A 56,607-nucleotide genomic window follows, 5' to 3' on the forward strand; every position below is an offset into this window, starting at 1 on the left:
TCACCAACTACAGCAAGCTGGCCCGCTTCTCCGACGCCTGTGGCGCCGAGATCCCGCGCTGGATCCGCAAGCAGCTGGAAGCCTATGCCGACGACACCGCCAGCATCCAGGCATTCGGTGAAGAAGTGATCACCCGCATGTGCGAACAGCTGCTGCAAGGCGGCGCGCCGGGCCTGCACTTCTATACCTTGAACCAGGCCGAGCCGAGCCTGGCGATCTGGAACAACCTGAAACTGCCGCGCTGAAACTTCCTGGCAATGCCTGCTTAAGAAATGCTTAAGGCTTCGGTCATAGACTGAAGCCTTATTCATTTTCGGGTTACACAGGCATGCAGCATCCCCAGCCATCGCGCCCCCAGCTGGTCTACCTGGCCTTCGGCCCGGCGACCTACCATCAGGAAGCCTGCTTCAGCATCGTCAGTGCCCTCACCCACCTGGGCACGGCAGCAGGCGAGGCCATGGACATCCAGGTCTACACCGACAACCCGCAGCCCTACGCCAGGCTACCAGTCACTGTCCACCTGCTGGACGAAGCCACGCGCCAGGCATGGAATGCCCCTCACGCTTATCACTTTCGCAGCAAGCATGTGCTGCTGCGCCAGGTACTGCAGCAGCACCCGCTGGCGGTGCTGATCGACACCGACACCTTCTTCCGCAAGTCGCCGCTGCAACTGTTCGCCCGCGTGGCGCCCGGCCACCTGCTGTGCAACGCCATCGGCGCGCGCTATGGCGCGAACCAGAAGTGCCTGCTGTACAAGAACCTGCTAACCATCCTGCAATCCCGGGGTCTGGCCGATTGCCAGATGCCACTGGTCAATTCCGGGGTGATCGGCCTCACTGCCGAAGACGCCGGCACCCTGGACCGCTCCATCGCCATGATGGACGAGTTCCACCCTCTGGCTCGCGAGGCCTATACCCTAGAGGAGTTCTGCCTGGCGGTAGCAGCCTACCGCGAGCTGCAGTTGGCCGAATGCACCGACGTCATCCACCACTACTGGAGCCGCAAGGCGCAGTTCCGCGCCAAGATCCAGGCCTGGCTGCGCAAGCATGACCACGACCCGCTGAGCGACGCGGCGCTGGCCGACGTTATCCTGGTCAACGACCAGTTGCCACGACCACCTGCCCTGCACCGCCTGGGCTACAAGACGCTGAGCCTGACCCTGCCCCGCCATGAACGCCAGTTCGCCCGCGAATTGCTGTATGGCTGCTACCCCTACCCCAATGAGTTCGACCGCGCCTGCGCGCCGGCCTGGTGGGACAAGGCCCTGGAGAACCTCCATGCCCGCCATGGCCGCATGGAACCCGAGCGGCTGCGCCAGTGCCTGCGCCACCCAGGGTTGCGCCTGTCGCTGGGCGAGCGGCGCAAGGATATCGAGGCGTATCTGTTGAGGTCTTCCCACTCTTGAGTGGGCCTGTGCCGGCCCCTGTGGGAGCGGGTTTACCCGCGAAGAGGCCGGCACAGGAGAACACCATATCCTCTGGCCTTGCCCAGGCCTAGCGCGTAATCTCCGGCCATGCCACACATCGCCCGTCTGTTCTGGATCCTGCTGCTCGCCTGCCTGAGCCCGTTGGCCTTGGGCGAGCGCCTGCGTCTGGTGACCGATGACTGGGCGCCCTACGTGTACCAGCAGGACGGCCAGCCGCGCGGCATCGACTACGAAGTCACTACCCTGGTCTTCGCGCGTCTCGGTGTCGAGGTGGAATGGCAGTTCCTGCCGTGGAAACGCTGCCTGGCAATGATCGAACAAGGGCTGGCCGACGGCATCATGGACGTCTTCCAGAACGAAGCACGCCAGCCATACCTGGTGTACCCAGCCGAGCCCATGTCGGACGTCGAGTTCGTCCTGTTCCAGGCCCGCGCGCGTCGCCATGCCGTCACCGGGTTGGGCGACCTCGCCGACCTCACTGTCGGCACCTCGCCCGGCTACAACTATGGTGCAGCGTTCAACGACGCCCCACACTTCAAGCGCGAAGCCGCCCCCACCCACGAAGCCAATTTCGGCAAATTGATGCTGGGCCGTATCGACCTGGCAGTCACCGACCGCAAGGGTGGGCACTACCTGCTGCGGCGTCTGGGCCTGCAACAGCAAGTCGAGGAACTGCCCTTGGTGATCAGCCGCCAGGCGCAGTACCTGGGGCTGGCACGCAAGCCGGGGCGGGAGATGCTGGCCCAGGCCTTTGCCGAGGAACTGCGGCAGTTCAAGCAGGAACCGGCCTATGCGGCGATCATCAACCGCTACACAAGCGACACCGGAAACATTCTCAACGCCGTTGAGCAGCAGGAAAGCGGCACGGCGCGTTAGCTCTGTTATACTCGGGCCTTCCCGCCCGGCTCACGCCCGGACGCTCGGCCTCGCAACAGGCATCCCGATCGGCACCGACGCTCCTTCGCGTCCACCTTCCGTTTCCCGGATGTGCAGTGAAAGCCCAGCTGGACCGGACGCGATCGCATCCCAACGATGCCCGTCGCGCCAGGCAGAACATCCCAAACGGGCCCAGCCCACACGAGAACAGGATTGCCCATGTCCTTTGCTTCCCTCGGTCTCTCCGAGGCTCTTGTCCGCGCTATCGAGGCTGCGGGCTATACCCAGCCGACCCCCGTGCAACAGCGGGCCATTCCCGCCGTGTTGCAAGGCCGCGACCTGATGGTTGCCGCACAGACAGGTACTGGTAAAACCGGCGGCTTCGCCCTGCCGATTCTCGAGCGCCTGTTCCCGGCCGGCCACCCCGACAAGTCGCAGCGCCATGGCCCGCGCCAGCCACGCGTACTGGTGCTGACCCCGACCCGCGAACTGGCAGCCCAGGTGCATGACAGCTTCAAGGTCTATGCCCGTGACCTGCCACTGGTCAGCGCCTGCATCTTCGGCGGCGTTGGCATGAACCCGCAGATCCAGGCCATCGCCAAGGGCGTCGACGTGCTAGTCGCCTGCCCGGGCCGCTTGCTCGACCTGGCTGGCCAAGGCAAGGTCGACCTGGCCCACGTGGAAATCCTGGTCCTCGACGAAGCCGACCGCATGCTCGACATGGGCTTCATCCATGACGTCAAGAAGGTCCTCGCCCGCCTGCCGGCCAAGCGCCAGAACCTGCTGTTCTCGGCCACCTTCTCCAAGGACATCACCGACCTCGCCGACAAGCTCCTGCATAACCCGGAGCGAATCGAAGTCACCCCGCCGAACACCACCGTCGAGCGTATCGAGCAGCGTGTCTACCGCCTGCCCGCCAGCCACAAGCGCGCGCTGCTGGCGCACCTGATCACCCAAGGTGCCTGGGAACAGGTATTGGTGTTCACCCGTACCAAGCACGGCGCCAACCGTCTGGCCGAATACCTGGAAAAGCACGGCCTGACTGCCGCTGCGATCCACGGCAACAAGAGCCAGAACGCCCGCACCAAGGCCCTGGCCGACTTCAAGGCCAACAGTGTGCGCGTCCTGGTCGCCACCGACATCGCCGCCCGCGGCCTGGACATCGACCAGCTGCCCCACGTGGTCAACTTCGAGCTGCCGAACGTCGAGGAAGACTACGTTCACCGCATCGGCCGTACTGGCCGTGCCGGGCGTTCGGGCGAAGCCATCTCCATGGTCGCGCCAGATGAAGAGAAGCTGCTCAAGAGCATCGAGCGGGTGACCAGGCAGCGCATCCCGGATGGCGACCTGATGGGCTTCGATGCCAGCCAGGTAGAAGCCGAAAAGCCTGAAGTGCGCGAGCGCCAGCAGAACAACGGCCGCGGTGGCCGTAACCAGCAGGCCCGTGGCGAAGGCGGCAAAGACGCCAACGGCGGCCGCAAGGACAAGGGCAAGGATAAAGGCAAGACCAAGCAGCAAGCTGCCGACAAGCCGGCCGACAAGGAAAAGAGCGGCGACAAGCAACAGCAGCAACGCAAGCCGCGTGACAAGAAGCCGCGCCAGCAACAGCAGCAGGCCAGCAACAGCAGCGTGCCGAAAGTGCCGGTCGACCGTGATCCGGAAGAGTTCCTGGACGACGATATCGACAACTTCGGCAACCGCGCCGACTACGTCAGCCCGTACCAGAACGGCAAGGGCCAGGGCCGCAACCGCCGCCCGGGTAGCAACGCCGGTCAAGCTCAGGGCCAAGGTAATGGCCAGCGCAGCAACGCCGGTGGCCAAGGCCGCAATGGCGGCCAGCAGCGCAGCGGCAGCGGCGAAAAACGCCCGCCCCGGGCCAACAACGGTGGCGGTGCACGCCGTGACGGCGGTGGCCGTGGTCGCCCGGCCCGTGACGATGCAGCCCGGCAAGAGCCGGCAGTGCGTAGCTCACGCCAGCCGGAAAAACAGCCGGTGATCATTCGCAAGGAATCCAAGCTCGATCGTTACCCGACGCCAGAGCAACTGGATGACCTGCCAAGCCGCCCACGTGGCGAGCGCCCGGCACTGCTGACCCGCAAGGGCTGATACGACAAGGGGGCCGCTTTGCGGCCCTTTCGCGACACAAGGCCGCTCCCACAAGAAACGCACCGACCTGTAGGTCAACGGTGTACTTGTGGGAGCGGCCTTGTGTCGCGAAAGGGCTGCGAAGCAGCCCCCTTGGTTTTCAGCTAAAGCAAATTACTTCTGCTTCACACCTTCAACACTGATGTCCAGGTCCAGGGTCTGCGAAGTGGCGCCCGGGCCCTTGATGCCGAAGTCGTTCAGGTTCAGCGTGGTGGTAGCGTTGAAACCAGCGCGCTCGCCGCCCCATGGGTCCTTGCCTTCACCGTTGAAGGTAGCCTTGAAGGTGACGGGCTTGGTCACGCCGTGCATGGTCAGGTCGCCGGTCACGTCAGCGGTCTTGTCACCAGTCGACTTGACGCTGGTGGAGACGAACTTGGCTTCCGGGTACTTCTTCACGTCAAGGAAGTCGGCGCTGGCGATGTGCTTGTCACGCTCGGCGTGGTTCGACCACAGGCTGGCGGTTTTCAGGTCGACGCTGATCTTGCTGTCTTCAGGCTTGGCGCTGTCCCAGGTGAACTTGCCGTCGAAGTCCTTGAAGGTGCCGTGGATGAAGCTGTAACCCAGGTGGCTGATCTTCCAGTCAACGAATGCGTGCTGGCCTTCCTTGTCGATCTTGTACTCGGCAGCCATGGCCTGTCCAGCGGAGAGCAGAGCGGTACCGAGCGCCAGAGCGGCAAAAGTCTTTTTCAACATCCTTTCTTCCTTCCTATGCAATTGAGGTTGAGAGTCAAGCTTTGCGGCCCAGCATGCGGGTCAGGGTCGCGTCACGGTCGATGAAATGGTGCTTGAGCGCTGCCAGGGCATGCAGCACGGCAAAAATCACCAGGCCCCAGGCCAGCCAGAGATGAATCACACCAGCCAGGTCTGCCTGGTCGGGCAGGTCGCTGACCAGTGCCGGTACCTCGAACAGGCCGAACACCGGAATGCCGACGCCGTCGGCAGTGGAAATCAGGTAACCGGCGACCATTACCGCAAACAGCCCGAGGTACAGGGCCAGGTGGCCCAGCTTGGCCGCCAGGCGGGTGAAAGCGCCATGGTTGGCCGGTGCCGGTGGCGGTGGGCTGACGAAGCGCCAGAGCACCCGCAGCAGCATCACCGCCAGCAGCACCAGACCGATGCTCTTGTGCAGGTCCGGGCCGGCTTTGCGCCAAGGGCTGTAGTAGTCGAGCCCGACCATCCACAGGCCCAGGCCGAACAAGCCGAAGACTGCCAGCGCTACGCCCCAGTGCAGGACGATGCTGACCACGCCGTAGCGAGAAGATGAATTGCGCAGTTGCATGTTGACGTGTTTCCCCGTGAAAGCTGTGCACAGACTAACGCGTAACGTATCGAATAAAAGCAGAAAAAATTGCTTTGGATTATCGAAAAATCCGATGTTAATTCTGTAAGCTTCCCATTAAGGAAACATTAACGATAGTCGGGGAAATTGCGCTTGTCAGTGCCGGCCCTATCGCCGGCAAGCCGGCTCCCACAGGTATTGCACAGGCCTTCGAACCTATGACGAACCTGTGGGAGCTGGCTTGCCGGCGATACGGGTAGCAGCCACAACAGGTCAATCAGCCTTGGCCTGGGTATTGGCCGCAGCTTTCTTGGCCGGCTCGGCCTTCACTTCGGGCTTGTCCGCCCCGCCAAAAAGACGCTTGAAGAAGCCTGGCTGGCCCTGCTTGGCGGCAGCCGCGCCTGCCGCCGCCGCAACCGGTGCCGCCTTGGCTGGGTCGAACGACTTGCCGGCCAGCAGGTCCTGCGCCTGGCTGGCGGCGCGCTGGCCACTGCGCAGGGCGCCTTCCAGGGTGCCCGGGTACAGGGCATCGGTATGCTCACCGGCAAAGGTAATGCGCTGCACCGGGCGCTCCCACAGGCGCCAGTACTTGCTGATCTGCCCCGGGCCATAGGCCAGGTAGGCACCGCCGGTACCGGCGTCGGTGCTGTAGCGCTTGACCTCGTAGCCAGTGAACGAGCCGCGGGCCTGCGGGTAGAATGCATGCAGACGGATCAGCACCTGGTCGACCATCTGCTTGTCGCCGAACGCCTGCAGCAGGCGGGCGTTGTCGCCAGACAGGTTGATCACCACGTTGGCGCCACCCTTGAGTGCCGGTTCGATCCACAGCATGCCCAGGCCCGCATTACTGAAGATTTCGCCCGACATGCGCGCGCGGCTTTCCCACACCGGCTGCTTGAACTTGAGCATCAGCTGGTCGCGCCAGCCATAGTTGGTGCCCTTCAGCGCCGCCAGGTGCTGGCTGTCCAGGCCCGGGGTCATCTGGATCTTGGCGAGGGCGCGCAGGGGCACGGCCATGACCAGGTAATCGGCCTGGTAACCGACGCTGCCGACCTTGACCGTTACACCGTCCTTGTCCTGGACGATGGCGGTCACCGGCGAGCTGGTCTTGATGGTTTTCAACTGCTTGACGAAGGCCTGGGCCAGCACCGGGCTGCCGCCGGGCAGGCGCGCGGCACGCAGGTCGCGGTCGCTGACGCCGCGGTACACGCGGTTCTGCTGGGCGAAATACAGCAGCGACAGGCGCGATGGCTCGTCGTAGCGGGTACGGATCTGCTGGTTGACCAGCTGACGGGCGGTGGTCGGCAGTTGCAGTTTGTTTAGCCAAGTGGAAACGTTGATCTGGTCGAGGGCGAACAGCGTGCTGGTTGCCTGTGGGTTCAGCGGGTCGTCGATCGAGCGGGCCAGGTCGTCGAGGGTTTTCTCGTAACGTTTGAGCGCCTCGGCGGTGGCCGGCTGCTTGGTAGCCAGGTCGGTGGCGCTGAAATACTCGCCGTCGATCAGGTAGCCGGGGGTACGCACGAACTCCGGCGCCGGCAGTGTTTCAAGCTTGAAACGGTCGAGGTACTGGTTGAGCACCGGCTGCGCCTTGGCGTTGCCGATCCATTCGCTGGTGGCCAGGCCCGAACGCCCGCCCATGCCCGGCTTGGCTTCCAGCAGCGTCACCTGCCAGCCTTTGTTCTGCAGCTCGTAGGCTGCCGTCAGGCCCGCCAGGCCACCACCCACCACGATCGCCGTGGGCGTCTTGTCCTTTGCCAGCGCGGCGCCGCTGGACACACCAATCAATACCAACGCGCACAGGCGCACCCAAGCAGCAGCCATGTCGGCGAACTCCGAGTCAGACATTACACGAACGGGGAGAGGCAGGGGTGCCCCGAGAGAGATGCGTTAAGAATACGTCAGGTTCGCCAACCCTGCCAGCGCAGTGATATCAAGTGCTTTTGGCAATTGGATTTTTTATTTTCAGCCCGTTGCATCCGCAACCCGAATGGACGAGCGCCACCGCCATTGAAGCGCGGCGGTTGTCCTGCCCTGCGGCATTGCTTAGGCTTACGCGGTCGAACCAAGCCGCGAAGCCAGGAGAAGTGCCCATGGGCCTCAATGATCAGTGGATGCAACGCGACCTCAAGGTCCTGTGGCACCCCTGCACCCAGATGAAAGACCACGAGCAGTTGCCGCTGATCCCGATCAAGCGTGGCGACGGCGTGTGGCTGGAAGACTTCGAAGGCAAGCGCTACCTGGATGCGGTGAGCAGCTGGTGGGTCAACGTGTTCGGCCATGCCAACCCGCGCATCAACCAGCGCATCAAGGACCAGGTCGACCAGCTGGAGCATGTGATCCTGGCGGGGTTCAGCCACCAGCCGGTGATCGAGCTGTCCGAGCGCCTGGTAGCCATGACCCCGGCCGGGCTCGACCGGGTGTTCTACGCCGACAACGGCTCGTCGTGCATCGAAGTGGCGCTGAAGATGAGCTTCCACTACTGGCAGAACATCGGCAAACCGGGCAAGAAACGCTTCGTCACCCTGACCAACAGCTACCACGGCGAAACCATCGCCGCCATGTCGGTTGGCGATGTGCCGCTGTTCACCGAAACCTACAAGGCGCTGCTGCTCGACACCCTCAAGGTGCCCAGCCCCGACTGCTACCTGCGCCCCGAGGGCATGAGCTGGGAGGAGCACTCGCGCAACATGTTCCAGGCCATGGAGCAGACCCTGGCCGAACACCACGCCTCGATCAGCGCGGTGATCGTCGAGCCGTTGATCCAGGGTGCCGGCGGCATGCGCATGTACCACCCGGTGTACCTCAAGCTGCTGCGCGAAGCTTGCGACCGCTACGACGTGCACCTGATCCATGACGAAATTGCCGTGGGCTTCGGCCGCACCGGCACGATGTTCGCCTGCGAACAGGCCGGTATCCGCCCGGACTTCCTGTGCCTGTCCAAGGCCCTGACCGGCGGCTATCTGCCGCTGGCCGCCTGCCTGACCACCGACAAGGTGTACCAGGCGTTCTACGACGATTACCCGACCCTGCGCGCGTTCCTCCACTCGCACAGCTACACCGGCAACCCGCTGGCCTGCGCCGCGGCGCTGGCGACCCTGGACATCTTCGAACAGGACAACGTGATCGAGGCCAACAAGGCCCTGGCCACGCGCATGGCCAGCGCCACCGCGCACCTGGCCGACCACCCGCATGTGGCCGAAATCCGCCAGACCGGCATGGCCCTGGCCATCGAGATGGTCCAGGACAAGGCCGGCAAGGTCGCCTACCCGTGGCAGGAGCGGCGTGGCCTGAAGGTGTTCGAACATGCCCTGACCCGCGGCGCCCTGCTGCGCCCGCTGGGCAGCGTGGTGTACTTCCTGCCGCCGTATGTGATCACCCCGGAGCAGATCGACTTCCTCGCCGAAGTGGCCAGCGAAGGCATCGATATCGCCACCCGCGATAGCGTCAGCGTGGCGGTTCCCGCAGACTTCCACCCCGATTTCCGCGACCCGGGCTAGGCCCGGCAGTTCGCCACACTACATTTCCTGTGGGATCGGGCATGTCGATGCGTCGAACCGCCGCGAACAAGGGCGAAGCCCTTGCCAGACACCGCGGTGCTTGCTTCGCGGGCACGCCCGCTCCCACAGGGGATCTGCGTCTCTCTTCTACCGAGCAAACTCATGAGACTGTCCCGCTTCTTCATCGACGCCCCCCTGAGCCTTGGCCAGCACGACCTGCCCGAAGCCCAGGCTCATTACATCGGCCGGGTACTGCGCATGGCCCCTGGCGACGCCGTGCAGCTGTTCGACGGCAGCGGCCAGGAATACCGTGGCCAGTTGCTCGAAGTGGGCAAGAAAACCGTACGCGTCAGCCTCGACCAGGCCCTCGTCGGCCAGGCCGAGTCACCGCTGCATATCCACCTCGGCCAGGGCTTGTCGCGTGGCGAGCGCATGGACTGGGCGATCCAGAAGGCTACCGAATTGGGCGCCAATGAGATTACCCCGATCGTCAGCGAACGCTGCGAAGTGCGCCTGAAGGACGAACGCGCCGACAAGCGTCTGGCCCACTGGCGCCAGGTGGCGATCAGTGCCTGCGAACAATGCGGCCGCTCGACCTTGCCGGTCATCCACCCGCCAGTCACCCTGGCCGAATGGCTGAACAGCACCCAGGCAGACCTGAAACTGGTGCTGCACCCGGTAGCCGAGCCGCTTACCAGCCACGCCAAGCCGGCGAACCTGGCCTTCCTGATCGGCCCCGAAGGCGGCCTGAGCGATGTCGAAGTCGAGCAGGCCAAGGCCGCCGGCTTCCACGCCGCACGCCTCGGCCCACGCGTGCTGCGTACCGAGACCGCGCCCGTGGTGGCGCTGTCGGTGGCACAGCAGTTGTGGGGCGACTTTTGACTAACGCACGTAGAACGACACCGCCACGAAGTGCATGAGGCTGCCGGCGATCACGAACAGGTGCCAGATGCCGTGCCAGTGGCGGAAGCGGCTGTCGAAGGCGAAGAAGATGATGCCCACGGTGTAGAACACCCCGCCGGCGGCCAGCCAGGCAAAGCCGGCGCTGCCCAGTGAGTGCAGCAATGGCTTGACCGCCACCAGCACGATCCAGCCCATTACCGCATAGATGATGATCGACAGGATGCGTGCCTCGGAGCGCGGCTTGATCTCCTGCAGCATGCCGACCACCGCCAGCCCCCAGACCACGCCGAACAGGCTCCAGCCCCACGGGCCGCGCAGGCTGACCAGGCAGAACGGCGTGTAGCTGCCGGCGATCAGCAGGTAGATCGACAGGTGATCGAGCTTGCGCATGATCACCTTCGCCCGCCCGCGGGTGCTGTGGTACAGGGTGGAAATGCTGTACAGCAGCAGCAAGGTGCTGCCGTAGATGGAGAAGCTGACGATCTTCCACGGGTCGCCCTGCAGGCCCGCGACCACGATCAGCCAGATGGCCCCGATACAGGCCAGGACGGCACCGACCAGGTGGGTCCAGGCGTTGAAGCGTTCACCGTAATACATGCAAACACAGACCTCCTGAGGTGGGCTGGGTTCCTGATGATGTCTGTTCCGGCCCTATCGCCGGCAAGCCAGCTCCCACAGGGACCGCACAATGGCTGGGATTTGCGCTATCCCTGTGGGAGCTGGCTTGAAGAAAACCATAGAATCTCCCACAGGGACCGCACAATCGCTGGGATTTACGCTATCCCTGTGGGAGCTGGCTTGAAGAAAACCATAGAATCTCCCACAGGGACCGCACAATCGCTGGGGTTTGCACTATCCCTGTGGGAGCTGGCTTGCCGGCGATGAGGCCACGCGCCTCACATCCTACCCAAGGTCAGGTTGCAGTTCCGCGTCACGCACCAGCCTTTCCAGTGCAACCAGGTCGGGCACCCGCGCCACCTGCTCGCCCACCTGCACCGCCGCCAGCTCCAGGCGGCCCAGCGCCACATCCACATAGTTCAGCTGGCTGTCGAGCTTGCACGAGCGCGGGATGTCCTGCAGCAACAGCGCCAGGTAGCGAAGGCCGGTGTCGCCCAGGGCATTGAGCACCACCACCCGCGCACGTTCGCCGCAAGGTGTCTCGCCACCGCATGCTGCCTCGAAGCCGACCAATGGCAGGCGTTGCTGGCGCCAGTCGATCCAGCCCAGGTGCCAGGCTGGCTCGCCACGCTGGCACACCAGGTTGCGCTGGCCGCTCAACTCGGCCACTGCCACGTTGGGCAATACCAGCGTTCGGTCACCCAACGGTAGCAACAGCCCGGTCAGGCTGCTGCGCTGGCCGGCGATAAGTTCAAGCATGGGTCTGGCTCCAGTGGGCGATGTTCTGCAACAACAGCGACTCCTGGTACGGCTTGCCCAGGTATTCGTTGACACCGATGGCCATGGCACGGTCGCGGTGCTTTTGCCCGGTGCGCGAGGTGATCATGATGATCGGCAGGTCTTTCAGGCGCGCGTCACGGCGGATGCGTGTGGCCACTTCGAAGCCGTCCATGCGCGGCATCTCGATATCCAGCAGCAACACATCGGGGCGGTGTTCTTCCAGCAGGGCCATGGCATCGACCCCGTCCTTGGCTGTCAGCACGCTCATGCCATGGCGTTCCAGCAGGCGGCTGGTGACCTTGCGCACCGTCACCGAGTCATCCACCACCATCACCAGCAATGCCCGTCGCGGCGCCGGGCCGGACACCGGGTGCTGGGCAATGCCGCCACCCGGCAGGCGCGCCAGGCGCCGCTGCTGGCCACGCAACTGGCCCAGCAGGTCGAGAATCAGCACCACCCGGCCATCGCCCAGCAACGTCGCGCCCGATAACCCGGCAACCGCGGCAAACTGCGGCCCCAGACTCTTCACCACGATCTCGCGGCTGGGCGACAGGCCGTCGGCCTGGATGGCGAACGATTGCTCCTGGGAATGCACCAGCAGCACCGGCAGTGGCACGCTCTGCCCCAGCAATGCGGGGCGTGGCAGGCCTTGCAGCAGTTCGCCCAGGTAACGCAGCTCGTATTCGTGGCCGGCGTAGGCATAACGGGGGACGTCCAGCTGGTAGCACGCCGCGAGCTCCGCCGGTGGCACACGGACGATACCCTCGATGGTATTCAGCGGAATCGCGTACTGCTCTTCGCCCAGGTGCACCATCAGCGCACGGTTGACCGACACGGTGAACGGCAGCCGGATCAGGAAGCGCGCGCCCTTGCCCTGGGCCGATTCGATAGTCATCGAGCCGCCTAGCTGCTTGACCTCCTCGTGCACCACGTCCATGCCCAGGCCGCGCCCGGAAATCTGGGTGATCTTCTCGGCGGTGGAAAAGCCCGGGCGCAGGATGAACTGCAGTATCTCGTGATCGCTCAAATGCGCCTGCGGGTCCAGCAGGCCACGCTTGATAGCCTTGCGCCGCACCGCTTCCAGTGGCACGCCAGCACCGTCGTCGGCCATTTCGATGACGATATCGGCGCCTTCGTGCAGCAAGTTCAGGTGGATGGTGCCCTGCTCCGGCTTGCCAGCGGCCAAACGCATTTCGCGGCTTTCCAAGCCATGGTCGACGGCGTTGCGCAGCATGTGCTCCAAGGGCGCCACCATGCGTTCGAGCACACTGCGGTCCAGCTCGCCCTCGGCATTGCCGACCACCAGTTCCACCTGCTTGCCCAGCTCGCTGGCCACCTGCCGCACCACACGCTGCAAGCGTGGCACCAAGCGTTCGAACGGCACCATCAGGGTCGCGGTCAGGCCTTCCTGCAACTGGCTGTTCACCCGCGCCTGCTGCTGCAACAGGCCATAGGCCTCCTGCGCGCGTTGGGCCAGGGTTTCCTTGAGGTCGAGCAGGTCCGAGGCAGACTCGAACAGAGCGCGCGAAAGTTGCTGCAGTTGCGAATGGCGGTCCATCTCCAGCGGGTCGAAGTCATCATAGGCATCACCTTCGAACTGCTGACGGCTGAGGATCCGCCCCTGGGTCTCGATGTCCAGGCGCAGCAACTGGTCGCGCATGCGCTCCAGGGTGGTTTCCATCTCGTTGAGGGTGAACTGCGCATCGTTGACCTGCTGCTCGATGCGCCCACGAATGATCGAGTGCTCGCCCGCCAGGTTACCGAGGTCGTCGAGCAACTCGGCATCGACCTTGACCATGTCGCCCGGCGCCCGCTCCGGTGCCGCCGCCGGCACCTCACTGGTAGCGGCTTCGACCGGCCCCTGGCCAGCGGCACTGTCGGTCAGCGCCGCGCTACTGAAGTTACGGATGTAGTCGATCAGCGCCGTGGCAGCATGCAACGGCTGCCCGAGGCGTACGGCATCGAGCATGTGGGCCAGGCGATCATGGCAATTCTGTAGCAGGGCGAACAGCGGCGCGCTCGGCGGCAGACGGCCGGCGGCCAGCAGTTCGTAGAGAAACTCCAGCTCGTGGGCCAGGTCGCCGATCGGCGCGATCTCGACCATGCGCGCCACGCCCTTGAGGGTGTGCAGGTCGCGCATCAGGTTGTCCACCTCGACACTGCTACGCGGGTCGGCCTGCCAACGCGCCAAGGCCGCTGCGGCGCTCTCGACGATGTCCGAGCTTTCTTCGAGGAAGACTTCCAGCAGCTCCTCGCCAGGGCTTTCCGGCTCTTCGACCAGCGTTTGCGTCACATCAGGCAGCATGGGCTTGCGTGGCAGCCCCAGGCCAAGGGTATCGGCCAAGTCCATATCCGGGTGCAGCGGGGTGACCGTGTCGATGCCCACCAGGCCGGTGGCATCCGGCGCCAGGGCCTGGCCCAGCAGGTTGCGCAGGCTGTCGACCAGCTCCGGCCGGGGCGGGATGTCCTGCCCGGCCGCCACTTCGTCGAGCATGTCCAGCAGGGCTTCGTGGGCACGCTGCGCCTGGGCGAAGAAGCGCGCATCGGCGGGCAGGCTGCCCTCCTCCACGGCGCCGTACAGGTCGAGCAGGGCTTCGCACACATCATCCATCTGCCACAGGTCGGCCAAGTGTGCAGCGTGGCCCAAGCTGGTCAGTTCATCGAGCAGGGTTTCCAGCACGTCACGCTGGCCCGGCTGTTCCTGCCAGCGCGACAGCAACGACTCGGCATCGAGCAGGATATCCATGGCCTGGGCCAGGAAACTGGCGGTCAACTGCGGGTCGCGCTTGTTGCGCCGCGCATGCTGCGGGCCTTCATGCAGACTGGCCAAACGCCCATCCACCGCCTGGCCGACCTGTTCGATCAACTCCGCGGCGCCGGGGATGGCCGCCAGCGGCGTGCTGTCGAGTTGCGCCAGGCCCAGGTGGAACAGCGAGCGCGCGGCTTCCAGCCATTCTATCTCGGCCATTTGCAGGGGCAGCTGATGGCCCTTGTATTCACGGGCCAGGCGGTCGAAGGCAGTGGCCAGTTCGGCAACCGGCATCACCCCGGCCATGGCGGCACTGCCCTTGAGCGTGTGCAGGGCACGCTGCAAACCGTCACTGACCGGCGTGTCGTGGCCGTCGGCGCCCTGCAGGAACGCATCGAGGCTGGCCAGATGGCCCTGCGCCTCCGCGCGGAAGATATCCAGCAACTGCGGATCGAGGCCGTCGATATCGCTGGCTGCCGGGGCGTCGTTCTCGGCCAGGGCATGCAGGTGCCCGGCCAGCTGTTCGATCTCGGTCAGTTGCGGCAACTGGCCGGCGGCAAAGTCGGCCAGCAGGTCGGGCAGGTGGACGAACACCTGTTGCAAGGCCACCACACCTTCCGGGCTGAGCACGCTACGGCCCTCCAGCACCCGGTTCAGCAGGTGCTCGGCGCCCCAGGCCAGCTCGGCCACCGCCTCGGCATGCACCATGCGGCCGCTGCCTTTGAGGGTGTGCAGCGCGCGGCGCACTTCCCCTAGCGCCTCGCGCTGCTGGTTGTCGGCACGCCAGCGCAGCCACTGGCGCTCGATTTCCGGCAGCAGCTCACCGGCCTCTTCGAGGAACACCTCGCGCAGCTCGTCATCGATGCCATCGCCGCTATCATCCAGGCACGCGCCGGCTTCGACCAAGGCGCAATGCACCCCCAGCGCCGCCAGGCTGGCGCGCGCCATGTCGATGAAGGGCTGGCCATCCGCCAATGGGTCGGCCACCCGCCACTGCAGGTAGCATTCGGCGGCGCTCAGGGCCTCGGCCAGGTGCGTCAGCTCATCGGCCGGCGGCTCCACGTCCAAGTGCTGCAGCCAGCGTTGCACGTAGCTGGCGCAACCAGCAAACAGCTCGGCCACGGCCGGCAGCATCAACATCGCCAGAGCCCCGCGAACCTGCTGCAACAACCCTGGCAAGGGTTGCAGGCGTTGTCGCGGCCAGCCAGACTCCAGGCAATCGCCGATCAGGTCCTTGGCCTGCTGCAGCACGTTCAGCGACTCGTTGAGTACCAGTTGGCGGATCTCGGCCAGATCCGAGCCTGGCAGGCCGCCCTGGCCGTTTTCCTCCAGTGGGCCGACCATGCCGTTGAGGGTGGCCTCCACGTACAACAGGGCCCCCGCCACGTCCATCAACACCGCGTCGTCCACCGAGCGCTCGCCCTGGGCCAAGGCCTGCAACGCCAGCACCTGGTCGATGATCACCCGGCGTGGCTGCTGGAAGCCCAGCACGGCCAGGGTGTCGGCGACATGGCGCAGCGGCGCCAGCAGGTCATCGAGCTGCTCGCTGTGCTGGCGGTCGCTGCGCACGAACTGATCCAGGCGCTCCTTGATGCGCATCAGGTCGTCGCACAGCGCGGTCACCACCGAGCGCAGGGCATCACGGCCCGGCCCGGCCTGCAGCTGCTCGCGCCAGTTGCCCAGTGACAGGTCGAGGTTGGCCAGGTCGTCGGCACCGGCAAAACGCTGGGCGGCGCCGCTGATCAGGCTGGCCTGGGCCAACGGCTCCTCGCCACGGCAGGCACGCAGCTGGTTGAGCAGCGGCAGCATCACCAACGGCAGGTCGTGGCGCGCGCCGCGCAAGCGCTCCAGGTACGACGGCAATTGCTCCAGGCCGCGGAACAACGCGCCCAGGCAGTCACCTCGGGGGCTGACCTGACCATCGGCCAAGGCCTTGGCGAACAGCTCCAGTTCTTCGGCCAGGCGCGTGGCGCCGCGCAGTTCGAGCATGCGCAGGCAGCCGTGCACCTGGTGCAGGTTGTCGACCACGAAGGCCAGCATCGACAGGTCGCCAGGCTCACCGGCAAAGCGTTCCAGGGCCTGGCGCGCCTGGCCCAGGCAGTCGAGCATGGCGGCCTTGGTCCAGGCCAGCGCCACGGTGTCGTGGCGCTCGGGGCTTACTGCAGCTACAGCCATGGGCACTCCTTAGCGCGGCTCTTCGGCAGGGCTCTTCGAGTTGGGCTCTGCAGGTGGCGGCAGGGTGAAACCGGACACCGAACGGCGCATCTCGCTGGCCATGCGGGCCAGGTGGCGGATGCTGTCGGCAGTGGCGCCGGAGCCAGCGGAGGTCTGCGCGGTAATCTGCTGGATCACCGCCATGGTGTGGGAGATCTGCCCAGCCGACGAGGTTTGCAGCTGGGCTGCGTCGGAAATGCTGTGGATAAGGTCGGCCAGGTTCTGCGAGACCCCTTCGATCTCGGCCAGCGCCACCCCGGCATCCTGGGCCAGGCGGGCGCCGCGCACCACTTCGGCGGTGGTCTGCTCCATGGAGATCACCGCCTCGTTGGTGTCGGCCTGGATGGTCCGCACCAGCGCCTCGATCTGCCGGGTGGCCGACGACGAGCGTTCGGCCAGGCGCTGCACCTCGTCGGCGACCACGGCAAAGCCGCGGCCGGCTTCACCGGCCAGCGAGGCCTGGATCGCCGCGTTGAGGGCGAGGATGTTGGTCTGGTCGGCAATGTCGTCGATCAGGCTGACGATGTCGCCGATTTCCTGGGACGACTCGCCCAGGCGCTTGATCCGCTTGGCGGTGTCCTGGATCTGTTCGCGAATGTTGTCCATGCCGTTGATGGTGTTGTGCACCACCTCGTTGCCCTTGTTGGCGATGGCTACCGAGCGCTCGGCGACCTTGGCCGATTCATAGGCGTGCGCGGAAACCCGGTCGATCGACTCGACCATGTCGCCAACCGCCTCGGACGCCTCGCTGATCTGCTCGGCCTGATGCTCGGAGGCCTTGGCCAGCTGGCGGGCGGTGTTCTGCGTGTCCTGCACGGCGGCGGCGACCTGCACGGCGCTGTGGTTGATGGTGGCGACCAGGTCACGCAACTGGTCCACGGAATAGTTGATCGAGTCGGCAATAGCGCCGGTGAAGTCCTCGGTAACCGATACGGTCACGGTCAGGTCACCATCGGCCAGCTCTTCGATTTCGTCGAGCAGGCGCATGATCGCCTGCTGGTTGCGTTCGTTCTTTTCCGCCGTCTCGCGCAGTTGGCGGTTGGTGGTGCGCACCATGACCAGGCCGATGAGGATGATCGAGGCCAGCGCCAACAGGCCCAGGGCGTAGCCGCCAACAGTGTCGAGGGTGCGCCCGCCGGCCAGGTTCTCGAAGCCGTTGGCCAGGTGCGAGGCCTCGTCGAGCAGGGTCTGTGACAGGCTGAAGATGTTGCCCGCGGCCTCCCGCACACGGAACAGTTCGGGCGAGGTTTCGAGGATTTCGTCCACCGAACCTGCGACGAACTGGAACAGTTCGGCGATTTCGCCCAGGCGCGCGCGGGCGTCGGCATCCTCGACGCGGGTCACCTGGATTGCCGCGTTGCCACTGAGCATGCCTTCGAGCACCTGGCCAAAGCGCGCGGCATCGCGGCCAAAGGCGTCGGCCGCCTGGGCTGCGGAATCGTCACCGGCCAGCACGGTGTTGACCGAGCCGAGGATGCGTTCGGCCAGCAACAACTGGCGCTGGGCCACCGCTACCTGGTTGGCCGGGGCGCCGCTCTGCAACAGGATCTCGACGACTTTTTCGTATTCGACCTGCAACTGCGGCACGGTCTCGGCCAGGGTCGCCGCCACCTGGTGCAGCGACAGCACGGTCTGCTCGCTGGCCAGGATGGTATCGGTGTTCTTGCGCAGGTTTTCCCAGTCGCGGTGTACCGCTTCCATCTCATCACGCACCGTGGACGGCGCGGGGGGCAGGCCGGTGGACTTGTCACCCTGGCGCAGGTAGCCCCAGCGCCGTTCGAAATCGTTGCGCGCATCCGACAGCAGCTTGAAGGCCAAGGCCTTGCCGGTGGCGGCCTCGGTGGCGTTCTTGGCGATACGCTGCGACAGCACGCGCAGTTCGCCGGCATGGCCGATGTACTGCTTGTCGTAGTTGGACTGGGTGTTCAGGTAGGCAAAGTTGGCGAACAACAGGATGATCGACAGGATCAGGATCAGAAACAGCACGGTGATCTGCGCGATGCTGCGAGTACGTGGGGTCACGGTGGTGGCAGTGACGGGGGTGGCAGGCTTGTTCACGTTCGCAGGTCCTATAACGCCACATCGAGAAAGCCCGGCGCCTGGGCCAGGGCGAAGGGGCTGAAGATCGCCCAGTTGCGTTCACGCGGGAAATGCCCCTGCACAAAAGGTGCAGCGGCGCGGATCAGTGGCTGCGGCGGCGACAACTGCAGGCTGTCCAGGGCAAAGTGCTGCAGGCCCAGCACCTCGTCCACCAGCAGGCCGACGAACAGGTCCTCGTGGTCCAGCACCAGCACCCGTCGCTGCTTGCCCGGGGCGGCTTGGCCAAGGCCGAAGAAACTGCTCAGGTCCAGCACCGGCAACAGCCGGCCACGCAGGTTGGCCACCCCGCATACCCACGGCTGCACGCCGGGGACACGGCTGCTGCGTGGTTCGCGCAACACCTCGGCCACCTCGCCCATGGGCGCGACGAACCACTGCCCGGCAATGCGAAAGCCGATGCCGCTCCACTGTTGCAGGCGGTTGTCCTGCGGCGGCTGGTCGGCGACCAGCAGGCGGCAACGCCGGTCGATGTCCAGCAACAACTCGAAGGCGGTCAGCGACGCGCCCTGCGGGCGGGTGGTCAAGCCCCCAGCACTTCTTTGAGCTTGGCGATCAGCGCGCCCTCTTCCACCGGTTTGGTCAGGAAGTCGCGCGCGCCCTGGCGCGTGGCCCAGATACGGTCGGTTTCCTGGTCCTTGGTGGTCACCACGATAACCGGGATAGCGCTGGTTTCCGGGTCTTTGCTGAGCTGGCGAGTGGCCTGGAAGCCGTTCATGCCAGGCATGACGATGTCCATCAGCACAGCGTCGGGCTTGTCCTGCCGGGCCAGGGCCACGCCATCGGCACCGTTGCTGGCCTTGAGCACCTGGTAGCCGTGCTTTTCCAGCCATTCGGTCAAGCGGTACATCTCTGTCGGCGAGTCGTCGACAATCAGAACTCGGGCCATGCTGTTTCCCCATCAGGAAAGAAAGACCGTGCCATGCCAGGAAGCGGTCAGGGTGCGTGTTGTTGAGTTGCGGCAAAACCGGGCACGTGGGCCCGAATCGCGTCGAGCAGTTCTTCCTTGCTGAACGGTTTGGTCAGGAACTGATCGGACCCGACCACCCGGCCGCGGGCCTTGTCGAACAGGCCGTCGCGCGACGACAGCAGGATCACCGGGGTGTCCTTGAAGGCGCTGTTGTGCTTGATGATTGCGCAGGTCTGGTAGCCGTCCAGGCGCGGCATCAGCACATCGACGAAGATGATGCCGGGCTGGTGGTCGACGATCTTGGCCAGGGCATCGAAGCCATCGCTGGCGGTGATCACCTCGCAGCCCGCTTCACCGAGCAACATCTGCGCAGTGCGGCGGATCGTGCGCGAGTCGTCGATCACCATCACCTTCAGGGGTTGTTCCATAGACGCCTACCAGTGGGAATTTAGCTGCAAGTTGCAAGCGGCAAGTTACAAGAAACAGCCAATCGGCGCGTGACTGCTTTTCTCTTGAGGCTTGTAGCTAAAGGCTTGCAGCTGCATTTTTAGCACACTCCGGGTGGCCATTCCATCTGCCGCACCCCTTGACCGGCGGCGTTCACAGCGCCACCCTGAGCCACTTTTCTTTCGATCCATCGCGGCCACGCGCCGCCAAGAGGAACCACCCCATGAGCGTTCGCCTCGGCATTGTCATGGACCCCATCGCGTCCATCTCCTACAAGAAGGACAGCTCGCTGGCCATGCTGCTGGCCGCCCAGGCACGCGGCTGGAGCCTGTTCTACATGGAACAGCGCGACCTGTACCTGGGGGCCGGCCAGGCCCGGGCGCAGATGCGCCCGCTGAAAGTGTTCGCCGACCCGGCCCGCTGGTTCGAGCTGGGCGAGGAGCAGGACAGCGCGCTGGCCGACCTGGACGTGATCCTGATGCGCAAGGACCCACCCTTCGACATGGAGTTCGTCTACAGCACCTACCTGCTGGAACAGGCCGAGCGTGAAGGCGTGCTGGTGGTCAACCGCCCGCAGAGCCTGCGTGACTGCAACGAAAAACTGTTCGCCACCCAGTTCCCGCAGTGCATGGCGCCGACCCTGGTCAGCCGCCGCGTGGACATCCTGCGCGAGTTCGCCAACAGCCGTGGTGACGTGATCCTCAAGCCGCTGGACGGCATGGGCGGCGCCTCGGTGTTCCGCCACCGCAAGGACGACCCCAACCTGTCGGTGATCCTGGAAACCCTGACCCAGCACGGCACCCAGCAGATCATGGCCCAGGAGTACCTGCCGCAGATCAAGGATGGCGACAAGCGCATCCTGATGATCGACGGCGAGCCGGTCGACTACTGCCTGGCACGCATCCCAGCCAGCGGCGAGACCCGCGGCAACCTGGCCGCCGGCGGCCGTGGCGAGGCGCGCCCGCTGACCGACCGCGACCGCTGGATCGCTGCCCAGGTCGGCCCGACCCTGCGCGAGAAGGGCCTGCTGTTCGTTGGCCTGGACGTGATCGGCGACTACCTGACCGAAATCAACGTCACCAGCCCCACCTGCATTCGCGAAATCGATGCCGCCTACAACACCGATATCGGTGGTCAATTGATGGATGCCATTGATCGCCAGCTGCAGGCCCGCTGACCACCGACGCACGGCAAACACCCAGAGTGGGGTAATATGCTCAGCCGCAAGCTACAAGCTGCAAGCCACAAGAACAGCCAGCCTGTGCCGAACTGCTCTTACTTGTAGCTTGAAGCTTGAAGCTTGAAGCTGCCCCCTGGATACCCGATGACGCTGCCCGCTGACATCCCCGCCGACCTGCTGCCGCCCCGTGTTCGCCCGGTGGACCGGCTCGGTTTCACCCTGTTCCTGGCTGCCCTGGTGCATCTGGCGCTGATCCTTGGCGTCGGTTTCAGCGTGGTAAAGCCTGCCGAAATCCGCCACACCATGGATATCACCCTGGCCACCTTCAAAAGCGAGAAACCGCCCGAGAAGGCCGACTTCCAGGCCCAGGACAACCAGCAGGGCAGCGGCACCCTGGACAAGAAGGCGGTGCCCAAGACCACCGAGCTGGCACCGTTCCAGGACAGCAAGATCAACAAGATCACCCCGCCGCCCGCGGCCAGGCCCGAGGTGGTGCCGCCCCCTACCCCCGAGAAGTCGGCGGTGGTGACCACGGCGCCCAAGCCGCAGAAGGTCGAGCCCAAGCCCAAGGAAAGCAAGCCGCAGCCCAAGCCGGCGGCACCGGCACCGGACTTCGACAGCTCGCAGCTGTCGAGCCAGATCGCCAGCCTGGAGGCAGAGCTGTCCAATGAGCAGCAGATGTACGCCAAGCGCCCGCGCATCCACCGCCTCAACGCCGCCTCGACCATGCGCGACAAGGGCGCCTGGTACAAGGAAGAGTGGCGCAAGAAGGTCGAGCGGGTGGGCAACCTGAACTACCCCGACGAAGCGCGCCGGCAACAGATTTACGGCAACTTGCGAATGATGGTGTCGATCAACCGCGATGGTTCGCTGTATGAGGTATTGGTGCTGGAATCGTCCGGGCAGCCGGTGCTGGACCAGGCGGCGCAGCGCATCGTGCGGCTGGCAGCGCCGTTCGCGCCGTTTACCGGGGACCTGGCCGAGTTCGACCGCCTGGAAATCATCCGCACCTGGCGGTTTGCCCGTGGGGACCGTTTGTCCAGCAACTGATTTACTGGCTGTACTGGCCCTTTCGCGGGCACGCCCGCTCCCACAGGTTCCTCACCGGTTTTGAAGCCTGTGGAGTATCTGTGGGAGCGGGCGTGCCCGCGAAGAGGCCGGTACAAGCGACACAAAGCGCACCTTGTCAGCCTCGCCACCTGGCGCCACACTATCGCTCATGAAAACCCTCACGCCGAGCTACCTCAAGCATCAGTTCCTGATCGCCATGCCGCACATGGCCGATCCGAACTTCGCCCAGACCCTCACGTACATCGTCGAGCACAACGCCCATGGCGCCATGGGCCTGGTGGTCAACCGGCCGCAGGAACTGAGCCTGGCCGACATCCTCGAGCAGCTGCGCCCGGACGAAATGCCACCGGCCAGCACCTTGCAGGTGCCGATCTACCAGGGTGGCCCAGTGCAGACCGACCGCGGCTTCGTGCTGCACACCAGCGAATGCAGTTACCAGGCCACCGTCGAGTTGCAGGGCCTGTCACTGAGCACTTCGCAGGACGTGCTGTTCGCCATCGCCGAAGGCGTGGGGCCGCAAAAAAGCCTGATTACCCTGGGCTATGCCGGCTGGGAAGCGGGCCAACTGGAAGCGGAGCTGGCCGACAACGCCTGGCTCAACTGCCCGTTCGACGCGGAAATCATCTTCGGCATGGCCAGCGACCTGCGCCTGGAGGCTGCGGCCGCCAGCCTGGGCATCAACCTGCACCTGCTGACCAGCCAGGCGGGCCACGCCTGATGGCAGAACTACGTCTACTGCTGGGCTTCGACTACGGCAGCAAACAGATCGGCGTGGCCGTCGGCCAGGTGATCACCGGCCAGGCCCGCGAGCTGTGCACCCTGAAGGCACAGAACGGCGTGCCGGACTGGGCCCAGGTGGAAAAGCTGATTGCCGAATGGAAGCCGGACGCCATCGTCGTCGGCCTGCCGCTGAACATGGACGGCACGCCCAGCGAAATGAGCGCCCGCGCCGAGAAGTTCGCCCGCCGCCTGAACGGCCGTTTCAACCTGCCCGTGCATACCCACGACGAGCGCCTGACCACCTTCGAAGCCAAAGGCGAGCGTATGGCCCGTGGCGGCCAGCGCGGCAGCTACCGCGACAACCCGGTCGATGCCATCGCCGCCGCCCTGCTGCTGCAAGGCTGGCTGGAGGCCAATACCTAATTTTCCGCGTTTACGTCGGGCCAACCCGGCGCCCTCCAGGAGACACGCAATGAGCCTACCCAATCCAGCCGACCTGATCCGGCAGATGGCTGTCGACCTTCGCGCCCATCTGGCCCGTCGCAACATCACCGCGCCGCGCTACATCGGTATCCGCACCGGTGGTGTCTGGGTCGCCCAGGCCCTGCAGGAAGCCATGGGCGACACCAGCCCCATGGGCACCCTGGACGTCTCGTTCTACCGTGACGACTTCAGCCAGAACGGCCTGCACCCGCAAGTGCGCCCGTCCGAGCTGCCGTTCGAGGTCGAGGGGCAGCACCTGGTGCTGGTGGATGACGTACTGATGAGCGGCCGCACCATCCGCGCGGCGCTCAACGAACTGTTCGATTATGGCCGCCCGGCCAGCGTCTCCCTGGTATGCCTGCTGGACCTGGATGCCGGCGAACTGCCGATCCGCCCGAATGTGCTCGGCGCCACCCTGTCGCTGGCGGCCCATGAACGGGTAAAATTGACCGGACCCGCACCGCTCGCCCTCGAGCGCCAGGACCTCGCCTCCGCTTCCGCCCTTTAAGAGTCCCCCGCGATGACGCCAATCGACGCCAAGCGCCCGCTGCAGCTCAATGACCAGGGCCAGCTGCGCCACTTCCTCTCGCTCGACGGTTTGCCCCGCGAACTGCTCACCGAGATCCTCGACACCGCCGACTCCTTCCTGGAAGTCGGTGCCCGGGCCGTGAAGAAAGTCCCGTTGCTGCGCGGCAAGACCGTGTGCAATGTGTTCTTCGAGAACTCGACCCGTACCCGTACCACCTTCGAGCTGGCGGCCCAGCGCCTGTCGGCCGACGTGATCAGCCTCAATGTGTCGACCTCTTCGACCAGCAAGGGCGAGACCCTGTTCGACACCCTGCGCAACCTCGAAGCCATGGCCGCCGACATGTTCGTGGTGCGCCACTCCGACTCTGGCGCCGCGCACTTCATCGCCGAGCACGTATGCCCGGAAGTTGCCGTGATCAACGGCGGTGACGGCCGCCATGCGCACCCGACCCAGGGCATGCTCGACATGCTCACCATCCGCCGCCACAAGGGCAGCTTCGAGAACCTGTCGGTGGCCATTGTCGGCGATATCCTGCACTCACGCGTGGCCCGCTCCGACATGCTGGCACTGAAAGCGCTGGGTTGCCCGGACATCCGCGTGATCGGCCCGAAAACCCTGATCCCGATCGGCATCGAGCAGTATGGCGTGAAGGTCTACACCGACCTCGCCGAAGGCCTGAAGGACGTCGACGTGGTGATCATGCTGCGCCTGCAGCGTGAGCGCATGGCCGGCGGCCTGCTGCCCAGCGAAGGCGAGTTCTACCGCCTGTTCGGCCTGACCACCGCACGCTTGGCCGGTGCCAAGCCCGATGCCATCGTCATGCACCCAGGCCCGATCAACCGCGGCGTGGAAATCGAGTCGGCAGTGGCCGACGGCAAGCACTCGGTGATCCTCAACCAGGTCACCTACGGCATCGCCGTGCGCATGGCCGTGCTGTCCATGGCCATGAGTGGGCAGAACGCGCAACGTCAATTCGACCAGGAGAACGCCCTGTGACCATCAGTATTCTCGGCGCCCGGGTCATCGACCCCAACAGCGGCCTGGACCAGGTCACCGACCTGCACCTGGACGGTGGTCGCATTGCCGCCATCGGCGCCGCCCCGGCCGGCTTCAGCGCCAGCCGTACGATCCAGGCCGCTGGCCTGGTTGCCGCGCCTGGCCTGGTCGATCTCGGCGTGTCCTTGCGTGAGCCGGGCTACAGCCGCAAAGGTAACATCGCCAGTGAAACCCGCGCTGCCGTGGCCGGTGGCGTCACCAGCCTGTGCTGCCCGCCACAGACCAAGCCGGTGCTGGACACCTCGGCGGTGGCCGAGCTGATCCTCGACCGTGCCCGCGAAGCCGCCAACAGCAAGGTCTACCCGGTCGGCGCCCTGACCAAGGGCCTGGAGGGCGAGCAACTGGCCGAATTGGTGGCACTGCGCGACACCGGTTGCGTGGCCTTCGGCAACGGCCTGAAGGAAATCCCCAACAACCGTACCCTGGCCCGCGCCCTGGAGTACGCTGCCACCTTCGACCTGACCGTGGTGTTCCACTCCCAGGACCGCGACCTGGCCCAGGGCGGCCTGGCCCATGAAGGTGCCATGGCCAGCTTCCTCGGCCTGCCGGGCATCCCGGAAAGCGCCGAAACCGTGGCCCTGGCGCGCAACCTGCTGCTGGTCGAACAGACCGGCGTGCGTGCGCACTTCACCCAGATCACCAGCGCCCGTGGCGCGCGGCTGATCGCCCAGGCCCAGCAACTTGGCCTGCCGGTGACCGCTGACGTGGCGCTGTACCAGCTGATCCTAACCGACGAATCGCTGCGCGAGTTCTCCAGCCTGTACCACGTGCAGCCACCGCTGCGTACCGCTGCTGACCGTGACGGCTTGCGCGAGGCGGTGAAGGCGGGGGTGATCCAGGCGATCTCCAGCCACCACCAGCCACACGAGCGCGATGCCAAGCTGGCCCCGTTCGGTGCTACCGAGCCCGGCATCAGCAGCGTCGAACTGCTGCTGCCGCTGGCCATGACCCTGGTGCAGGACGGCCTGCTCGACCTGCCGACCCTGCTGGCCCGCCTGAGCAGCGGCCCGGCGGCGGCCCTGCGCCTGCCGGCCGGCGAGCTGAAAGTGGGTGGTGCAGCCGACCTGGTGCTGTTCGACCCGCAAGCCTCGACCGTGGCTGGCGAGCAGTGGTTCTCGCGTGGCGAGAACTGCCCGTTCATCGGCCACTGCCTGCCGGGCGCGGTGCGTTATACCTTGGTCGATGGGCATGTTTGCCACGAGGCCTGAGTAGCCCTCACTGGCCTCATCGCCGGCAAGCCAGCTCCCACAGGAAATCACTGCTCTCAAGGCCTGTGGTTTTCCTGTGGGATCCCACAGGGAATCACTGCCCTCAAGGCCTGTGGTTTTCCTGTGGGAGCTGGCTTGCCGGCGATGAGGCCAGCGCAGGAGAACGCTGACCATTCATCCCCCACGGTTGAAATCCTTCCCCCCACCCCCATATGAGTCTGCATCAGGCACTTTCGCCCCGCTGCGTGGAGACTCTCCCCTTGACCACCATCGTTTCTGTCCGCCGTAACGGCAAAGTCGTCATGGGCGGCGACGGCCAGGTATCCCTCGGCAACACCGTGATGAAAGGCAACGCCAAGAAAGTTCGTCGCCTGTACCACGGCCAGGTCATCGCGGGCTTCGCCGGCGCCACCGCCGACGCCTTCACCCTGTTCGAACGCTTCGAAGGGCAGCTTGAGAAACACCAGGGCCACCTGGTCCGTGCCGCCGTCGAGCTGGCCAAGGAATGGCGTACCGACCGCTCCCTGAGCCGCCTGGAGGCCATGCTGGCCGTGGCCAACAAGGACGCCTCGCTGATCATCACCGGCAATGGCGACGTGGTCGAACCCGAAGACGGCCTGATCGCCATGGGCTCCGGCGGCGCCTACGCCCAGGCCGCTGCCCGCGCCCTGCTGAACAAGACCGACCTCTCGGCCCGTGAAATCGCCGAGACCGCCCTGAACATCGCTGGCGACATCTGCGTGTTCACCAACCACAACCTGACCATCGAGGAGCAGGACCTGGCCGAGTGATCAGCTGTTCTGGCGCCCCTTCCCGGTGACGGGGCTTTTCCACGCTGACTCATCTGCCCAAGGACCATTTTCATCATGTCCATGACCCCCCGCGAGATCGTCCACGAACTCAACCGCCACATCATCGGCCAGGACGACGCCAAGCGCGCCGTGGCCATCGCCCTGCGCAACCGCTGGCGGCGCATGCAGCTGCCTGCCGAGCTGCGTGCTGAAGTCACCCCGAAGAACATCCTGATGATCGGCCCCACCGGCGTCGGCAAGACCGAAATCGCCCGCCGCCTGGCCAAATTGGCCAATGCGCCATTCCTCAAGGTCGAAGCCACCAAGTTCACCGAAGTGGGCTACGTGGGCCGCGACGTCGAGTCGATCATCCGTGACCTGGCCGATGCCGCGCTGAAGATGCTGCGCGAGCAGGAAATCATCCGCGTGCGTCACCGCGCCGAAGACGCCGCCGAAGACCGTATCCTCGATGCTCTGCTGCCACAGGCACGCGTGACCAGCTTCAGCGAAGAAGCCGCGCAGACCAGCACCGATTCCAACACCCGCCAGCTGTTCCGCAAGCGCCTGCGCGAAGGCCAGCTGGACGACAAGGAAATCGAGATCGAAGTGGCCGATGCCGTCGGCGTCGAGATCGCCGCGCCGCCTGGCATGGAAGAAATGACCAACCAGCTGCAGAGCCTGTTCGCCAACATGGGCAAGGGCAAGCGCAAGGCGCGCAAGCTGAAGGTGAAAGAAGCACTGAAGATGGTTCGCGATGAAGAAGCGAGCCGCCTGGTCAACGAAGAAGAGCTCAAGGCCAAGGCCCTGGAAGCGGTCGAGCAGCACGGTATCGTGTTCATCGACGAGATCGACAAGGTGGCCAAGCGCGGCAATGTCGGCGGCGCCGATGTGTCCCGCGAAGGCGTGCAGCGCGACCTGCTGCCGCTGATCGAAGGCTGCACCGTCAACACCAAGCTGGGCATGGTCAAGACCGACCACATCCTGTTCATCGCCTCGGGTGCGTTCCACCTGAGCAAGCCAAGCGACCTGGTGCCCGAGCTGCAAGGCCGCCTGCCGATCCGCGTGGAACTGAAGGCCCTGACCCCGGAAGACTTCGAGCGCATCCTGCAAGAGCCGCACGCCTCGCTGACCGAGCAGTACCAGGCACTGCTCAAGACCGAAGGCCTGAACATCGAATTCCTCGCCGACGGTATCAAGCGCCTGGCCGAGATCGCCTACCAGGTCAACGAAAAGACCGAGAACATCGGTGCCCGCCGCCTGCACACCCTGCTCGAACGCTTGCTCGAAGAGGTGTCGTTCAGTGCCGGCGACCTGGCCAGCACCCATGACGAAGCGCCGATCCAGATCGACGCGGCGTACGTGAACAGCCACCTGGGTGAGCTGGCGCAGAACGAAGACCTGTCGCGTTACATCCTGTAAGACCGCAGGGGGCCGCTGTGCGGCCCATCGCCGGCAAGCCAGCTCCCACAGGTACTGCACAATCCTGAAGACTGTGCAGTACCTGTGGGAGCAACTGTCTTGTATTGCCTGGCCTCATCGCCGGCAAGCCGGCTCCCACAGGTACTGCACAGGGCTTGAGGCCTATGCGGTCGAGGTGGGAGCTGGCTTGCCGGCGAATGGGCTGCAAAGCAGCCCCCTTGCACAATCCCCCGAATCTCCCGAAGCTGTGCACTATCAGCTCCCCAGAGATTCCAGCCCATGGCCCGCCTGCCCACCGCCATCAACCTGCACAAAGCCTCGAAAACCCTCAGCCTCACCTACGCCCCCGGCGAGGTCTACCACCTGCCCGCCGAGTTCCTGCGCGTGCACTCCCCCTCCGCCGAGGTCCAGGGCCACGGCAATCCCATCCTGCAATTCGGCAAGATCAACGTCGGTCTGGTCGGCCTGGAACCTGCCGGCCAATATGCACTGAAACTGACCTTCGACGACGGCCACGACAGCGGCCTGTTCACCTGGGAATACCTCGAGCAGCTGTGCCTGCGCCAGGAACAACTGTGGGCCGAGTACCTCGACGAGCTGCACAAGGCCGGAAAGTCCCGCGATCCTGCCGAGTCGGTCGTTAAACTTATGCTCTAGCGCAAGCCCTTCAGGGTTTAGAGCGCATTTTCTAAATTCATCTGTTTGAATGCCCTACAGACAGCTCAGCGAAGGGCTGTCTTGCGCAATGCATGAAAGTCGGGTAACCAATGGGGTGGCAAGCTCCCTGCATCACTTTGCAGGTAGTCACAACCCTCGCAGCACCGCTGTTCCTTATCACTGGTCACCCGAGTAGCAGTACCGGGCTCAGGACTGTGCACCCGCCACAGCAACCGGTACTCGTCTCAGGACAACGGAGCGTCGTAGATGAGTAACAAGAACAACGATGAGCTACAGCGGCAGGCCTCGGAGAACACCCTGGGGCTTAACCCGGTCATCGGCATCCGCCGCAAGGATCTGTTGAGCTCGGCACGCACCGTGCTGCGCCAGGCCGTGCGCCAACCGCTGCACAGCGCCAAGCATGTGGCCCACTTTGGCCTGGAGCTGAAGAACGTGCTGCTGGGCAAGTCCAGCCTGGCCCCGGAAAGCGACGACCGCCGCTTCAATGACCCGGCCTGGAGCAACAACCCACTGTACCGCCGCTACCTGCAAACCTACCTGGCCTGGCGCAAGGAGCTGCAGGACTGGATCGGCAGCAGCGACCTGTCACCCCAGGACATCAGCCGCGGCCAGTTCGTCATCAACCTGATGACCGAAGCCATGGCGCCGACCAACACCCTGTCCAACCCGGCAGCGGTCAAACGCTTCTTCGAAACCGGCGGCAAGAGCCTGCTCGATGGCCTGTCCAACCTGGCCAAGGACATGGTCAACAATGGCGGCATGCCCAGCCAGGTGAACATGGACGCCTTCGAGGTGGGCAAGAACCTGGGCACCAGCGAAGGTGCCGTGGTGTACCGCAACGATGTGCTGGAACTGATCCAGTACAGCCCGATCACCGAGCAGGTGCATGCCCGCCCGCTGCTGGTGGTGCCGCCGCAGATCAACAAGTTCTACGTGTTCGACCTGAGCCCGGAAAAGAGCCTGGCGCGCTACTGCCTGCGCTCGCAGCAGCAGACCTTCATCATCAGCTGGCGCAACCCGACCAAGGCCCAGCGCGAATGGGGCCTGTCCACCTACATCGATGCACTCAAGGAAGCGGTCGACGCAGTGCTGGCGATTACCGGCAGCAAGGACCTGAACATGCTCGGTGCCTGCTCCGGTGGCATCACCTGCACCGCACTGGTGGGCCACTATGCCGCCCTCGGCGAAAACAAGGTCAATGCCCTGACCCTGCTGGTCAGCGTGCTGGACACCACCATGGACAACCAGGTCGCGCTGTTCGTCGACGAGCAGACCCTGGAAGCCGCCAAGCGCCATTCCTACCAGGCCGGCGTGCTCGAAGGCAGCGAGATGGCCAAGGTGTTCGCCTGGATGCGCCCCAACGACCTGATCTGGAACTACTGGGTCAACAACTACCTGCTCGGCAACGAGCCGCCAGTGTTCGACATCCTGTTCTGGAACAATGACACCACACGCCTCCCGGCGGCTTTCCACGGCGACCTGATCGAGATGTTCAAGAGCAACCCGCTGACCCGCGCGGACGCCCTGGAAGTGTGCGGCACCCCGATCGACCTGAAGCAAGTACAGTGCGATATCTTCAGCGTTGCCGGCACCGCCGACCACATCACCCCGTGGCAGTCGTGCTACCGCTCGGCGCACCTGTTCGGCGGCAAGATCGAGTTCGTGCTGTCCAACAGCGGCCACATCCAGAGCATCCTCAACCCGCCGGGCAACCCCAAGGCACGCTTCATGACCGGCGCCGACCGCCCGGGTGACCCGGTGGCCTGGCAGGAGAACGCCACCAAGCATGCCGACTCCTGGTGGCTGCATTGGCAGACGTGGCTGGGCGAGCGTGCCGGTGAACTGAAAAAGGCGCCGACCCGCCTGGGCAACCGCGCCTATGCCGCCGGCGAAGCAGCCCCGGGCACCTACGTTCACGAGCGTTGAGTTGTAGCGCCGTGGCCACCTGCGGGGGCCACGGTGTTTCATTTCACTCAAGAGTCACGCGCATGCCGCAACCCTATATCTTCAGGACCGTCGAGCTGGACACCCAGTCCATCCGCACCGCGGTCCGCCCAGGCAAGCCGCACCTGACGCCGCTGCTGATCTTCAACGGCATCGGCGCCAACCTGGAGCTGGTGTTTCCGTTCATCGAGGCACTGGACCCGGACCTGGAAGTCATCGCCTTCGACGTGCCCGGGGTCGGCGGCTCGTCCACGCCACGCCACCCGTACCGCTTCCCCGGGCTGGCCAAGCTGACGGCACGCATGCTCGACTACCTCGACTACGGCCAGGTCAATGTGATCGGGGTGTCCTGGGGTGGCGCGCTGGCCCAGCAGTTTGCCCACGACTACCCCGAGCGCTGCAAGAAACTGGTGCTGGCCGCCACCGCTGCCGGCGCGGTGATGGTACCGGGCAAGCCCAAGGTGCTGTGGAACATGGCCAGCCCCAGGCGCTACATCCAGCCGTCCCATGTCATTCGCATTGCTCCGTTGATCTATGGTGGGGCGTTTCGTCGCGACCCGGACCTGGCCCTGAGTCACGCCTCCAAAGTGCGCTCCGGCGGCAAGATGGGCTACTACTGGCAGCTGTTCGCCGGGCTGGGCTGGACCAGCATCCACTGGCTGCACAGGATCCAGCAGCCCACCCTGGTGCTGGCGGGCGACGACGACCCGCTGATCCCGCTGATCAACATGCGCCTGCTGGCCTGGCGGATTCCCAATGCACAGCTACACATTATCGACGACGGCCATTTGTTCCTGATCACCCGGGCCGAGGCCGTTGCCCCGATCATCATGAAATTCCTGCAGCAAGAGCGCCAGCGTGCGGTCATGCACCCCCGCCCGGCAGCGGGCGGGTAAATCGATGCGGCCTTCTTCGCGGGCATGCCCGCTCCCACAGGGACGGCGCTGAACCTGTGGGAGCGGGCTTGCCCGCGAAGGTCTCGAATGCGAAATTGCTCAAACAAGGGAGTGTTGCCATGAAAGACAAACCGGCCAAAGGAACGCCAACGCTTCCCGCCACCAGCATGAACGTGCAGAACGCCATCCTCGGCCTGCGCGGCCGTGACCTGATTTCCACGCTGCGCAGTGTCGGCCGGCACAGCCTGCTCAACCCCTTGCACACAGCCAGCCACCTGCTGGCCCTGGGCGGGCAGCTGGGCCGTGTGATGCTGGGTGACACGCCGTACCAGCCGAGCCCACGCGACCCGCGCTTCAACGACCCGACGTGGAGCCAGAACCCGTTCTACCGCCGTGGCCTGCAGGCCTACCTGGCCTGGCAGAAGCAGACCCGCCTGTGGATCGACGAAAGCCACCTGGACGACGATGATCGGGCCCGTGCGCACTTCCTGTTCAGCCTGATCAACGACGCCCTGGCGCCCAGCAATTCGCTGCTCAACCCGCTGGCGGTCAAGGAGCTGTTCAATACCGGCGGGCAAAGCCTGGTACGCGGCGTGGCGCACCTGCTCGACGACTTGCGCCACAACGACGGCCTGCCACGCCAGGTGGACGAGCGCGCCTTCGAAGTGGGCGGCAACCTGGCTGCGACCCCCGGCGCGGTGGTGTTTCGCAACGAACTGCTGGAGCTGATCCAGTACAAGCCGATGAGCGAAAAGCAGCACGCCCGCCCACTGCTGGTGGTGCCGCCGCAAATCAACAAGTTCTACATCTTCGACCTCAGCCCGACCAACAGCTTCGTCCAGTACATGCTCAAGAGCGGCCTGCAGGTGTTCATGGTCAGCTGGCGCAACCCCGACCCGCGCCACCGCGAATGGGGCCTGTCCAGCTACGTGCAAGCCCTGGAAGAAGCGCTCAACGCCTGCCGCAGCATCAGCGGCAACCGCGACCCCAACCTGATGGGCGCCTGCGCCGGCGGCTTGACCATGGCCGCGCTGCAGGGCCACCTGCAGGCCAAGCACCAGTTGCGCCGGGTGCGCAGTGCCACCTACCTGGTCAGCCTGCTCGACAGCAAGTTCGAAAGCCCAGCCAGCCTGTTCGCCGACGAGCAGACCATCGAAGCGGCCAAGCGCCGTTCCTACCAGCGCGGCGTGCTGGACGGCGCCGAGGTGGCACGGATTTTCGCCTGGATGCGGCCCAACGACCTGATCTGGAACTACTGGGTCAACAACTACCTGCTCGGCAAGACGCCACCGGCCTTCGACATCCTCTACTGGAACGCCGACAGCACGCGCCTGCCCGCCGCGCTGCATGGCGACCTGCTGGACTTCTTCAAGCTCAACCCGTTGACCCACCCGGCCGGCCTGGAGGTGTGCGGCACCCCCATCGACTTGCAGAAGGTCGAGCTCGACAGTTTCACCGTGGCTGGCAGCAACGACCACATCACCCCCTGGGACGCGGTGTACCGCTCGGCCTTGCTGCTGGGAGGCGAGCGGCGCTTCGTGCTGGCCAACAGCGGGCATATCCAGAGCATCATCAACCCGCCCGGCAACCCCAAGGCCTACTACCTGGCCAACCCCAAGCTGAGCAGCGACCCGCGCGCCTGGTTCCACGACGCCAAGCGCAGCGAAGGCAGCTGGTGGCCGTTGTGGCTGGAGTGGATCACCCCACGCTCCGGCCCGCTCAAGGCACCGCGCAGCGAACTGGGCAATGCCACCTACCCACCGCTGGGCCCCGCGCCGGGCACCTATGTCTTGACCCGATGAGCATGCCGACTGGATGAAAACCCGCGACCGTATCCTCGAGTGCGCCCTGCAGCTGTTCAACCAGCAGGGCGAGCCGAACGTATCGACCCTGGAAATTGCCAACGAACTGGGCATCAGCCCAGGCAACCTGTACTACCACTTCCACGGCAAGGAGCCGTTGGTGCTGGGGCTGTTCGAGCGTTTTGAAGAGGCCCTGATGCCGTTGCTCGACCCACCCCTGGAGGTGCGCCTGGACGCCGAGGACTACTGGCTGTTCCTGCACCTGATCGTCGAGCGCATGGCGCAATACCGCTTCCTGTTCCAGGACCTGTCGAACCTGACCGGGCGCCTGCCCAAGCTGGCCCGGGGCATGCGCAGCCTGATCAATGCGCTCAAGCGCACACTGGCGGCGTTGTTGGCCAGCCTCAAGGGCCAGGGGCTGGTGGAAAGTGATACCCAGGCGCTGGGGCAACTGGTGGAGCAGATCACCCTGACGTTGATGTTCTCGCTGGATTACCAGCGGGTGCTCGGGCGCGAGGGGGATGTGGGGATTGTGGTGTACCAGGTGATGATGCTGGTGGCGCCGCACCTGCAGGCCCCGGCACGGGCGGCGGCAGAGCAGTTGGCGGTGAAGTACCTGGAGGGGTAGGCCGGTCAGTTCGGTGGTGAGGCCTTCGCGGGCATGCCCGCTCCCACAGGGTCTGCGCTGATTTCCGGATCTGCGCTGTACCTGTGGGAGCGGGCGAGCCCGCGAAGAGGGCGACGCGATATCAGATCAGGGTACCGGTACCAGTCGGTGCCGACGGGGTGCTGCCGGCCGGGGTGGCGGCAGGTGCCGGTGCTGCGGTGGCGGCTGGCGCAGCGCTGGCCGCTGGGGCTGCTGGCTTGGCTGCTGCCGGCTTCGCGGCGGCCGGTTTGGCCGGAGCTTTCTTCACGGCTGGTTTCTTCGCTGCCGCTGCCGGCTTCGCCGCTGCGGTTTTGGCTGCTGGTTTCGCCGCTGCAGTTTTAGCCGCCGGCTTGGCCGCTGCCGTTTTCGCCGCAGGCTTGGCAGCTGCTGCCTTGGCCAGTGGCTTGGCCGCAGCCTTGCTCGCCGCCGGTTTGCTCGCAGCACTGCGCGACGAGATCGGCGTAACCGAAGCGCCGGTCAGTTTCTCGATCTGCTTGGTCAGGCTATCCACCTGCTGGTGCAGGGCCTTGATCTCGTTGCGGCTCGGTACGCCAAGGCGCGAGATGGCGCTGTTCAGGCGCTTGTCGAAGGCCTCTTCGAGTTCACTCCACTTGCCCAGCGCACGGTCCTTTACCCCAGACACACGCGAAGTGGTCGACGACTTGGCGGTTTCCGCCACGTCTTCAGCGGTCTTCTTCGCTTGCTTCTCGGCCTTCTCGCCATCCTTCACCAGCGAGTCGAACAGCTTCGGGCCGTCCTGGTCGATCTTCGAGTAGATACCCAGCCCCGCCAGCCAGATCTTGCGGGAGTACTTCTCGATCCCGCCGACCCAGGAGCTGCCTTCTTTTTCGGTATTCTTCTTGCCAGCCATCCTGCTCTCCTTATGGTTTGTGCGCGACGCGCTCGAGCAGCTCGTGCAGCTGTTCAAGCTTGATGGACAACGCCTCAACGTCATGTTTAGACGGAATGCCCAGGCGATTCAAGGCGCGACCTACCCGCGCGTCGAAAGCTTTTTCGATCTTGTCCAGTTGAATTTCGACCTTGCCACGTACGCGACTGACTTCTTCGCTGGCTTCGTCGAGCTGATTGTTGGCGGCATCGAGCTCTTTGTCGATGCGCTTCTTGCCACGTTTCTCGACGCCTTCGCCGGCCTTGACCAGCTCATTGAAGTACTCGGAGCCTTCCTGACCCACGCGTGCATACGCGCCTATGCCAGCCAGCCAGATCTTGCGCGCGTAGCCGCGCACTTCGCCCAACGTACCCGGGGCGTCGTCCTTTTTCTTCACATTCACTTTGGCCATGCTCTGTATCTCATGCTCATGAGTGGAGGAGGAACCGCCCATGGAGGTTGGGCTTGAGCATAAGGTAGAGAGGGAAATTAGAATCTTCACCCTAAGTGAACGGCTTCAGGGGTGTGTCGCCTTTGAGATCGAGCGCCGCCCGCGCGGCGCTTCGCGGGCAAGCCCGCTCCTACGTTTGTTTCGGGCCAATTTTTCCTGTGGGATTTGCGCGCGAACGTTTTGGCGCATGGCGCGATATCGCGTCGTACCAACAAGGCGGTCGCGCGCGCGCCATAGGCGTTACTGGCCCGAAACAAACGTAGGAGCGGGCTTGCCCGCGAAGCGCCGCGCGGGCGGCGCTCGATCTCAAGAACGGCACAACGCTCAAACCATGCACCTTGAGCCGTCATACCGCCTCAGGCCAGGGCCTTGTCCAACGCCCGCTCGATCTCGCCCTTGATGGTGCCGCTCATCATCGACAGCATCATGCCCAGCTTCAGCTCCACGCGGATGCTGTCTTCGCCAATGTGCACGCTGCCGTTGGCGCCACTGCGCGCCACATCGACCCGGTCACCGTTCCAGGTGGCCTTGAGGTCGTATTCGCGGCTGAGCTTGTCGACCAGCGCTTCGGCCTTGGCACGGGCGGCATCGCGGCCGAGGGAGTGTTTGCGTTCGACGCTGATCTGGGTCATGCGGGTGTTCCTGAAGATGAAGACATAATTGGCATTATGCCCGCCCCTGTCCACTGGCACACCCCGCCAAGACAAATCCGCCCGTTCGCCCTAGAATGGCGGTAATTTTTTCCGGTGAAGCGATATGAACGACCAGCGCAAAGGCGACCACGCCGAACCCACCACCCATTTCGGCTACCAGGATGTGCCCGAGAGCCAGAAGGCGAAGAAAGTCGCCGAAGTGTTCCACTCGGTGGCGGCCAAGTACGACCTGATGAACGACGTGCTTTCCGGCGGCATGCACCGCCTGTGGAAGCGCTTTACCATCGAGCTGTCGGGCGTGCGCAGCGGCAACCGCGTGCTGGACATTGCTGGCGGTACCGGTGACCTGGCCGCCAAGTTCTCGCGCCTGGTCGGCCCGACCGGCCAGGTAGTGCTGGCCGACATCAACGATTCGATGCTCAAGGTCGGCCGTGACCGCCTGCTCGACCGTGGCGTGGCCGGCAATATCGAGTTCGTCCAGGCCGACGCCGAGAAGCTGCCGTTCCCGGACAACCACTTCGACTGCGTGACCATCGCCTTCGGCCTGCGCAACGTCACCCACAAGGACCAGGCCATCCGTTCGATGCTGCGCGTCCTCAAGCCCGGTGGCCGCCTGTTGATCCTGGAGTTCTCCAAGCCGACCAACAAGCTGATGTCCAAGGCTTACGATGCCTACTCGTTCGCCTTCATGCCGCTGGCCGGCAAGCTGATCACCAATGACTCCGAGAGCTACCGTTACCTCGCCGAGTCGATCCGCATGCACCCCGACCAGGAAACCCTCAAGGCCATGATGGTCGAGGCCGGTTTCGATCGCGTCACCTACCACAACATGACCAGCGGCATCGTCGCCGTGCACCGGGGGATCAAGCCCTGATGCTGCTGGCCGGGCTGCTCGCCAGCGCCGAACATGGCCTGAACCGCGTCCTGCGCATGGACAGCACGGCCCTGCCGCGCCTGGCCGCGCTGGAAGGCAAGGTCATCGAGATCGACTGCCGCCAACCGGCCCTGCAGGTGTTCATCCTGCCCGATGAAGAGGGCCTGATGCTCGCCGCCCACTGGCAAGGCGAAGTCGACTGCAGCCTGCGCGCCCCAGCCGGTAGCCTGGCGCAACTGGCCCTGGCCAAGGACAAGACCGCCGTGCTGCACAGCCCGCAGGTCGAGCTGCATGGCGATAGCGCCGTGTTGCTCGACCTGTTCGGTGTGCTGCAGGACTTGCAACTGGACTGGGAACATGAGCTGCAACGCTGGCTCGGCCCGGTCGCCACGGCGCTGCTGGCCGGCCACATCCGCCTGCGTGCACGCTGGACCCGCCAGGGCCTGGCGCGTTTCAGCCAGAACCTCTCCGAGTACCTGGCCGAAGAGTCCCGCACCCTGGTCGGCAAGCGCGAAGCCGAAGCCGCCTTCAGCGAGCTCGATGCCCTGAAGCTCGATACAGAACGCCTCGAGGCGCGCCTGCAGCGTCTCTCCCGATCCCTTGATACCAGCGATAACGCATGAAGCTGCTCGCCGTCCGCCGTCTTTTTCGCATCCAGCGTGTGGTGATCCGCTACCGTCTCGATGACCTGCTATTCGACCTGCCGCTGCCCTGGTGGCTGATGAGCCTGCGCCTGCTGATGCCGTGGCGCTGGCTGCCACGCAAGCCATCCGAGCTCAGCCGCGGCGCGCGCCTGCGCCTGGCGCTGCAGGACCTGGGGCCGATCTTCATCAAGTTCGGCCAGTTGCTGTCCACCCGCCGCGACCTGCTGCCAACCGACATCGCCGACGAGCTGATGCTGCTGCAGGACCGCGTGCCGCCGTTCGACCCGCAAAAGGCCGTGGCGCTGATCGAAGAGCAGCTGGGCGCAAAGGTTGGCGAGGTGTTCAGCCGCTTCGACGTCGAGCCGCTGGCCTCGGCTTCGGTGGCCCAGGTACACGCCGCACGCCTGAAAAGTGGCGAGGAAGTGGTGGTCAAGGTGGTGCGCCCGGGCCTCAAGCCGGTGATCGCCCAGGACCTGGCCTGGCTGTTCCTGATCGCCAAGGCCGCCGAACGCGCCTCGGCCGATGCCCGCCGCCTGCACCCGGTGGAAATCGTCGGCGACTACGAAAAAACCATCTACGACGAGCTCGACCTGCTGCGCGAAGCGGCCAACGCCAGCCAGCTGCGGCGCAACTTCGAAGGCTCCGAACTGATGTACGTGCCCCAGGTGTACTGGGACCTGTGCCGCCCCAAGGTATTGGTGATGGAGCGCATCTACGGCGTGCCGGTGACCGACATGGCCACCCTGGCCGACCAGCGCACCGACATGAAAATGCTCGCCGAACGGGGTGTGGAAGTGTTCTTCACCCAGGTGTTCCGCGACAGTTTCTTCCATGCCGACATGCACCCCGGCAATATCTTCGTCAGCACGGTCAAGCCCTGGAGCCCGCAGTACATCGCCATCGACTGCGGCATCGTCGGCAGCCTGACCGCCGAGGACCAGGACTACCTGGCGCGCAACCTGATTGCGTTCTTCAAGCGTGACTACCGCCGCGTGGCGCAACTGCATATCGACTCGGGCTGGGTGCCGGCACACACCAAGGTCAACGAATTCGAGGCGGCGATCCGCACCGTGTGCGAGCCGATCTTCGAAAAACCGTTAAAGGATATTTCCTTCGGCCAGGTGCTGATGCGCCTGTTCCAAACCGCCCGGCGCTTCAACATGGAAGTGCAGCCGCAACTGGTGCTGCTGCAAAAGACCCTGCTCAACATCGAAGGCCTGGGCCGCCAGCTGTACCCCGACCTGGACCTGTGGAGCACCGCCAAGCCATACTTGGAGCGCTGGATGCGCGACCGCCTGAGCCCCAAGGCCGTGCTCGGCAACCTGTACAGCCAGGCCGAGCAGCTGCCGCACCTGGCCGACATGACCCGCGACCTGCTCGAACGCCTGTCGCAACCGCATCTGCACGATCCGCAACTGCCAGAACGGCGCCGCCAGGGTGACCGCTGGGCACTGCGCCTGCTGGGTGCCGGCCTGCTGGGAGGTGGGGCGGTGCTGGCCGCGGGCGCTGCCGAGGCCGCCAGCCTGGCCGCCCCGGCCGCCTGGCCGGCCTGGCTGATGCTGGCCGCTGGCCTGTACCTGATCGTGCGCCAATAGCCAGCCGCGCCCGTGGCTGGCACACTAGCGCAAAGGGCCCGGTACCGGAGCGGGCCCGCTTTGGAGTCGACGATGAAAGACTGGCTGGACGAGATCAAGTGGAACAGCGATGGCCTGGTGCCGGCAATCGCCCAGGACCACAAGACCGGACGCGTGCTGATGATGGCCTGGATGAACCGCGAATCGCTGGCCCTGACTGCCGCCGAGCAACGCGCCATCTACTGGTCGCGTTCGCGTGGCAAGCTGTGGCGCAAGGGCGAAGAGTCCGGGCATGTGCAGAAGCTGCATGAACTGCGCCTGGACTGCGATGCCGACGTGATCATCCTGATGGTCGAGCAACTGGGGCATATCGCCTGCCATACCGGCCGTGAAAGCTGCTTCTACCGCGTCTATGAAGACGGCCAGTGGAAAATCGTCGACCCGGTCCTGAAGGACCCGGATGCCATCTACAGCGCAGGACACTGACATGAGCGACACCCTCGACCGCCTGGCCGAAGTGCTTGAAGAGCGCAAGCAGGCAGCCCCCGACAGTTCCTACGTGGCCAGCCTGTACCACAAGGGCCTGAACAAGATCCTCGAAAAGCTTGGCGAAGAGTCGATCGAGACGATCATCGCCGCCAAGGATGCCGCCGTCAGCAAGGATTACAGCGATGTCATCTACGAAACCGCCGACCTGTGGTTTCATAGCCTGGTGATGCTCAGCGCGCTGGGCCAGCATCCACAAGCGGTGCTCGATGAGCTGGAGCGCCGTTTCGGCTTGTCCGGGCATGATGAGAAGGCCGCACGAACGCCTTCTGCCTGACGTTTTTCGGGGGCGCCTGTGGGAGCGGGCGTGCCCGCGAAGAATGCGACGCGGTGCATGGCACCGGCTGCGCCGGTGTTCGCGGGCATGCCCGCTCCCACAGGGGCCGCGTTGCCGGATCGATTTGCTGTAAACACAATATTCAGGAGTACGAAATGGGTATCTTTGACTGGAAACACTGGATCGTCCTGCTGGTCGTCGTGGTCCTGGTATTCGGCACCAAGAAGCTGAAGAACCTCGGCAGCGACCTGGGCGAATCGATCAAGGGCTTCCGCAAGGCCATGAACGAAGAAGAGACCAAGCCGGCCGAGCCAACCCCGCCGCCTGCCCAACCTGTTCCGCCTGTGCAGAACACTGCCCAGCAGAACCAGGGCCACACCATCGACGGCCAGGCCCAGCCGGTCCAAGAGCCGCAGCGGAAAGACTGACCCATGTTCGGCATCAGTTTCAGCGAGCTGCTGCTCGTCGGCCTGGTCGCCCTGCTGGTGCTCGGCCCCGAGCGCCTGCCGGGCGCCGCGCGCACGGCAGGCCTGTGGATCGGGCGGCTCAAGCGCAGCTTCAACAGCATCAAGATGGAAGTGGAGCGCGAAATCGGCGCCGACGACATCCGCCGCCAGCTGCACAACGAGCACATCCTGCAGATGGAAGAGGAAGCCCGGCGCATCCTCAACCCACAAACGCCGCCGGCGCAACCGCCTGTCACCACGGCCACGGTGCAGCCACCTGCCGGGCTCGAAGCCAGGCCGGTGGAAACACCTGCCGCCCCGGGCACTTCTGAACCGCCTCAACCGCCACGAGCCCCATGAGCGAGAATCCGGAACACGACCAGCCAATGCCGCTGGTTTCGCACCTGACCGAACTGCGCACCCGCCTGTTGCGTTGCGTTGCCGTCATTTTCCTGATCTTTGCCGGGCTGTTCTCCTTCGCCCAGCAGATCTACACCCTGGTTTCCGCGCCGCTGCGCGAGCACTTGCCGGCCAACGCGACGATGATCGCCACCGACGTGGCCTCGCCGTTCCTCACGCCGTTCAAGCTGACCATGATCGTGTCGCTGTTCCTGGCCATCCCGTTCATCCTCCAGCAGATCTGGGGCTTCATCGCGCCCGGGCTGTACCGCCATGAAAAGCGCATTGCCATTCCGCTGCTGGTGTCGAGCATTTTCCTGTTCTATGCCGGCATGGCCTTTGCCTATTTCCTGGTGTTCCCGCTGATCTTCGGCTTCTTCGCCAGCGCCACGCCGGAAGGTGTGTCGATGATGACCGACATCGCCAGCTACCTCGACTTCGTGATGACGCTGTTCTTCGCCTTTGGCGTCGCCTTCGAAATCCCGGTGGCGGTGGTGCTACTGGTATGGATCGGTGTGGTCGACGTGAAATACCTGAAGAAAATCCGCCCTTACGTGATCATCGGCTGCTTCGTGGTCGGCATGGTCCTCACCCCGCCGGATATCTTCTCCCAGACCCTGCTGGCCGTGCCCATGTGGCTGCTGTTCGAGGTCGGCGTGCTGTGCGGCAGCCTGATCCGCAAGCGCAGCGCTCACGACGAAGCCACCAACGACCACAACGACCAGCCGCCAGCGACGCAACCGTGAACCTGCTGTTACTCGAAGAAGCCGATTTCATCGCGGCCGGCCGTGTGGTCCTGGCCGACCGCCGCTTCACCCACATGCAGGAGATCCACCGCGTGGCGGTGGGCGACAGCTTGCGGGTCGGCCAGGTCAACGGCTTGATGGGGCGGGCCACGGTGGTACGCCTGGAAGGCCATGAAGCCGAGCTGGAAGTCGGCTTCGATCAGGCGCCACCGGCCAAGCTGCCGCTGACCCTGGTGCTGGCAGTGCCGCGACCGAAGATGCTGCGCCGGTTGTTCCAGACCATAGCCACCCTCGGTGTGCCGCGGCTGATCCTGGTGAACAGCTACAAGGTCGAGAAAAGCTTCTGGCAAACGCCCTTCCTGCAGCCCGAGAGCATTCGCGAGAACCTCATTCTTGGCCTGGAGCAGGCGCGTGACACGGTACTGCCAGAGGTGATCATCGAGAAGCGCTTCAAGCCGTTCGTCGAAGACCGCCTGCCAGCCATTGCCGCAGGCACCCTGGGCCTGGTCGGCCACCCCGGGCCCTACCCCGCCTGCCCGCGGGCCGTGGAGCAGGCGGTGACACTGGCGATCGGCCCGGAAGGTGGCTGGATCCCGTACGAAATCGACCTGCTGAGCAAGGCCGGCCTGGCACCTGTACAGCTGGGCGAGCGCATTCTACGGGTAGAAACCGCCGTGACGGCCCTTCTTTCGCGAATTTTCTGACACAGCAGTCAGCTTTCGTACCATCAAGTTTCCTTCTCCCAGGCCGATGGCCTTGGCAACACAACAATTATTGGTGCTGCCAAGTCGCCGGGGAGTCGTACATGTATCAATGGTTCGCCCAATCGTTGGGCAATGTGAGCGTCAATCGCAAATTGGGGTTGGGCTTCGGCCTGGTGCTGCTGTTGACCCTAGTCACCACCCTGACCGGCTGGCTGGGCATGGACAGCATCATCGACCGTGGCGACAAGCTGGGTAATATCTCGGTCATCCAGCAGTACACCCAAGACTTGCGCATTGCCCGCCAGCACTATGAACGTAATCGCGACAGTGCGGCTGTTGCAGAGCTGGAAAAGGCTCTGAACGATCTGGAGCGCCAAGTCCAGCTCATGCTTGGGCAGATTGAAAAACCCGCCGATCAACAGCGCCTGCAACAGCAACTAGCAGCGGTCAAGCAATACCGGCAAGCGTTCGCCGACCTCAAGCAAAGCGCGGCTGATCCAGTCGCCACAGAGCAGGCGCTGCGGCGTATGGCCGACCAGGGCACAGTGCTGCTGCAGACCAGCCAGGCCATGACCACCTCGCAAACCGCGGTACGTGACGCTGGCGCCAGCCAGGCCAAGACACTGCTCGGCGTGGCCACGCTGCTGGCCTTGGCCTTGGGCCTGCTGGCAGCCTGGGCCATCACCCGGCAGATCATCATCCCGCTGCGCCAGACCTTGCACGCCGCCGAGCGTGTGGCCAGTGGCGACCTGACCCAAGACCTGCAAGTGCAACGCCGCGACGAACTGGGCCAGTTGCAAGCCAGCATGCAGCGCATGACCCAAGGCCTGCGCGAACTGATCGGCGGCATCGGCGATGGGGTCACGCAGATCGCCAGTGCTGCCGAGGAACTGTCGGCGGTGACCGAACAGACCAGCGCCGGGGTCAACAACCAGAAGGTCGAGACCGACCAGGTGGCGACCGCCATAAACCAGATGACCGCTACCGTGCATGACGTGGCGCGCAATGCCGAACAGGCCTCGGAAGCCGCGTTGATGGCCGACCAGCAAGCCCGCGAAGGTGACCGGGTGGTGGGTGAAGCGGTAACGCAGATCGAGCGCCTGGCCGGCGAAGTGATCAACTCCAGCGAGGCGATGAACCAGCTCAAGGCCGAGAGCGACAAGATCGGCAGCGTGCTCGACGTGATCAAGTCGGTGGCCCAGCAGACCAACCTGCTGGCCCTCAACGCTGCCATCGAAGCCGCGCGTGCCGGTGAGGCTGGCCGTGGCTTTGCCGTGGTGGCCGACGAAGTGCGCAGCCTGGCCCAGCGCACCCAGCAGTCGACCGAAGAGATCGAAGAGTTGATTGCCGGCCTGCAAAGCGGCACCCAGCGCGTGGCCAGCGTGATGGACAACAGCCGCCAGCTGACCGACAGCAGCGTCGAGCTGACCCGCCGCGCCGGCAGCTCGCTGGAGACCATCACCCGCACCGTGTCGTCGATCCAGGCGATGAACCAACAGATCGCCACGGCGGCAGAGGAACAGACTGCGGTGGCCGAGGAGATCAACCGCAGCGTGATGAATGTGCGGGATATTTCTGATCAGACCTCGGCGGCCAGTGAAGAGACGGCCAGTTCGAGCATGGAGCTGGCACGGCTGGGCACCCACCTGCAGGGGTTGGTGGGGCGATTCAGGCTTTGATCGAACGGGACTGACGCCACTTTTGTGGGAGCGGCCTTGTGTCGCGATGGGGCGCGCAGCGGCCCAGGATTTCAGCTCCGCCGCATATATTGCCGGGGCCGCTTTGCGGCCCTTTCGCGACACAAGGCCGCTCCCACAGAGACCCCACCGCCAGGTAATTTTTCATACAATTACCAGTGAAATTTCCTACCTGATTATCAGGTCAAGTCCTACAGCTCCGCTGCCGATTGGCAGAGGTGTGATGCCGGCAATACGCCTGCATCCCCCCTCAATCGCACGGAGACTCCCCATGCTCGGCTACCTCAACCGCAAGCTCGGCAACATCAGTGTCGCTGCCAAGCTGGCCCTCGGCTTCGCCGTGGTCCTGCTGCTTACCCTGACCACCACCATCAGCGGCTGGCGCGCGCTGGATGGCGCCATCATGCGCTCGCAGCAACTCAGCGAAATAGGCCTGATCAACGACCTGACCAAGGACTTGCGCGCAGAACGCATCACCTACCGCGTGCTCGGCGATGACACCAGCAAATCGCGCATCGCCAACATCCTCGAGCAGCTCAACAACATGCTGACCACGCTGCAGCAACGTAGCAACGTCGATGAGTCACGGCAGATGCTGACTGAAAAACTGGCTTTGCTGCAGCGCCTGCGCGACGACTTCAACGAACTGCAACGCAGCGTCGCCAGCCGTGTGGCCCTGCGTGAGGCCATGCAGGCACAGGAGCAGAAACTCGACGACGTGATCGACGAACTACAGACCCAGGCACTGCTGAAGATGCCTGCCGACAGCCAGCAAAGTGCTGTGCTGGGCCTGATGGACACGCTCAGCCGGCATGTCGATGGTGCCAATCAGCAGAGCCTGGTGCCAGCCTATACCTTCACCCCCATCGAGGACTTTGCCAAGGTCGGTGACAGTGCCCTGGACGCGGCGCAGAGTAGCCTTGGGCAACTGCTCAAAGGCCTTGCGCAGCTGGGCCTGCCGCGCGCCGTCAGCGAGCAGCCTGGAGTCGAACTGGCCAAGTATCGCGCCAGCCTGGACCAGTACCGGCACGCCGCCGTGCGCGTCGAGCAGCTGCAGAACGACATGGAAAAAATGGGCAACGAGTTGCGCGCGTTAAGCCTTGAGCTGAGTAAACGCAAGGTCGAACAACGTGACCACGAAGCCCTGGCCGCCCGCTCGCTGCTGACCAGCGTGGCGCTGCTGGCGCTGGCGGTGGGTGTGTTGGCCGGCTGGCTGATCACCTTGCAGATCACCCAGCCCCTGCGCCAGACGCTGGCCGTGGCCGCGCGCATTGCCAAGGGTGACCTGAGCCAGGTCGACGCGGTGCAGCGCCGCGACGAGATGGGCCAGTTGCAGACCAGCATGCGCGAAATGACCTTGAGCCTGCGCGAACTGATCGGCGGCATCGACCAGGGCGTCGGCCAACTGTCACAGGCCGCTACGCAACTGGCTGCCAGCAGCGAGGACACCAAACTGCGCATCAACCAGCAACGTGAAGAAACCGACCAGGTCGCCACTGCCATGAACCAGATGAGCGCCACCGTCCAGGAAGTGGCGCAGAACGCCGAACAGGCCTCGCTGGCAGCGACCAACGCCGACCAGCAGGCGCAGGTGGGCGACCAGGTGGTAGCCGAAGCCATCGGCCGCATCGAACAACTGGCCGGGCAGATGGACCATTGCCTGGCAGCCATGCAACACCTGGCGGGCGAGAGCCAGCGGATTGGCAGCATCCTCGATGTGATCAAGTCGGTGTCCGAACAGACCAACCTGCTGGCCCTGAACGCGGCGATCGAAGCGGCACGGGCCGGCGAGGCCGGGCGTGGCTTTGCCGTGGTCGCCGATGAGGTACGCGGTTTGGCCCAGCGCACCTCCACGGCGACCGAAGAGATTGGCCAACTGATCGACAGCCTGCACAACGGCACGGATGAGGTGACCCGCTTGCTGGACAGCAGCAAGAACCTGACCGAGCAGAGCGTGGAGTTGAGCCGCAGGGCCGGACAGGCACTGGGCCAGATTACCGACACGGTGTCGAGCATCCAGGGCATGAACCAGCAGATCGCCACGGCCAGCGAAGAGCAAAGCGTGGTAGCCGAGCAGATCAACCGAAGTGTGCTGAATGTGCGGGATGTGTCGGATCAGACCAGTGCGGCCAGTGAGCAGACGGCGGCTTCGAGTGGGGAGTTGGAGCAGTTGGGGCAGCAGTTGCGCGGGATGGTGGGGCGGTTCAACATCTGAGACCGAGTCGTCCTCTTCGCGGGCTCGCCCGCTCCCACAGGTACCGCACAGCCTTCAAGACCTGTGCAAGACCTGTGGGAGCGGGCGTGCCCGCGAAGAGGACGGTGCGCTTAAAGCACCTGGCGCAGGAAGGCCTGGGCGCGCGGGTCCTTCGGCGCAGCGAAGAACTCGGCCGGTGCCGAATCTTCCAGCAGCTTGCCATGGTCGAAGAACAACACGCGGTCCGCCACTTCGCGGGCAAAGCCCATTTCGTGGGTGACGCAGACCATGGTCATGCCTTCCTGGGCCAGGGTCTTCATCACGTCCAGCACCTCACCGACCATTTCCGGGTCCAGCGCCGAGGTCGGTTCGTCGAACAGCATCACCTTCGGGTCCATGGCCAGGGCCCGGGCGATCGCTACCCGCTGCTGCTGGCCGCCGGACAAACGCGACGGGTATTCATTGGCCTTCTGCGCGATACCGACCTTCTCCAGCAACGCCCGGGCCTTGGATTCGCGGTCGGCTTTGCTGCGCTTGCGCACCACCTTCTGCGCCAGGCACAGGTTTTCCAGCACGGTCATGTGCGGGAACAGGTTGAAATGCTGGAACACCATGCCGACTTCGCGGCGATAGGCGTTGATGTCGGTCTTCGGGTTGGCCAGCTCCAGGCCATCGATGGCCACATGGCCTTCGTCGAAGTGCTCCAGGCCGTTGAGGCAGCGCAGGAAGGTCGACTTGCCCGAACCCGACGGGCCGAGCACCACCACCACTTCGCCCTTGGCTACCTGGGTAGTGACGTTATCCACAGCCCGAACCACATGGCCACGGGTGTCGAAGACTTTCAGCAGGTCACGGACTTCAATCACTTTGCGCAAGCCTCCGCTCGAGCCGGCTGGCCAGGTGCGACAGCGGCAGGTTGATCAGCAGGTACAGGCCTGCCACGCAGAACCAGATCTCGAAAGTCGAGAACGAGGTGGTGATGGCCTCGCGGCCGCTCTTGGTCAGTTCGGTGATCGCGATCACCGAGACCAGCGAGGTGTCCTTGACCAGGCTGATGAACTGGCCGGCCAACGGCGGCAGCACGCGTTTGAACGCCTGCGGCAGGATCACGTGGCGCATCGACTGGCCGGCGTTCAGGCCCAGCGAGCGGGCCGCCTCGTTCTGGCCCTTGGCGATGGACTGCACGCCGGCACGGACGATTTCGGCCACATAGGCACCGGTGAACAGCGCCAGTGCGGCCACCCCGGCGAATTCGCGGGACAGGTTCAGCACGGTACCGATGAAGAAGTAGAAGATGAAGATCTGCACCAACAGCGGGGTACCGCGCACCAATTCGACATACACCGTCGACAGGTCACGCAAGGTCGGGTTGCTGGACAAACGGCAGAGGCCGGCGAATAGGCCGATGACCAGGCCCAGGGCACCGGACACCACCGAAATCCACAGGGTGGTCCACAGGCCCCAGGCCAGCGGGCCGGCCGCCCAGTGGCGGGTAACGCCAACCTGGTCGCCTTCGGCAACATCGTCGCCGCGGCTCAGTTGCAGGCTGTCCTTGGCCACGTCGAGCACCTGCTCGTCACCGTTCTCGTCCTTCAGCGTGACGCGGGCGTTATCGCCAGAGATGACGATCTCCTGCACGGTGCCGTAACCGGCGGCACGCTGTGCTTCCTCGGCCTTGTAGGCGAAGTACTGCGGTACGCGGTTCCAGCGCCACTCGTAGGAAATCATCGAGGTGGCCATGTACAGGCTGAACGCCAGGCCCACCAGGACCAGTGCGGTCAGCCCATGCCAGGGCCACATGGCTTTCTTGTGTTTGATCACGTGGGGTACTTCCGTAAATGCGAACGCGCAGGGTTTGCCTGCGCGTCGGGGTCAAAAGCCGGGCTTGTGGCCTGGGCCTTATTCCATTTCCTTCAGCCAGTCCTTGTTCTTGAACCACTTGTCGTGAATACGATCGTAGGTCCCGTCATGCTTGATCTGGTGCAGGAAGTTGTTGATGAAGTTGATGCTGTCGTAGTCGCCTTTCTTCAGGCCGAAGGCCAGCGGCTCGTAGGTGAAGGGTTCATCGAGGAACAGCAGCTTGCCAGCGCCGGCCTTCTCCACTGCCACCACGTTGTACGGCGCGTCATAGACGAAGGCGTCGGCCTTGCCATTGACCACGTCCATCACCGCTTCCTGCTCGTTGTCGTAACCGTGGTACTTGGCCTTGGCGAGCAGCTTCTTGGAGACCATTTCGCCGGTGGTGCCGAGCTTGGAGGTAATGCGGTACTTGTCGTTGTTCAGGTCCTTGTACGATTTGATCTCGCCGGCCAGTTCCTTGCGGATCAGCAGGGTCTGGCCAACCACGATGAAGGGTTCACTGAAGTTCAGACGCAGGTTCCGTTCCTGGGTCAGGGTCATGCCGCTACCGATCATGTCGAACTTGTTGGTCAGCAGTGCCGGGATGATGCCGTCATAGGCGGTGGAGACGGGCTCGAACTTGACGCCCATGGACTTGGCCATGGCCTTGAGAATGTCGACTTCGAAACCGATGATCTCGCCGCGCTTGTTGGTCATCTGGAACGGCATGTAGGTTGGGTCCATGCCCACCCGCAGGGTGCCGCGCTTGACCGCGTCATCGATGGCGCCCGCCTGGGCGGAGGCTACCGCGACCAGCGCGGTGACACCGACCAGCAGTCGCGAAAGGTATTTCTTCATCATCACCAAGTCCCCTAGCAAGAAAAGTAGCGAATCTTATTGTTGGCACGGCCGTACTGGCCGATGCGTCATATCGGAGAGGGATGCTAACGCATGGCAGCCCGGGGACCTAGAGCTGGGGGGGACTTTGTTGGCCAAAATCGGCATGGGCCCTGAAAAGCTTCGCGGGCAAGCCCGCTCCTACAAGGATACGCGTATCGCTGTAGGAGCGGGCTTGCCCGCGAATAGGCCCTGTCAGGCACCAACCAGGGAAGGCTGGGCCTCGTTCTCCGGATGCAACGGCAACAGCGGCGAATGCGGGTCGTTGTTGATCGAGGCCCGCCATACGTCGATCCAGGCCGCATTGTGCTCGGCCCAGACCTGCTCGTGCAGGCGGGTCAGCGCCACCGGGTCGCTGAGCAGGGCCAGGCGGGTATTGAGGTCCAGCCCTTGTGGGCCGACCTCGATCGCCTTGGCCACGCGCTCGGCACGCAGTGCCTCGATCGGCGCCGCCTGGCCATGGCGGGCAGTGGCCATGGCGCAGGCCAGGGCGTTCTGCCGCGGGTCGACCACGGCCCGGACGAAGCCGTCGTGCAGGGCATGCCAGCGATTCTCGTGGGTGTACTGGTCGGTGGCCAGCAGCTCTTGCGGGGTGGCGTATTCCTCGGGAATGAGGAACAGCTTCTCGTCCTTGGCCGCCAGGCCCAGGCGGGTGCGGCTGGAGATCACCGAAACCGGGATCGACAGCACCAGCGAACCGACGATTGGCGCCAGCCACCACAGGAAGCTCGGGTTCAGCCATGCCACCAACCCGGCCCAGGCAATGCCCAGCAGGGTCTGCGGACCATGGCGCCGCACGGCTTCGCTCCACGGCGTGGAGTCGTCGTCACGCTGCGGCGAGTTCCAGGTCGCGGCCCAGCCGAGGAACGCGGCCAGCACGAAGCGGGTGTGGAAGATCATGCGCACCGGCGCCAGCAACATGGAGAACAGCATCTCCATCAGCATCGACAAGGTGACCTTGACCCGCCCGCCAAACTCGATAGCGCCCTTGGCCCAGATCAGGATGACGCTGAGCAGCTTGGGCAGGAACAGCAACACGATGGTGGTGGAGAACAGCGCCACGGCCTTCTCCGGGTGCCACTGCGGCCACAGCGGGTAAAGCTGGTACGGCTCGATGAAATATTGCGGCTCCATCAGCGTGTTGGTTGCCAGCAACGCGGTCGACAGCACCAGGAACAGGAACCACAACGGCGCCGACAGGTACGACATCACCCCGGTGAGGAACACCGCACGGTGTACCGGGTGCATGCCCTTGACCAGGAACAGGCGGAAGTTCATCAGGTTGCCATGGCACCAGCGGCGGTCACGCTTGAGCTCGTCGAGCAGGTTCGGCGGCAGTTCTTCGTAGCTGCCCGGCAGGTCGTAGGCGATCCACACGCCCCAACCGGCGCGGCGCATCAGCGCGGCTTCGACGAAGTCGTGGGAGAGGATCGCCCCGGCGAACGCGCCCTTGCCCGGCAACGGCGCCAGGGCGCAGTGCTCGATGAACGGTTTCATGCGGATGATCGCGTTATGGCCCCAGTAGTGCGACTCGCCCAGCTGCCAGAAGTGCAGGCCGGCAGTGAACAGCGGGCCGTAAACGCGGGTGGCGAACTGCTGCATGCGTGCATACAGGGTATCCATGCCCGAGGCTTTCGGCCCGGTCTGGATGATGCCGGCGTCCGGGTTGGCCTCCATCAGGCGCACCAGGCTGCTCAGGCATTCGCCGCTCATGACGCTGTCGGCATCGAGCACGACCATGTACTTGTAATCGCCGCCCCAACGACGGCAGAAGTCGTCGAGGTTGCCGCTCTTGCGCTTTACCCGGCGCCGGCGGCGACGGTAGAAGATGCGGCCAAAGCCTTTGGTTTCGCGGCACACGTCCAGCCAGGCCTGTTGCTCGGCCACGGCGATGTCGGTGTCGTTGGTGTCGCTGAGCACGAAGAAGTCGAAGCGGTCGAGGTTGCCGCTGGCGGCTACCGACTCGAACGTCGCACGCAGGCCGGCGAACACGCGCGGCACGTCTTCGTTGCAGATCGGCATCACCAGTGCGGTGCGAGCTTCGGCTGCGATCGGCTCGTTGCCTGCGCTGCTGCCGGAAATCTTGTATTTGTCACGCCCGGTCAGAAGCTCGAGGAAGCCCATGAGCGCGGTCCAGAAGCCCGCCGATACCCAGCAGAACAGAATACCGAAGAGGATCAGGATGGACGTCTGCAAGGCGTATGGCCACACCTGCACGACCGTTTCCCACAGCGACTGGGCGAGGATCTCGTCCAGGTCGACGAACGACCAGCCCTGGTACGGCAGGATACCCTTCATGTACCAGCCGGCGACGATGGTCTGGCCGATCATCAGGGTTAGCAGGATGTAACGACGAATCGAACCGACCGTGCGCCAGCGTGCCGGCGGCAGTTCGCGCTTGGGCGGCTGCGGCGCGTTGGTACGGCCGGTCATGCGCCGCCACATGCGGATCAGCACATTGGTGCGCCATGGCTCGGGCACCACCCGGGTGCGCTTGATCGGCGGGGCGATCTTCAGGCACAGGCGGCCGCTGCCATCGACGCCGAGCATTTCGGCATCCTCCAGCTCGGCAGCGCTGCCCACGGTCAGGCGCGAGCCCACCGAAGCCTGCACGGCTTCGCCAGCGTTGGCGGCCGGGTTGGCCGCCAGGCGTTGATGCAGCTCGCTGAACGACGAGCAACTGGCGAGTTCCGCCCGTTGCTCGTCACTCAGTGGTAGATGGGCCAGATACTCGCCAAGCGATTCCGGCCTTGCGCTTGAGTTACTCATCGGCAGGCAACTGATAGCTCCAGGTCTCGGTCAGCACCTTCTCGGTGGTGGCCGGGGTCCCGTTGGTGGGCGCCGCATCGGCGGCAGGTTGTTCAGCCTTGACGGCTTTCTCGGCCTTGGCCTGCTTGGCTGCGGCCTTGTCCTGCTTGGCGTCCTGGGCAGGCTTGACAGGTTCGACCGGCACATCACGCACCAGCGCGGCACGCATTTCGGTCGATTTGTTGGCTTCCTTGATCTTCAACCGCAGAGTCAGGCGCCAGCCCTTGGTCTCTGGGTTATAGCGCAGGTTGTTCTCGACCACCTCGGCGTTATCGCCCACGCTGATCTGGCTGCGTACAGCGGTGTCTTCCGGCAGGGCGGCCAGCGCCGGGCCGGCGAAGTCGACCAGGAAGGCCACGCTGCCGTCTGGCTGGCGGATCAGGTTGGACTGCTTGACGTCACCGGTGGAACGCAGGGTCTGCTTGACCCAGCCCAGGTCAGGGGCCTGGAACTTCGGTTCGTCGATGGTGAAGTGCAGGCGGTAGGCATACTCGAACGGCTTGCCTGGCTCAGGCAGCTTTTCCGGGCTCCAGAAAGCCACGATGTTGTCGTTGGTCTCGTCGGCGGTCGGGATCTCGACCAGATCGACGGTGCCTTTGCCCCAGTCGCCCTTCGGCTCGATCCAGGCGCTTGGGCGCTTCTGGTAGTTGTCGTCGAGGTCTTCGTAGTCGCTGAAGGCACGCTGACGCTGCATCAGGCCGAAACCACGCGGGTTCTCGACGCTGAAGTTGCTCACCGCCAGATGTTTCGGGTTGTTCAGCGGGCGCCAGATCCACTCGCCATTGCCAGCATGGATCGACAGGCCTTCGGAGTCATGCAGGGCCGGGCGGTAGTTCAGCACCTTGGATGGCTGGTTGGGGCCGAACAGGTACATGCTGGTAAGCGGCGCAACGCCCAGGCGGCTGACCTGCTCGCGCAGGAACACGCGCGACTGCACGTCGACCACGGTGTCGTTGCCCGGGCGCAGGATCAGCTTGTAGGCGCCGGTGGAGCGCGGCGAGTCCAGCAGGGCGTAGATCACCAGGTGCTTGTCGGCCGGCTTGGGCTTCTCGACCCAGAACTCGGTGAAGCGCGGGAACTCCTCGCCCGACGGCAGCGCGGTGTCGATGGCCAGGCCACGGGCCGACAGGCCGTATACATGGCCCTTCCCGACTACGCGGAAGTAGCTGGCGCCAAGCAGGGTCATGATTTCGTCCTGCTTGTCGGCCTTGTTGATCGGGTAAAGCACGCGGAAACCGGCGTAGCCCAGGCTCTTGGTGGTTTCCGGGTCGTGCGGCACGTCACCGAACTCGAAGCGGCTCGGGTCGTACTTGATTTCCTCGACCTTGGTCGCGGTGACTTCGTTGATTTTCACCGGTGTGTCGAAGTGCATGCCCTGGTGATAGAAGGACAGCTTGAACGGGGTCTTGTCCTTGGCCCACTCGGCCTTTTCCTGCAGGAAGTGAATCTTCTGGTAGTCAGCGAACTTCATGTCGCGGAATACCGCCGGCAGGTTACTTTTCGGTGCTTCGTATTTCTGGCCGGCCAGATCCTTTGCCTTGGCTGCAACATCGTCAAGATTGAATGCCCACAGCTGGCCCGCGCTCATCAGGCCAACCAGGGCCACGCTGGCCATCAGGACCTTGCGCAGCCGGATGCCGGGGATTCTTGATGCTTTTTGGGGACTAACAATCACGAGCAACCCTCGCCGAAAACAGATCATGAAACCAACGGCCAGCGACAAATGCCGGGTTGGCGAGCACTGTTCGGACCCCGTGAGGGCGTAATGATTCCCCAAACGGATCCAGACAATGCTCGAGTCAGAGTGAAACGAACCTGCGAACGCAGGTCCATGCAGCGCGCGATTATCCAGCAGGTCGCGTGACAACGCATCAGGCTGGAACAACTATTTATCGTACAAAACCCCTTGTTTTCCCATGAACAAGGGGTTTTTGACCTCATATTTGTAAGATAAATGTCACGGGGCCATCATTGACCAGATGCACCTGCATGTCCGCGCCGAATTGCCCACTTGCCACGTCGGCGTGCTGGCCCTGCGCTTGCTGTAGAAGATAGTCGAACAATTCGGCGCCAAGGGCTGGTGGCGCTGCGGTCGAGAAGCTCGGGCGCAGGCCATTGCGGGTGTCTGCCGCCAAAGTGAACTGCGACACTAGCAACAAGCCACCGCCGATATCCTTGAGCGACAGGTTCATCTTGCCCTGTTCATCGCTGAACACACGATAGTTCAACAGCTTGTGCAACAGCTTGTCGGCCTGTTCGCGGGAGTCTTCGGGCTCGACCGCCACCAGCACCAGCAGGCCCTGATCGATGGCGCCGACCACCTCCCCTGCCACTTCGACCCGTGCGCCACGCACACGTTGCAGCAGGCCCCTCATGCTTCTTCCAGGGGCAGGTCGAGCAGGCGCCGGGCCATCTGGTCGGCAGCACGCACCAGGGCATCGGTGATGCCAGGCTCGGAAGCCGCGTGGCCAGCGTCACGGATCACCTTCAATTCGCTGTTTGGCCAGGCCTGGTGCAACGCCCAGGCGTTGTCCAGCGGGCAGATCACATCGTAGCGGCCGTGCACGATCACCGCCGGCAAATGGGCGATTTTCGGCAGGTCGCGGATCAACTGGTCAGGCTCGAGGAAAGCGTTGTTCATGAAGTAGTGGCATTCGATGCGGGCAATCGACAACGCCCGCTGCGGCTCGGAGAAGCGATCGACCACCAGCGGATTGGGGCGCAGGGTAGCAGTACGGCCCTCCCAGGTGGACCAGGCTTTGGCCGCGTGCATCTGGGCGATCTGGTCGTTGCCGGTCAGGCGCTTGTGGAAGGCCGCGACCAGGTCACCGCGCTCTTCCGGCGGGATCGGCGCGATGTAGTCTTGCCAGTAGTCGGGGAACAGGCGGCTGGCACCCTCCTGGTAGAACCACTGGATCTCCTGGGGGCGGCACAGGAAGATGCCGCGCAGGATCAGCCCATGCACGCGCTCGGGGTGGGTCTGGGCGTAGGCCAGGGCCAGGGTCGAGCCCCACGAACCGCCGAACAGCACCCACTTGTCGATACCCAGGTGCTCGCGGATACGCTCCATGTCCTCGACCAGGTGCCAGGTGGTGTTGTTGTCCAGGCTCGCGTGCGGCGTGGAACGGCCACAGCCGCGCTGGTCGAAGGTGATGATGCGATACAGATTGGGGTCAAAGTAGCAGCGGCTCTGGGCGTCGCAACCAGCGCCAGGGCCGCCGTGGATGAACACCACGGGCAGACCTTCCGGCGAGCCGCTTTCGTCGACATACAGCACATGCGGCGCTTCCACGGCCAGATCGTGCCGGGCGTAGGGTTTGATCTGCGGGTAGAGGGTCTGCATCGCGCACTCCGTGTGAGGATATATTCGGCCGTGGGCCATCATAAACCTGAATTGCGCTGAGAGCACCGTCCTCTCTGATACGTCGGCTGGGCTGCGATAGATATAGCTACCTCACACAGGCCAGCACCCCCGGTGATAGTCCCTTGCCCTAACCAGCAAGGCCACCGATATGCCAAACCCAGTCAATTCGCGCCCAGGCATGCATTACGCCATCATCGAACACAAGATCCCCGCATGGCTCAAGCTTGCCCCGCCCGCAACCCACCGCACGATGCGTAATCACCAACAGCCGCCCGCCTGGTTGTCGGCAGCGATCCAGCGGCGCCCGGAGATTGCCAAGGCATGGCAGGATGAACATGCCCGACACCGTGAGCATCAGGCGCAGGTGCAAAAGCTGTTCGAGCAACTGCCGGCTCTGCAAACCTACGCCAGTGAAATGTTGACCGCTGCGATCAAGCAGCGCTTCGGGCTTGACCTGGACGTACGCAACACCTACCTGGTCGATGCCCGCCTGATCGACACCAGCAACGTGTTCGACGGCCGCCAGGCAATCGATCGGGCCACCCGCTCGCTGCTGCACTGCGCGCTGCACAACTTTGACCAGGCCGCGGCTGCTGAGCATGGCATGGATGCGCCCGGGGCGATCCTCAAGAAATCGGTCATCCTCGATCACAGACGCTTCATGGGCACGACGCCGATCACCAATAACGTGGAAATTGGTGCCGAAGCTTTTGCCGACTTGTGCCGCACCCTGGACATCGGCGGCAAATACCATGCGCTGCTCCATGCCATTTACTACCCGCTCGCCACCGCGCACCTCAGTGCCGATGAAGCAGCGCTGGAGGTTTATGAAACCTTGGGGCGAGCCGAGGTCTCGGCATTCCGCCAGTCGTTGCATTTCGCTCGACTCAAAGGCGATATCAGCGAGGCACTGTATACCGCCGCCCTGACCACGCCACTCGATCAGCCGCCATCGGCCAGCTCGGCGGTAACCTTCAGCTTGCTTGACTTGTGGGAGGCCGAGCTGACCGGTGTCGTACTGCTTGATCTGCATAGCGCAGGGCAACAGGCCGTAGCACTGTATATCCCCGAGGACAGCACAACGCCACTCAAGGAGTTCCCCGACCTTCACGCCTTGCAGGCCGAGTTGCGCGACCGCCTTCAGACCAATATCGGCTATTTGGACAAGCACCTCGCAGAACGCGACAAGGCAATGATAAGTGCCCGCCTCAGGGAACGGCTCACGCCACTGAACTGGAGCG

At 64.4% G+C, this 56,607-nt stretch carries 51 protein-coding genes and 2 pseudogenes (1 of these 53 cut by a window edge); 33 read left to right on the top strand and 20 right to left on the bottom strand.

Translation table 11 applies throughout. The features are described from left to right. The 4 genes from metF to TZ03_RS19920 all read left to right on the top strand — a co-directional run. Positions 1 to 245, top strand: the end of a protein-coding gene (gene metF / locus TZ03_RS19905; RefSeq protein WP_051099891.1) for a methylenetetrahydrofolate reductase [NAD(P)H]. Its footprint begins 601 nt before the window's first position; the window shows 245 of its 846 coding nt (coding positions 602-846); its start codon lies beyond the left edge, outside the window; its stop codon occupies positions 243 to 245. A gap of 83 nt (positions 246 to 328) precedes the next feature. Beyond that, positions 329 to 1,405, top strand: a complete 1,077-nt coding sequence (locus TZ03_RS19910; protein WP_051099892.1) for a hypothetical protein — start codon at positions 329 to 331, stop codon at positions 1,403 to 1,405. 108 nt (positions 1,406 to 1,513) lie between these two features. Next, on the top strand, positions 1,514 to 2,302 hold the full coding sequence (locus TZ03_RS19915; RefSeq protein WP_051099893.1) for a substrate-binding periplasmic protein: 789 nt from the start codon (positions 1,514 to 1,516) through the stop codon (positions 2,300 to 2,302). Between the two features lie 219 nt (positions 2,303 to 2,521). Further along, positions 2,522 to 4,408, top strand: coding sequence for a DEAD/DEAH box helicase (locus TZ03_RS19920; protein WP_051099894.1), 1,887 nt, complete (start codon positions 2,522 to 2,524; stop codon positions 4,406 to 4,408). A gap of 153 nt (positions 4,409 to 4,561) precedes the next feature. On the opposite strand, the gene TZ03_RS19925 is transcribed toward TZ03_RS19920, so the two are convergent. The 3 genes and pseudogenes from TZ03_RS19925 to TZ03_RS19935 form a co-directional block, all read right to left on the bottom strand. Then, positions 4,562 to 5,140, bottom strand: a complete 579-nt coding sequence (locus tag TZ03_RS19925; protein ID WP_051099895.1) for a YceI family protein — start codon at positions 5,138 to 5,140, stop codon at positions 4,562 to 4,564. Positions 5,141 to 5,174: 34 nt separating this feature from the next. After that, a complete protein-coding gene (locus TZ03_RS19930; protein ID WP_051099896.1) occupies positions 5,175 to 5,726 on the bottom strand; it encodes a cytochrome b in 552 nt (183 codons plus the stop codon). Positions 5,727 to 6,005: 279 nt separating this feature from the next. After that, positions 6,006 to 7,547, bottom strand: a pseudogene (locus TZ03_RS19935) (flavin monoamine oxidase family protein); the annotation flags it as partial. Positions 7,548 to 7,816: 269 nt separating this feature from the next. Here TZ03_RS19935 and TZ03_RS19940 point away from each other — a divergent pair. Both TZ03_RS19940 and TZ03_RS19945 read left to right on the top strand, forming a co-directional pair. Next, positions 7,817 to 9,223, top strand: coding sequence for an adenosylmethionine--8-amino-7-oxononanoate transaminase (locus TZ03_RS19940; protein ID WP_051099897.1), 1,407 nt, complete (start codon positions 7,817 to 7,819; stop codon positions 9,221 to 9,223). A gap of 162 nt (positions 9,224 to 9,385) precedes the next feature. Beyond that, positions 9,386 to 10,105: a 16S rRNA (uracil(1498)-N(3))-methyltransferase gene (locus tag TZ03_RS19945; protein WP_051099898.1), complete on the top strand. Its 720-nt coding sequence runs from the start codon at positions 9,386 to 9,388 to the stop codon at positions 10,103 to 10,105. On the opposite strand, the gene trhA is transcribed toward TZ03_RS19945, so the two are convergent. The 7 genes from trhA to TZ03_RS19980 all read right to left on the bottom strand — a co-directional run bounded on the left by trhA (position 10,106) and on the right by TZ03_RS19980 (position 19,922). Further along, positions 10,106 to 10,723: a PAQR family membrane homeostasis protein TrhA gene (trhA, locus tag TZ03_RS19950; protein ID WP_051099899.1), complete on the bottom strand. Its 618-nt coding sequence runs from the start codon at positions 10,721 to 10,723 to the stop codon at positions 10,106 to 10,108. 306 nt (positions 10,724 to 11,029) lie between these two features. Beyond that, complete coding sequence (locus tag TZ03_RS19955; protein ID WP_051099900.1) at positions 11,030 to 11,503, bottom strand: chemotaxis protein CheW; 474 nt, start codon at positions 11,501 to 11,503, stop codon at positions 11,030 to 11,032. Beyond that, positions 11,496 to 16,448, bottom strand: a complete 4,953-nt coding sequence (locus tag TZ03_RS19960) for an Hpt domain-containing protein (protein WP_051099901.1) — start codon at positions 16,446 to 16,448, stop codon at positions 11,496 to 11,498. Before TZ03_RS19960 ends, TZ03_RS19955 begins: the two co-directional genes overlap by 8 nt. Positions 16,449 to 16,457: 9 nt before the next feature. Further along, a complete protein-coding gene (locus TZ03_RS19965) occupies positions 16,458 to 18,509 on the bottom strand; it encodes a methyl-accepting chemotaxis protein (RefSeq protein WP_236692860.1) in 2,052 nt (683 codons plus the stop codon). Positions 18,510 to 18,556: 47 nt separating this feature from the next. Continuing rightward, positions 18,557 to 19,111 (bottom strand): chemotaxis protein CheW, encoded by a 555-nt coding sequence (locus TZ03_RS19970; RefSeq protein WP_051099903.1) that lies wholly within the window; start codon positions 19,109 to 19,111, stop codon positions 18,557 to 18,559. Further along, positions 19,108 to 19,473, bottom strand: a complete 366-nt coding sequence (gene pilH / locus TZ03_RS19975; protein ID WP_051099904.1) for a twitching motility response regulator PilH — start codon at positions 19,471 to 19,473, stop codon at positions 19,108 to 19,110. The genes TZ03_RS19970 and pilH overlap by 4 nt, the downstream gene beginning before the upstream one ends. 47 nt (positions 19,474 to 19,520) lie before the next feature. Further along, positions 19,521 to 19,922, bottom strand: coding sequence for a response regulator (locus tag TZ03_RS19980; protein WP_051099905.1), 402 nt, complete (start codon positions 19,920 to 19,922; stop codon positions 19,521 to 19,523). 242 nt (positions 19,923 to 20,164) lie between these two features. Between TZ03_RS19980 and gshB the strand changes: the two genes are divergently transcribed. From gshB to TZ03_RS20050, 14 genes are all read left to right on the top strand, one after another. Next, positions 20,165 to 21,118, top strand: a complete 954-nt coding sequence (gshB, locus tag TZ03_RS19985) for a glutathione synthase (RefSeq protein WP_051099906.1) — start codon at positions 20,165 to 20,167, stop codon at positions 21,116 to 21,118. A gap of 147 nt (positions 21,119 to 21,265) precedes the next feature. Then, the gene (locus tag TZ03_RS19990; protein WP_051099907.1) at positions 21,266 to 22,171 is read left to right on the top strand and encodes an energy transducer TonB; all 906 of its coding nucleotides are present in this window, start codon (positions 21,266 to 21,268) and stop codon (positions 22,169 to 22,171) included. 169 nt (positions 22,172 to 22,340) lie between these two features. Beyond that, positions 22,341 to 22,910 (top strand): YqgE/AlgH family protein, encoded by a 570-nt coding sequence (locus tag TZ03_RS19995; RefSeq protein ID WP_051099908.1) that lies wholly within the window; start codon positions 22,341 to 22,343, stop codon positions 22,908 to 22,910. Further along, positions 22,910 to 23,335 carry a Holliday junction resolvase RuvX gene (ruvX, locus tag TZ03_RS20000; protein WP_003249316.1) on the top strand — a complete coding sequence of 142 codons (426 nt, stop codon included), beginning with the start codon at positions 22,910 to 22,912 and terminating at the stop codon, positions 23,333 to 23,335. Before TZ03_RS19995 ends, ruvX begins: the two co-directional genes overlap by 1 nt. Positions 23,336 to 23,384: 49 nt before the next feature. Then, entirely contained in the window at positions 23,385 to 23,903 is a 519-nt protein-coding gene (gene pyrR / locus TZ03_RS20005; protein ID WP_051099909.1) for a bifunctional pyr operon transcriptional regulator/uracil phosphoribosyltransferase PyrR, read from the top strand. Positions 23,904 to 23,915: 12 nt separating this feature from the next. After that, on the top strand, positions 23,916 to 24,920 hold the full coding sequence (locus TZ03_RS20010; protein ID WP_051099910.1) for an aspartate carbamoyltransferase catalytic subunit: 1,005 nt from the start codon (positions 23,916 to 23,918) through the stop codon (positions 24,918 to 24,920). Further along, entirely contained in the window at positions 24,917 to 26,188 is a 1,272-nt protein-coding gene (locus TZ03_RS20015; protein WP_051099911.1) for a dihydroorotase, read from the top strand. The genes TZ03_RS20010 and TZ03_RS20015 overlap by 4 nt, the downstream gene beginning before the upstream one ends. A 260-nt stretch (positions 26,189 to 26,448) precedes the next feature. Further along, on the top strand, positions 26,449 to 26,979 hold the full coding sequence (gene hslV / locus TZ03_RS20020) for an ATP-dependent protease subunit HslV (protein ID WP_025340909.1): 531 nt from the start codon (positions 26,449 to 26,451) through the stop codon (positions 26,977 to 26,979). Positions 26,980 to 27,054: 75 nt separating this feature from the next. Continuing rightward, entirely contained in the window at positions 27,055 to 28,398 is a 1,344-nt protein-coding gene (gene hslU, locus TZ03_RS20025; protein ID WP_051099912.1) for an ATP-dependent protease ATPase subunit HslU, read from the top strand. A gap of 279 nt (positions 28,399 to 28,677) precedes the next feature. Then, complete coding sequence (locus TZ03_RS20030) at positions 28,678 to 29,055, top strand: gamma-butyrobetaine hydroxylase-like domain-containing protein (protein WP_051099913.1); 378 nt, start codon at positions 28,678 to 28,680, stop codon at positions 29,053 to 29,055. 267 nt (positions 29,056 to 29,322) lie between these two features. After that, complete coding sequence (gene phaC / locus TZ03_RS20035; RefSeq protein ID WP_051099914.1) at positions 29,323 to 31,002, top strand: class II poly(R)-hydroxyalkanoic acid synthase; 1,680 nt, start codon at positions 29,323 to 29,325, stop codon at positions 31,000 to 31,002. Positions 31,003 to 31,064: 62 nt separating this feature from the next. Continuing rightward, on the top strand, positions 31,065 to 31,916 hold the full coding sequence (gene phaZ, locus TZ03_RS20040) for a poly(3-hydroxyalkanoate) depolymerase (RefSeq protein WP_051099915.1): 852 nt from the start codon (positions 31,065 to 31,067) through the stop codon (positions 31,914 to 31,916). A gap of 119 nt (positions 31,917 to 32,035) precedes the next feature. Then, complete coding sequence (gene phaC / locus TZ03_RS20045; RefSeq protein ID WP_051099916.1) at positions 32,036 to 33,718, top strand: class II poly(R)-hydroxyalkanoic acid synthase; 1,683 nt, start codon at positions 32,036 to 32,038, stop codon at positions 33,716 to 33,718. A gap of 13 nt (positions 33,719 to 33,731) precedes the next feature. Continuing rightward, the gene (locus TZ03_RS20050; protein WP_051099917.1) at positions 33,732 to 34,346 is read left to right on the top strand and encodes a TetR/AcrR family transcriptional regulator; all 615 of its coding nucleotides are present in this window, start codon (positions 33,732 to 33,734) and stop codon (positions 34,344 to 34,346) included. Between the two features lie 121 nt (positions 34,347 to 34,467). Here TZ03_RS20050 and TZ03_RS20055 read toward each other — a convergent pair whose 3' ends face one another. The 3 genes from TZ03_RS20055 to TZ03_RS20065 all read right to left on the bottom strand — a co-directional run bounded on the left by TZ03_RS20055 (position 34,468) and on the right by TZ03_RS20065 (position 36,336). After that, positions 34,468 to 35,235: a phasin family protein gene (locus TZ03_RS20055; protein WP_051099918.1), complete on the bottom strand. Its 768-nt coding sequence runs from the start codon at positions 35,233 to 35,235 to the stop codon at positions 34,468 to 34,470. Positions 35,236 to 35,245: 10 nt separating this feature from the next. Beyond that, positions 35,246 to 35,665, bottom strand: a complete 420-nt coding sequence (locus TZ03_RS20060; RefSeq protein ID WP_051099919.1) for a phasin family protein — start codon at positions 35,663 to 35,665, stop codon at positions 35,246 to 35,248. Positions 35,666 to 36,060: 395 nt separating this feature from the next. Then, a complete protein-coding gene (locus tag TZ03_RS20065; RefSeq protein ID WP_016712430.1) occupies positions 36,061 to 36,336 on the bottom strand; it encodes a polyhydroxyalkanoic acid system family protein in 276 nt (91 codons plus the stop codon). Between the two features lie 124 nt (positions 36,337 to 36,460). Here TZ03_RS20065 and ubiE point away from each other — a divergent pair, with 124 nt between their 5' ends. From ubiE to TZ03_RS32045, 12 genes and pseudogenes are all read left to right on the top strand, one after another. Then, a complete protein-coding gene (gene ubiE / locus TZ03_RS20070) occupies positions 36,461 to 37,231 on the top strand; it encodes a bifunctional demethylmenaquinone methyltransferase/2-methoxy-6-polyprenyl-1,4-benzoquinol methylase UbiE (RefSeq protein WP_051099920.1) in 771 nt (256 codons plus the stop codon). After that, the gene (locus TZ03_RS20075) at positions 37,231 to 37,854 is read left to right on the top strand and encodes an SCP2 domain-containing protein (RefSeq protein ID WP_051099921.1); all 624 of its coding nucleotides are present in this window, start codon (positions 37,231 to 37,233) and stop codon (positions 37,852 to 37,854) included. The genes ubiE and TZ03_RS20075 overlap by 1 nt, the downstream gene beginning before the upstream one ends. Then, positions 37,851 to 39,470, top strand: coding sequence for a ubiquinone biosynthesis regulatory protein kinase UbiB (ubiB, locus tag TZ03_RS20080; RefSeq protein ID WP_051099922.1), 1,620 nt, complete (start codon positions 37,851 to 37,853; stop codon positions 39,468 to 39,470). The genes TZ03_RS20075 and ubiB overlap by 4 nt, the downstream gene beginning before the upstream one ends. 72 nt (positions 39,471 to 39,542) lie before the next feature. Then, entirely contained in the window at positions 39,543 to 39,935 is a 393-nt protein-coding gene (gene hisI / locus TZ03_RS20085) for a phosphoribosyl-AMP cyclohydrolase (RefSeq protein ID WP_003249284.1), read from the top strand. 1 nt (position 39,936) lies between these two features. Next, a complete protein-coding gene (locus TZ03_RS20090; RefSeq protein ID WP_051099923.1) occupies positions 39,937 to 40,272 on the top strand; it encodes a phosphoribosyl-ATP diphosphatase in 336 nt (111 codons plus the stop codon). 155 nt (positions 40,273 to 40,427) lie between these two features. Beyond that, entirely contained in the window at positions 40,428 to 40,700 is a 273-nt protein-coding gene (locus TZ03_RS20095; RefSeq protein ID WP_051099924.1) for a twin-arginine translocase TatA/TatE family subunit, read from the top strand. A 3-nt stretch (positions 40,701 to 40,703) separates the two neighbouring features. Then, positions 40,704 to 41,078, top strand: coding sequence for a Sec-independent protein translocase protein TatB (gene tatB, locus TZ03_RS20100; RefSeq protein ID WP_051099925.1), 375 nt, complete (start codon positions 40,704 to 40,706; stop codon positions 41,076 to 41,078). Next, a complete protein-coding gene (tatC, locus tag TZ03_RS20105; RefSeq protein WP_051099926.1) occupies positions 41,075 to 41,863 on the top strand; it encodes a twin-arginine translocase subunit TatC in 789 nt (262 codons plus the stop codon). The genes tatB and tatC overlap by 4 nt, the downstream gene beginning before the upstream one ends. Continuing rightward, a complete protein-coding gene (locus TZ03_RS20110) occupies positions 41,860 to 42,567 on the top strand; it encodes a 16S rRNA (uracil(1498)-N(3))-methyltransferase (RefSeq protein WP_051099927.1) in 708 nt (235 codons plus the stop codon). The genes tatC and TZ03_RS20110 overlap by 4 nt, the downstream gene beginning before the upstream one ends. Before the next feature lie 101 nt (positions 42,568 to 42,668). Further along, positions 42,669 to 44,246, top strand: coding sequence for a methyl-accepting chemotaxis protein (locus tag TZ03_RS20115; RefSeq protein ID WP_051099928.1), 1,578 nt, complete (start codon positions 42,669 to 42,671; stop codon positions 44,244 to 44,246). Between the two features lie 421 nt (positions 44,247 to 44,667). Beyond that, positions 44,668 to 45,576, top strand: a pseudogene (locus TZ03_RS32040) (methyl-accepting chemotaxis protein); the annotation flags it as partial. Between the two features lie 198 nt (positions 45,577 to 45,774). Then, positions 45,775 to 46,479: a methyl-accepting chemotaxis protein gene (locus TZ03_RS32045; protein ID WP_414860316.1), complete on the top strand. Its 705-nt coding sequence runs from the start codon at positions 45,775 to 45,777 to the stop codon at positions 46,477 to 46,479. Between the two features lie 110 nt (positions 46,480 to 46,589). Here the strand turns inward: TZ03_RS32045 and TZ03_RS20125 are convergent, their stop codons facing one another. The 7 genes from TZ03_RS20125 to pip form a co-directional block, all read right to left on the bottom strand. After that, positions 46,590 to 47,324, bottom strand: coding sequence for an amino acid ABC transporter ATP-binding protein (locus TZ03_RS20125; RefSeq protein ID WP_051099940.1), 735 nt, complete (start codon positions 47,322 to 47,324; stop codon positions 46,590 to 46,592). Then, positions 47,317 to 48,258: an amino acid ABC transporter permease gene (locus TZ03_RS20130; protein WP_414860317.1), complete on the bottom strand. Its 942-nt coding sequence runs from the start codon at positions 48,256 to 48,258 to the stop codon at positions 47,317 to 47,319. Before TZ03_RS20130 ends, TZ03_RS20125 begins: the two co-directional genes overlap by 8 nt. 99 nt (positions 48,259 to 48,357) lie before the next feature. After that, entirely contained in the window at positions 48,358 to 49,155 is a 798-nt protein-coding gene (locus TZ03_RS20135; protein ID WP_051099941.1) for a transporter substrate-binding domain-containing protein, read from the bottom strand. Positions 49,156 to 49,389: 234 nt separating this feature from the next. Continuing rightward, complete coding sequence (mdoH, locus tag TZ03_RS20140; protein ID WP_051099931.1) at positions 49,390 to 51,963, bottom strand: glucans biosynthesis glucosyltransferase MdoH; 2,574 nt, start codon at positions 51,961 to 51,963, stop codon at positions 49,390 to 49,392. Next, positions 51,956 to 53,677: a glucan biosynthesis protein G gene (locus TZ03_RS20145; protein WP_201775726.1), complete on the bottom strand. Its 1,722-nt coding sequence runs from the start codon at positions 53,675 to 53,677 to the stop codon at positions 51,956 to 51,958. Before TZ03_RS20145 ends, mdoH begins: the two co-directional genes overlap by 8 nt. A gap of 262 nt (positions 53,678 to 53,939) precedes the next feature. Next, positions 53,940 to 54,377, bottom strand: coding sequence for a D-aminoacyl-tRNA deacylase (gene dtd, locus TZ03_RS20150; protein ID WP_051099933.1), 438 nt, complete (start codon positions 54,375 to 54,377; stop codon positions 53,940 to 53,942). Further along, a complete protein-coding gene (gene pip, locus TZ03_RS20155) occupies positions 54,374 to 55,345 on the bottom strand; it encodes a prolyl aminopeptidase (RefSeq protein WP_051099934.1) in 972 nt (323 codons plus the stop codon). The genes dtd and pip overlap by 4 nt, the downstream gene beginning before the upstream one ends. A gap of 169 nt (positions 55,346 to 55,514) precedes the next feature. On the opposite strand from pip, the gene TZ03_RS20160 reads away from it, so the two are divergent. Further along, positions 55,515 to 56,607: dermonecrotic toxin domain-containing protein (locus tag TZ03_RS20160; RefSeq protein ID WP_051099935.1), on the top strand; the 1,093-nt coding region annotated here is incomplete at its 3' end.

Source organism: Pseudomonas sp. 10-1B, assembly GCF_000935045.1.
Classification (GTDB): domain Bacteria; phylum Pseudomonadota; class Gammaproteobacteria; order Pseudomonadales; family Pseudomonadaceae; genus Aquipseudomonas.

Coding starts and splice junctions, on each gene's coding strand:
- TZ03_RS19910 (WP_051099892.1), top strand. CDS start 329: ATGCAGCATCCCCAGCCATCGCGCCCCCAGCTGGTCTACCTGGCCTTC.
- TZ03_RS19915 (WP_051099893.1), top strand. CDS start 1,514: ATGCCACACATCGCCCGTCTGTTCTGGATCCTGCTGCTCGCCTGCCTG.
- TZ03_RS19920 (WP_051099894.1), top strand. CDS start 2,522: ATGTCCTTTGCTTCCCTCGGTCTCTCCGAGGCTCTTGTCCGCGCTATC.
- TZ03_RS19925 (WP_051099895.1), bottom strand. CDS start 5,140: ATGTTGAAAAAGACTTTTGCCGCTCTGGCGCTCGGTACCGCTCTGCTC.
- TZ03_RS19930 (WP_051099896.1), bottom strand. CDS start 5,726: ATGCAACTGCGCAATTCATCTTCTCGCTACGGCGTGGTCAGCATCGTC.
- TZ03_RS19940 (WP_051099897.1), top strand. CDS start 7,817: ATGGGCCTCAATGATCAGTGGATGCAACGCGACCTCAAGGTCCTGTGG.
- TZ03_RS19945 (WP_051099898.1), top strand. CDS start 9,386: ATGAGACTGTCCCGCTTCTTCATCGACGCCCCCCTGAGCCTTGGCCAG.
- trhA (WP_051099899.1), bottom strand. CDS start 10,723: ATGTATTACGGTGAACGCTTCAACGCCTGGACCCACCTGGTCGGTGCC.
- TZ03_RS19955 (WP_051099900.1), bottom strand. CDS start 11,503: ATGCTTGAACTTATCGCCGGCCAGCGCAGCAGCCTGACCGGGCTGTTG.
- TZ03_RS19960 (WP_051099901.1), bottom strand. CDS start 16,448: ATGGCTGTAGCTGCAGTAAGCCCCGAGCGCCACGACACCGTGGCGCTG.
- pilH (WP_051099904.1), bottom strand. CDS start 19,473: ATGGCCCGAGTTCTGATTGTCGACGACTCGCCGACAGAGATGTACCGC.
- TZ03_RS19980 (WP_051099905.1), bottom strand. CDS start 19,922: ATGGAACAACCCCTGAAGGTGATGGTGATCGACGACTCGCGCACGATC.
- gshB (WP_051099906.1), top strand. CDS start 20,165: ATGAGCGTTCGCCTCGGCATTGTCATGGACCCCATCGCGTCCATCTCC.
- TZ03_RS19990 (WP_051099907.1), top strand. CDS start 21,266: ATGACGCTGCCCGCTGACATCCCCGCCGACCTGCTGCCGCCCCGTGTT.
- TZ03_RS19995 (WP_051099908.1), top strand. CDS start 22,341: ATGAAAACCCTCACGCCGAGCTACCTCAAGCATCAGTTCCTGATCGCC.
- ruvX (WP_003249316.1), top strand. CDS start 22,910: ATGGCAGAACTACGTCTACTGCTGGGCTTCGACTACGGCAGCAAACAG.
- pyrR (WP_051099909.1), top strand. CDS start 23,385: ATGAGCCTACCCAATCCAGCCGACCTGATCCGGCAGATGGCTGTCGAC.
- TZ03_RS20010 (WP_051099910.1), top strand. CDS start 23,916: ATGACGCCAATCGACGCCAAGCGCCCGCTGCAGCTCAATGACCAGGGC.
- hslU (WP_051099912.1), top strand. CDS start 27,055: ATGTCCATGACCCCCCGCGAGATCGTCCACGAACTCAACCGCCACATC.
- TZ03_RS20030 (WP_051099913.1), top strand. CDS start 28,678: ATGGCCCGCCTGCCCACCGCCATCAACCTGCACAAAGCCTCGAAAACC.
- phaC (WP_051099914.1), top strand. CDS start 29,323: ATGAGTAACAAGAACAACGATGAGCTACAGCGGCAGGCCTCGGAGAAC.
- phaZ (WP_051099915.1), top strand. CDS start 31,065: ATGCCGCAACCCTATATCTTCAGGACCGTCGAGCTGGACACCCAGTCC.
- phaC (WP_051099916.1), top strand. CDS start 32,036: ATGAAAGACAAACCGGCCAAAGGAACGCCAACGCTTCCCGCCACCAGC.
- TZ03_RS20050 (WP_051099917.1), top strand. CDS start 33,732: ATGAAAACCCGCGACCGTATCCTCGAGTGCGCCCTGCAGCTGTTCAAC.
- TZ03_RS20055 (WP_051099918.1), bottom strand. CDS start 35,235: ATGGCTGGCAAGAAGAATACCGAAAAAGAAGGCAGCTCCTGGGTCGGC.
- TZ03_RS20060 (WP_051099919.1), bottom strand. CDS start 35,665: ATGGCCAAAGTGAATGTGAAGAAAAAGGACGACGCCCCGGGTACGTTG.
- TZ03_RS20065 (WP_016712430.1), bottom strand. CDS start 36,336: ATGACCCAGATCAGCGTCGAACGCAAACACTCCCTCGGCCGCGATGCC.
- ubiE (WP_051099920.1), top strand. CDS start 36,461: ATGAACGACCAGCGCAAAGGCGACCACGCCGAACCCACCACCCATTTC.
- TZ03_RS20075 (WP_051099921.1), top strand. CDS start 37,231: ATGCTGCTGGCCGGGCTGCTCGCCAGCGCCGAACATGGCCTGAACCGC.
- ubiB (WP_051099922.1), top strand. CDS start 37,851: ATGAAGCTGCTCGCCGTCCGCCGTCTTTTTCGCATCCAGCGTGTGGTG.
- hisI (WP_003249284.1), top strand. CDS start 39,543: ATGAAAGACTGGCTGGACGAGATCAAGTGGAACAGCGATGGCCTGGTG.
- TZ03_RS20090 (WP_051099923.1), top strand. CDS start 39,937: ATGAGCGACACCCTCGACCGCCTGGCCGAAGTGCTTGAAGAGCGCAAG.
- TZ03_RS20095 (WP_051099924.1), top strand. CDS start 40,428: ATGGGTATCTTTGACTGGAAACACTGGATCGTCCTGCTGGTCGTCGTG.
- tatB (WP_051099925.1), top strand. CDS start 40,704: ATGTTCGGCATCAGTTTCAGCGAGCTGCTGCTCGTCGGCCTGGTCGCC.
- tatC (WP_051099926.1), top strand. CDS start 41,075: ATGAGCGAGAATCCGGAACACGACCAGCCAATGCCGCTGGTTTCGCAC.
- TZ03_RS20115 (WP_051099928.1), top strand. CDS start 42,669: ATGTATCAATGGTTCGCCCAATCGTTGGGCAATGTGAGCGTCAATCGC.
- TZ03_RS32045 (WP_414860316.1), top strand. CDS start 45,775: ATGAGCGCCACCGTCCAGGAAGTGGCGCAGAACGCCGAACAGGCCTCG.
- TZ03_RS20130 (WP_414860317.1), bottom strand. CDS start 48,258: ATGTGGCCCTGGCATGGGCTGACCGCACTGGTCCTGGTGGGCCTGGCG.
- TZ03_RS20135 (WP_051099941.1), bottom strand. CDS start 49,155: ATGAAGAAATACCTTTCGCGACTGCTGGTCGGTGTCACCGCGCTGGTC.
- mdoH (WP_051099931.1), bottom strand. CDS start 51,963: ATGAGTAACTCAAGCGCAAGGCCGGAATCGCTTGGCGAGTATCTGGCC.
- dtd (WP_051099933.1), bottom strand. CDS start 54,377: ATGAGGGGCCTGCTGCAACGTGTGCGTGGCGCACGGGTCGAAGTGGCA.
- pip (WP_051099934.1), bottom strand. CDS start 55,345: ATGCAGACCCTCTACCCGCAGATCAAACCCTACGCCCGGCACGATCTG.